Consider the following 55,180-nt stretch of genomic DNA (forward strand, 5'->3'; position numbering starts at 1 on the left):
GCGCCGGCCCTGCTTGTACATCGTCAGGATCGAGGTGCCGGTCGTGCCGGCGAGATAGCCGCGCACCACCATCTCGACGGGCAGGATCTCCAGCCGCTTGCCGACGACGATGTTCGGATCGGGATATTCCAGCACATGGTTGGGGCAGATATCGGCGGTCTGCTCGAACCAGTAGCGCGCCGTCTGCGTCAGCACCTGGCCCTTCAGCGGAATCGAGGCGATCGCGCGGTCGAAAGCCGAGAGCCGGTCGGTCGAGATCAGGATACGGCGGTTGTCGGGCAGGTCGTAATTCTCGCGGACCTTGCCGCGATAATAGTTCGGCAGCTCCGGGATGACGGCTTCGTGAAGAGGCAGATAGTCGGACATGGGGCGGGCTTGCCTGGTTGGCGCTGCACGGAAGGCCGGCGCGGGCGGGCCGCTGCCGCAGGTCTTCTAGAGCACGCGCCGATCCGACTGCAACGCAGTCGGATCGGATAACGCGTTCTCTCACTCAAATTTGGAGGCGGATTCACCGATCAGGTTGAATCAACCTGATCGGATCCGGCTCCAGCAAGAACCGGAGTTTTCCACCACCGGCGCGGCGCATGCGTCCCCGGATTGCTGCGCTTGCCCGGATGTGGCATGCGATGCCCTCGCAATGGAGCATCCGCGCGGCCTGCGAGAGGCGCGGCTCCGCTCCATAGTTCCGTCGTGTTTGGCGGGTGTTCTAGACCACTGCTCCCGGACGGAGCCGGCAAGCCGGCTCGACTATGGATGACGTGACCCGACCTGCGATGATGCTGCGACTTTCCCGACGCTTCGGCATGGCCCTCGTGATGCTGGCCGCCCTCGATGGTACCGCCGTGGCGCAGTCGGCGTCCTGCAACGCCTGGCGCGCCGAGCTCGACGGCCTTCAGGGCCAGAGCGGCAGCGATCCGCGCGCGGCCCAGGCCGCGCAGCGCGTCGGCGCCCAGCTCGCGCAATTGAGCAACCAGTACCGCTCCATGGGTTGCGACCGCGGCTTCAGCTTCTTCGACTCACCCCCACCGCAATGCAATTTCATCCGCCAGCAGATCGGCCAGTTGCAGAACCAGTACGGTGCGCTGCAGCGGCAGGCGCAGGGCGGCGGCATCGAGCAGCGCCGGGCCCAGCTCATCGCCGCGATCAACAGCAATTGCCGGGCGCAGCCGCGCGGCTTCTTCGACACGATCTTCGGGCGTGATCCCGGCCCCGGCACACTCGATTCGACCCTGCCCGAGCTCGATCCCGAACAGCCGCTGGAGCCGGCGAAGCCGCGTCTCGGCGGCCCGCAGACCGTTTGCGTCCGTACCTGCGACGGCTACTTCTTCCCGCTCGCGAACAATACCGGCAATGGCGACGAGATGTGCCAGGCGCTCTGCCCCGGCACCGAGACGCTGGCCTATGGCATGAGCACGGGCGGCGACATCCAGAACGCGGCCTCGCGGTCGACCGGCCAGCCCTATTCCTCGCTGGCCAATGCCGGCAAATACGCCCGCAGCTTCGATGCCGCCTGCACCTGCCGCGGCCAGGGGCAAAGCTGGTCGGCCGCCCTCAAGGATGCCGAGTACCTGCTCGACAAGCGCAAGGGCGACGTCATCCTGACCGAGCAGCGCGCAGCCGAACTGTCGCGGCCTAAGGCCGACCCCAAGCGCAAGGGCGCTCCGACCCAGACGGCTGCTCCGGCGCCGGTTCCGGCCGTGCCTGACGAGAAGCCGATGCCATCCGAGGATTCGCCGACGGCGGGCACCGAGTCGGCCGGCGTCGGCCCCGATATTGTCGGCGAGAAGGTGCTCGACAAGAAGGACGGGCTGAAGAGCGAATCGCAGAGCCCTACCGGCGAGCGCCGGACGGTGCGGATCGTCGCGCCCAATCTCGCACCGAACCTCAGCCCGCAGGTCGCGCGGCCCTGAGCGCAAAAAAGTTCCATGCAACCAATGCATGGAAGGCCTATCGAAAGCGATGCGATCGCTTCTGGACGCATGACTGGAACGGCAGCATAAGAGGCCATCCAAGCCGCCTCCGGGAGGCCGCCAGACCCGTCCCACGGCTCGTTCGCGCCGCGCGCCCGCTTCTGACGCTCCCCAGCTCAGAAGGCCGCCATGTCAGAGACGACTGCGACAGCTCCCGCCCATCCCATCCAGTTCGACGACGCCAGGCGCCGCTTGAAGGCGATCTTCATCGGCTCGGTCGGCAATCTCGTCGAGTGGTACGATTTCTACGCCTACACCGCTTTCGCGCTCTATTTCGCGCCGGCCTTCTTCCCCTCGCATGATCCGGTGGTGCAGCAGCTCAACGCCGCGACACTGTTCGCGGCCGGCTTCATCGTGCGGCCGATCGGCGGCTGGCTCTTCGGCCATCTCGCCGACCGCTACGGGCGACGCCTGTCGCTGACCGTCTCGGTCGTGATGATGTGCTTCGGCTCGCTGATCATCGCGGTGACGCCGACCTATGCGACGATCGGCTTCGCGGCCCCGGCCCTGCTGGCGCTGGCGCGCATCATCGAGGGCCTGAGCCTCGGCGGCGAATACGGGGCGAGCGCGACCTATCTCTCGGAGATCGCCGATCCCGAGCATCGCGGCTTCTATTCGAGCTTCCAGTACGTGACGCTGATCGGCGGGCAGCTTACCGCGATCCTGGTGTTGCTCCTGCTCCAGAACGTCTTCCTGACGCATGAACAGCTCGTCGACTGGGGCTGGCGCATTCCCTTCGTCATCGGCGCGATGCTCGCCGTCACCGCCATGCTGATGCGCCGGCACATGCACGAGACGGAGTCCTTCGAGGCCGCCAAGGCGACGATGAAGAAGAAGGAAAGCTCGCTCAAGGGCCTGCTGAAATATCCGCGCGAGGTCGCGATCGTGGTCGGTCTCACCGCCGGCGGCACGGCGGCCTTCTACACCTTCACGACCTATATGCAGACCTTCGTCAGGCAGACGGTCGGCCTCTCCGACCTGACCACGACCTATGTCATCGCGGGCTCGCTGATCTTCGCGGCGCTGCTGCAGCCGATCTACGGCATGATTTCGGACCGGATCGGCCGCAAGCCGATGCTGATCTTCTTCGGACTGGCGGGCTCGCTCCTGACCGTGCCGATCCTGACGGCGCTCGCCGATACCAAATCGGCCTTCACGGCCTTCCTGCTGATCTGCGGCGCCTGGATCTTCACGGCCGGCTACACCTCGATCAACGCCGTGGTGAAGGCGGAGCTGTTCCCGACCGCGATCCGCGCCACCGGCGTCGCCGTGCCCTATGCCGTGACCGTCTCAATCTTCGGCGGTACCGCGCCGGCCATTGCGCTGTTCTTCAAGCAGCAGGGCCACGAACAGTGGTTCTACTACTATCTCGCCGGCGTGATTTTCCTGTCATTCCTGGTCTACGCGACCATGCGCGACACCAAGCACGCCTCGGCGATGGAGCGGCATGAGTGAGGAGATCGAGTGCTCCACACGAGATGGGCGGGCTTATCCCAACCATCACGGCTTCTTCTAACGGAAGCGGCGCTTAAGACGTGGATGCTCGCCACCAGGGCGAGCATGACGGAGTGAGAGCATCAGGCGCTCTCGCCGGCCAATCGCTTCAGCGCCTTTTCGCGCCCGATCAGCGGCAGCAGCGCGGCGAGTTCCGGGCCATGGTCGAGCCCCGTCAGGGCCTGACGGAGCGGCATGAACAGCGCCTTGCCCTTGGCGCCGGTCGCCGCCGAGACGGCTTGCGTCCAGCTCTTCCAGGTCGTGGCGTCGAAGGGCTCGACCGGCAGCAGCCCGGCCGCGGTCACAACGAAGCCGGCATCGGCGATCACGGGCTCGATCGCCCCCTGCACCACGCGCCACCACTGGGCCGCTTCGTCCAGCTTGGCGAGATTGCCGCGCACGGCCTGCCAGAACGCCTCGTCAGCGGCGACGCCGAGCGCTTTCAGGCGATCCTCGACCGCCACGAGCGGCAACTGGTGCAGCGTGCGGGCGCTCAGCGTCTCAAGCTCGTGCTCGTCGAACTTGGCCGGCGCGCGCGAGACATGGGCGAGTTCGACGAGGCCTGCGAGCTCGTCGAGGCTCGCCACCGGACGCACGGCATCGGAGGTGCCGACCAGCGTCGCCAGCGCCGCCACGGCCAGCGCCTCGACGCCGGTCTCGCGCAGGCCGCGCAAAGAGAGATGGCCGAGGCGCTTAGATAGCCCCTCACCGCTCGCGGTGGTCAGCAGGTTGTGGTGGCCGAAGGCCGGCAGGCTCGCACCGAGCGCCTCGAAGATCTGGGCCTGGACCGCCGTGTTGGTGACGTGGTCCTCGCCGCGGATGACATGGGTCACGCCGGTCTCGATATCGTCGACGACGGAGGGCAGCGTGTAGAGATAGCTGCCATCCTCGCGCACCAGCACCGGGTCCGAGAGCGAAGCGCAGTCGACATGGGAGGCACCGCGCACGAGATCGTCCCAGGCGACTTCGCGCGGTTCAAGCAGGAAGCGCCAATGGGGCTTGCGCCCCTCCGCCGCGAAGGCCGCCTTCTGCTCGTCGGTGAGCTTCAGCGCGGCGCGGTCATAGATCGGCGGCAGGCCACGGGCGAGCTGGCGCTTGCGGCGGCGATCCAGCTCATCGGCCGTCTCGTAGCAGGCATAGAGCCGCCCTGCCCCGCGCAAACGATCGGCGGCGGCGTCATAGATCGCCAGCCGCTCGGACTGCTTGATCACCTGATCGGGCACGATGCCGAGCCAGCCGAGGTCCTCGGCGATGGCATCGGCATATTCCGCCTTCGAGCGGGCAATATCGGTATCGTCGTAGCGCAGCAGGAAGCGGCCGCCATGCCGGCGCGCGAAGAGCCAGTTGAACAGCGCCGGCCGGGCGTTGCCGATATGGAGATAGCCGGTGGGCGACGGCGCGAAGCGAACGAGGGGCGAGGTCATGGCCCGGCTTATGGCGCGTTTGCCGGCAGGCGACAATCATGCCGTTGCGCCTGAACCCTCCTCGGTCTTCCATCGCACTGACGCAACTCCTACAGCCCGGCCGAGCAGGACAGGGCCAGCGTGGCTCCCTGCCCACCGACATAGTTGCTTGCCGTAGCCGCAGGGTAGTCGATCAGCTTCCCGTTCCTCGCTCTCGGCAATTCATGCGGCACCGCGCCCGGCGAGGCCACGACCTCGATGATCTCGTCGAAATGCCCATCCGTGATTCCCACCAACGGCGTGCCGACGCGGATGCGTACGATGGTCCCCCGCCCGAGATGCTTGCCGGGAGGAACGACCGCATTGCCTTCATGCCAGGAAATGTCGTCCATCGCGCAGCTGACGCGAACGAGATCCCTGGCCGTCAGGCTGCGGTTCGGATAGCGCGCCTGTGCCGCTGCGAGCGCTTGCGCCGGGTTCGATACCTCCGCAGGACCCTTGACCCAGGCGACCGCCGTGCCGCCGACCGGTGGCGGCAGCGAGCCGCAGGCAGCGAGCCCAAGCGCGGCTGCAGCGACCGGAAGCCAGCACCCTAGCCGGCAGAGAGTTTCACGCATGCGCAAGGCTCCAGCTGAAAGGGCAAGGGTCGATGTCCTGCAGCACGAACTGACCATGACGCAAGGTGCTGGACGAATAGCGATGTTAACCCGGCATTAGGGTTACCAAGGCATGAATTGTGCCCAGAGCGAGGTGAAACGGGTGGAACCGGACCGTCGCTTGGGGAGATCAGGATGCGCATCCGTTCCATCGCGCTCATGCTTGGGTCTACGATCCTTGCGACCAGCCTTTTCGCCGCGCCGACGCTTGCGGCGGACTACCCCGTGCTGCGCGGCTCGCAGGTCGAGGACGCGCCGCCGGCGCCCGACAGGTTTTCATGGGATGGCTTCTATATCGGCGGCTTTGCCGGGCAGGCGCAATCTCGTTTCGAGCGAGACCGCAGCGTCGACCGGCTCGTGGATTACGCGCTGCTGAACACGACGATCGCGGCCACGGCCAATGTCCGCGACATGACGATCACCATGCCGCGCCGCGACAGCGGCAGCATCTTCGGCGGCTATGCCGGCTATAACTGGGCCTTCGGCGAGGTGGTCATGGGCCTGGAGGCCGACTACTCGCGCATCGACCAGGAAGCGATGTCCTCCCGCATCGAGTCGCGGCGCATCGGCAACGAATTCCTCACCGTCGGCTCGACCCAGAACGCCCGGATCAACGACTACGTCTCGCTGCGGGCGCGCTTCGGCTATGCCTATGGCCGCCTGATGCCCTATTTCACGCTCGGTGCCGCGGCAGGGCGCTTCGACACCAATGTCTCGATCTATACCGACTGGGGTCCGACCGACGTCAACGGCGTCGCCCTGGGCAGCTATGTCGGCTGGCCGCGCACGGTCGGCGGCCCGAAGAAGGATGTCTGGGGCTATGGCGGCGTGATCGGCGGCGGTATCGAAGCGGCGCTGACCGACAATCTGATCGTCCGCGCCGAGTATCTCTATACCCGCTTCAACGATGTCGAGGGCGTCACCACGAGCCTCAACCAGGCCCGCGTCGGCGCCGCCCTGAAGTTCTGATAGACAGCGATAGCAAACAGAAAAGGGCCGGTGCGGATCGCACCGGCCCTTTTCATTTTCGCTGGGGGGCGACGCCGGCTTACTCGGCCGCCTCGACCTCGGGCCGCGCCCGGCCGGCGCGCTGGCGCTTGACCAGCTCGGCGACGATGAAGGCGAGCTCCAGCGCCTGCTCCGCGTTGAGACGCGGGTCGCAGAACGTGTGGTAACGGTCGTTGAGGTCCGCATCGGTCATGCCGCGCGCGCCGCCGGTGCATTCGGTGACGTTCTTGCCGGTCATCTCCAGATGCAGGCCGCCGGCATGGGTGCCCTCGGCCTGGTGGACGGCGAAGAAGTTCTTCACCTCGCCCAGGATCAGGTCGAAGGGACGGGTCTTGTAGCCGCTGGCAGCCTTGACCGTGTTGCCGTGCATCGGATCGCAGGACCAGACGACATTGCGGCCTTCGCGCTTCGTCGCCCGCACCAGCGCCGGCAGATGATCAAAGACCTTGTCGGCGCCGAAGCGCGCGATCAGCGTGAGACGCCCCGCCTGGTTCTGCGGATCGAGCACGTCGATCAGCTTGAGCAGGCCATCGACCGTGGTCGAGGGACCGCATTTCAGGCCGATCGGGTTCTTGATGCCGCGGAAGAACTCGACATGGGCATGGTCGATCTGGCGGGTGCGATCACCGATCCAGACCATGTGGCCGGAGGTAGCGTACCATTCGCCGGTCGTCGAATCCGTCCGCGTCATCGCCTGCTCGTAGCCGAGCAGCAGCGCCTCGTGGCTGGTGTAGAAGTCGGTCGTGCGCATCTCCGGATGGGTCTCCGGATCGATGCCGATGGCGCGCATGAATTCCAGCGCCTCGGTGATGCGCTCGGCCACTTCCTGGTAGCGATGCGACTGCGGGCTATCCTTGACGAAGCCGAGCATCCAGCGATGCGCGTTGTCGAGATTGGCGTAGCCGCCGGTCGCGAAGGCGCGGATCAGGTTCAGCGTCGCGGCCGACTGGCGATAGCCCTCGAGCTGGCGGCGCGGATCGGGAATGCGCGCCTCGGCCGTGAACTCGTTGTCGTTGACGATGTCGCCCTTGTAGCTCGGCAATTCGACGCCGCCGATCGTCTCGGTCGGGGCCGAGCGCGGCTTGGCGAACTGGCCGGCGATGCGGCCGACCTTCACCACCGGCGAGCCGCCGGCGAAGGTCAGGACGACCGCCATCTGCAGGAACAACCGGAAGAAGTCGCGGATATTGTCGGCCGAATGCTCGGCGAAGCTCTCGGCGCAATCGCCTCCCTGGAGAAGGAAGGCTTCACCGGCGGCGACCTTGCTCAACGCCCGCTTGAGCTTGCGCGCCTCGCCTGCAAAAACGAGCGGCGGAAAGCCGGCGAGCTGCTGCTCAACCGCCTTCAAGGCTGCCTGGTCCGGATATTCCGGAATCTGCTGGACGGGCTTGGCCCTCCAGCTATCTGGCGTCCACCGCTCGGACATGGGACTTACGTGCTCCTGACTGTGAGATCGCGCATCGTTAACCTCTTGGTAGCGCGAAGGGGCGGCTATACACCGATGATGTGGGAATGGCCACCGTCTGAGGGAAGCCCTCGCGGCAGGCCGCCCTGCCCGCCATCGCAAGCGATCGAAAAGCCGATTCCCGGCAACGGGATAGCGGCCATCGTTACGCTATCACAGCAACGGCCTGCCATCCCGATTCAAGTGCTTCACAGCCCGATTCAACAGGGCGGTGGGAACGACCTTTGTCATTCCGGGGTTTCGCGCAGTCGCGAACCCGGAATGACAAGGATGATTTCGCTACTTTAGCCCGCACGCGGCGTGCGCATCGTCACCAGCTCCTCGGCCGCGCTCGGATGCAGCGCGACGGTGCGGTCGAAATCGGCCTTGGTCGCGCCCATCGTCACGGCGATCCCGACCGCCTGGACGATCTCGCCGGCATCGTGCCCGAGGATATGAACGCCGAGCACCTTGTCCGATTGCGCGTCGACCACGAGCTTCATGTAGATGCGCTCCTGACGGCCGGAGATCGTCGCCTTCATCGGTCGGAAGCCGGATTCGAAGACCTTGACCTCATGACCCGCGGCGAGAGCCTGCGCCTCCGACAGGCCGACGGTGCCGACCTCCGGCGTCGTGAAGACGGCCGAGGCGATGGTGGCGTGGTCGACCGTCCAGGTCCGGCTGCCGAAGGTCGAGTCGGCGAAGGCATGGCCCTCGCGGATCGCGACCGGCGTCAGGTTGACCCGGTTGGTCACATCGCCGACGGCATGGATCGAGGGCACGCTGCTGGCCGAGGCCGCATCGACCTTGATCTCGCCAAGCGGGCCCATCGCGACGCCGGCCTGCTCCAGGCCGAGCCCCTTGGTGTTCGGCCGGCGGCCGGTGGCGACGAGGATGACATCGGCATCGATCGGCTCGCCCTTGGCGCAATGGGCGCGGCGGGTGCCGTCGGCCAGCTCCTCGATCCGGTCGATCGTGCAGCCCAGTCGCAGGGTGATCCCGGCATGGAGAAGCGCATCGCGCAGGCGGATGCGGATATCCTCGTCGAAGCCGCGCAGGATGTTGTCACCCCGGTGCAGCACCGTCACCGCGACCCCGAGCCGGGCGAAGAGGCTGGCGAATTCGAGCGCGATGTAACCGCCGCCGACCACGAGCAGGCGCTTCGGCAACGCCGGCAGGTTGAAGACCTCGTTCGAGGAAATGCCGAGCTCGCCGCCGGGGATCGGCGGATCGAAGGACGGCCAGCCGCCGGTCGCGACCAGGATATGGCGGGCGCGGATCACCTCCCCGCTCTTCACCAGCCGGACCTGATGCGGGCCTTCGACGACGGCGCGCTCCTCGCGAATCTGGACCTTCGCGCCCTCGAGCCCCTTGCGATAGAGGCCCGACAGGCGGGTGACTTCGTTGGCCACGGCGTCGCGCAGCGTCGGCCAGTCGAAGACGGGCGCCTGCGGCAGGGTCCAGCCGAAGCCGGCGGCGTCCTCGAAATCCTCGGCGAAGCGGCTGGCATAGACGAAGAGCTTCTTCGGCACGCAGCCACGGATGACGCAGGTGCCGCCGATGCGGTCCTCCTCGGCGATCATGACGCGGGCGCCGTGGCCGGCGGCGATGCGCGCGGCGCGCGTCCCGCCCGAGCCTGCACCGATGACGAAGAGATCGACGTCGAACTCAGCCATGATACCCCCTCAACCGTCCTTGTCGGCGGACGGCAAGCCGTACAATAACCAGATGGACGCCAGCGCCAGCGCGGCGATCCACCATCCCTGCCAGGCCCCATGCGCCACCGTCGCGACGCCGAAGGCGCTGGCGGCCAGCGCCAGACGCGGCGCGAGGTCACGTGCCGGCAGGTTCCTCAAGCGCCACAGCAGCATGAGTCCGGCCAGCGTCAGCAACACAGCACCGACGACGCCCGTCTCGACCCAAGCCTGGACCGGCGCGCTGTGCGGATGACCGACCGCGAGCAATTGGCGGCGCGGCGGCGAAACTTCAAGCGCCACAGGATGCCGATCCAGTGTGGGCGAAGTGCCGAAGCCGGAGCCCAGCAGGGGCCGCGCCCGGATCGCCTCACCGAAGCTCAGCCAGATATCGACCCGGTCGCGCGAATGGGAGTTGGCGAGCCGCTCATGCAGGGATTGCGGCAACGCCTCGTCGCCGAGGCGCCCGATCACCGGCGCGACAGCCATCGTCGCGAAAAAGCCGAGCGCGACCAGCACGAGCATGAGGCGCGGCAACAGCCGGGCTGCCAGCCAGGTCAGCGCGAGAATGAGGAAGCCGAGCCCGGCCGCACCGCTCTCGGAATCGAAGGAGATCATCGCCACGACGACGACGCAGACCGCCGCCAGCAGCCAGTCCAGCGCGCCACTTTTCCGACGAAGCGACAGCCCCGCAACCGCCGCCGGCAGCAGGACGAGGCAGACCAGGACCGGGCGGTTGAAGATGTAGGTAACCTGCTTGCCGATATCGAGCGCGATGCGCGCGGAGAGCCCCGTCGCGAGCTCGGCCATCATAAACACCGCGGCAAGCGCTATCGCGAGCGCCAGGGCCCGACTTTCCGATCGCCCCGGCTGGAGGCGGCCGCTCGCGGCGATGACGAAGCCGCTGGCCAGCGGCAGGGCCAGCTCGCCCCACATCGACATGCTCGCTCCGATGCGATGGCTCCAGGCGATAGAGATCAGCGACCAGAGCAGGAAACCGCCAAGCGCCAGCCCGATCGGCGTGCCGATACCGTTTCGCAAGCGCTGCAGAAGCGGCGCCCAGCCCTCCGCCGCGACGGCCGAGGCAAGGAAGCTCAGGGCAGCCAGCCCGAGGAAAAGCGGCGCCGAGCGATTGGCAACCCACATGCCCAGTGGCAATGCGATCAACAGGCCTGTGCCGAGACGGGCGAGACGCCGGGGCAGAATCGGCTCAAAAGGCGAGGCGCCGGAAGAGGTCTGGTGGCTCATGAACCTGCGCTTACGCGATCATGCCGGATGCGGCCAGTGGCGGACTGGAACATTCGAGCGAGTCGTAGAACCAAAGATATAGAAGATGCGGCGAAAGCGGCCTGTCGTCGAAAATTCTTGACTTCCGATTATGCAATCAGGCGCAATTGACGACCGGCGCGGCAAGGTGCCACAGGCGGACCGCCCAAGAAACCCGTGGGCCAAAGCCCGCAAGCGGAGGAATTCATGCTGACATCCATCCTGAAGCGCACGGCCCTGACGGCAGTGGCACTGGCTGCCCTGTCCACAGCCGCCTTCGCGCAGCTCAACGAGCTGAAGATCATGGCTCCCGCCGCGCCCGGCGGCGGCTGGGACGGCACGGCCCGTTCGATGCAGCAGGCGCTGACGGCTGCCGGCATCGTCAAGAGCGTGCAGGTCAACAACGTCACCGGCGCGGGCGGCACCATCGGCCTTGCGCAGCTGATCGGCGCCAAGGGCGACGGCCACCAGCTGATGGTCAACGGCTTCGTCATGGTCGGCGCCATTCTGCTCAACAAGTCGCCGGTCAACCTGACCCAGGTCACGCCGATCGCGCGCCTCACCGCCGAGGCCGAGGTCATCGTCGTCCCGACGGAATCGCCGCTCAAGACCGCCAAGGACCTGGCCGAGCGCCTCAAGGCCGATCCGGCCAAGGTGACCTGGGCCGGCGGCTCGGCCGGCGGCACGGACCACATCCTCGCCGCGCTGTTCGCGCAGGCCGTCGGCGCCGATGCCAAGAAGATCAACTACATCCCGTTCTCGGGCGGCGGCGAGGCACTGGCTGCCATGCTCGGCGGGCGCGTCACGGCCGGCGTCTCCGGCTATGGCGAGTTCGAAGGCCAGATCAAGGCCGGCAAGCTGCGCGTGCTTGCCGTCTCCTCGTCGAAGCGCCTCGAGAACGCCCCGGATGCGCCCACGCTGAAGGAACAGGGCATCGATCTCGAGCTCCTGAATTGGCGCTCGGTCGTCGCCCCTCCCGGCCTCTCGGCCGAGCAGACCAAGGCCCTGATCGACACGGTCGAGAAGATGGTCAAGTCGAAGGAGTGGCAGGAAATCCTCAAGGCTCGCGGCTGGGATGATTCCTTCCTCGCTGGCGCCGCCTTCGACACCTTCCTGAAGGCGGAGATCGAGCGCGTCTCCAAGGTCATGACCGAAGTCGGCCTGGTGAAGTAAGCCAGCCGAAACGCTACAATCTGCGGGGGCCGGGAAACCGGCCCCTTTTCCAACCGTCAGAAGCGCCCCAAAAAGCGCCGGACACGATCGCGGGAACGCCATGACCAACGACACGCGCACGCACGGTGCCAACAAGCCGGCCCTGGTGGTAGGCATCCTGCTGCTGATCGTCGCCGTCCTCGTCGGCTATGACGCCTCGCAGCAGACCATCACGTCGACCTACGGCGTCGGCCCGACCGCGATGCCCTATGTCGTGGCGGCAGGCCTCGTCATCCTCGGTCTTTCCCATTTTGTCGTCGCGTTCCGCGAGGGACTGCCGCAGCCCGACGAAGCCGACAACCCTGCCCTGCTCTGGATCGCCGGCGGGCTGATCTTCCTGATCGCCTGCATCGGGCTCGGCGGCGGCTTCATCATCGCCATCGCCGTGGTCTTCGCCTGCACCGCCCGTGGCATGGGCCGCCGGGCCCTGGCTGTCGATGCCGCGATCGGCTTCGTGCTCGGCCTCATCATCTACCTCGTCTTCGCCAAGCTCCTGACGCTGATCCTGCCGTCGGGTCCGCTCGAGCGCCTGTTCCTCTGAGGAGAGCCCGACCATGGATACCCTGCTCTCCCTCGTCCAAGGCTTCGGCGTCGCGCTCGAGCCCTCCAAGCTGATGTTCTGCCTGATCGGCGTGTTCCTCGGCACCGCCGTCGGCGTGCTGCCGGGCATCGGCCCGGCGCTGACCGTCGCGCTATTGCTGCCGGTAACCTTCAAGCTCGATCCGGCCGGCTCGCTCATCATGTTCGCCGGCATCTACTATGGCGGCATGTATGGTGGCTCGACCACCGCGATCCTGCTCAATGCGCCCGGCGAAAGCGCCTCACTAGCGACCGCGCTCGAAGGCTCCAAGATGGCCAAGGCCGGCCGTGGCGGCCCGGCTCTCGCGACCGCGGCGATCGGCTCCTTCGTCGCCGGCCTGATTGCGACGATCGGGCTTGCTTTCCTCGCGCCCTGGCTGGTCCAGATCGCGGTGAAATTCGGCCCCTGGGACTATTTCGCGCTGATGATCGTCGCCTTCGTCACGGTCTCCGCAACCTTCGGCGACTCGCCTTTGCGCGGCCTCACCAGCCTGTTCCTTGGCATCGCGCTCGGCCTCGTCGGCATCGACAAGCTGACCGGCCAGGCACGCCTGACCTTCGGCGTGCCTGAGCTTCTCAACGGCATCGAGGTCACCACGCTCGCCGTCGGCCTGTTCGCGGTGGGCGAGGCCTTCTATGTCGCCTCCAAGCGCGCCCGCGATCCCGAGGAGATCATTCCGATCAAGGGCTCGCTATGGATGACCAAGCAGGACTGGAAGCGCTCCTGGGCGCCCTGGCTGCGCGGCACCGCCTTTGGCTTCCCGATCGGCGCCCTGCCCGCCGGCGGCGCGGAAGTCCCGACCTTCCTGAGCTACTCGACCGAGCGCAAGCTCTGCAAATACCCGGAAGAGTTCGGCAAGGGCGCGATCGAGGGCGTCGCCGGACCGGAAGCGGCGAACAACGCCTCGGCCGCCGGCACGCTGGTGCCGCTGCTGACGCTTGGCCTGCCGACCTCGGCGACGGCGGCGATCATGCTCGCCGGCTTCCAGCAATACGGGCTCAATCCCGGCCCGCTGCTCTTCGCCGAGAAGCCTGACCTCGTCTGGGGCCTGATCGCTTCGCTGTTCATCGCCAACGTCATGCTGGTGATCCTGAACCTGCCGCTGATCGGGGTTTGGGTCCGCTTGCTGGCGATCCCGCAGCCCTGGCTCTATGCCGGCATCCTCGTCTTCGCGACGATGGGCACGCTCGCGGTCAATAGCTCGCCGGTCGAGCTCGGCATGCTCTTCATCTTCGGCTTCATGGGCTACCTGATGCGCCGCTACGACTATCCGGTCGCGCCGATGGTCGTGGGCCTGATCCTGGGGCCGATGGCAGAGCAGCAATTGCGCCGCGCGCTGCAGATCAGCCTGGGCGATCCGATGATCCTGCTGGAGAACCCGATCTCGGCGACGCTGCTCGGCATCGCCTTCATCGCGCTGGTCGCGCCCTTCGCGATGAAGGGGCTGAACAAGTTCAAGGCTGCCGAGGACTGACCAGCCCGAGCTGGATGAGGCTCTCGCCCGTCGCGACGAGAGCCTCAGACGCCGGGCGCGGCTGCCAGCCCAGCATGGCTTGCGCCTTCGCGCTCGTCGCCGTCTTGCTGCGGCCGAGCTCCGGCGTCGCCGCCTGACGCGCGGTCGCGCTGAAGCGCGCGGCGAAACGCACCAGCCAGTCCGGCAGCACGCGGGTCGAGACCCGCTCCGCATTCGCGCCAAGGCCGTCCTTCAGCGCCTGGGCGATCGCCTGCATCGTCATGAAGTCACCGCCCGTCGCCAGGAAGCGCTCGCCGGCCGCCGCCGCATCGGTCATGGCGCGCAGGTGCAGCTCGGCGACATCGCGCACATCGACGACACCGAACATCAGGCGCGGCACCGCCCAGAGCCTGCCGTCCAGCATGGTCTTGACCAGCAGGATCGAGGCCGAGAGATCCGGCCCCAGCAAAGGGCCGAAGATGCCGACCGGATTGACCACCGCAAGCTCCAGCCCCTGCCCTTCGCCATCAACGAAATCCCAGGCGGCCCGCTCGGCCAAGGTCTTGGATTTCGGATAGGCGGCAAGCTCCGGCGCTGCCGCGTTCGTCCAGTCACGCTCGTCATAGGGGCGCTTCACCACCCGGCCATAGCCGATGGCCGCGAAGGAGGAGGTCAGCACGACGCGCCTAACCCCGGACCGATGTGCGGCGCGCAGGACGCGCAGCGTGCCCTCCCGCGCCGGGCGGATCAATTCGTCCTCGTCCTTCGGCGCCGCCGCTGCGAGCGGTGACGCGACGTGGAGGACATAGGCGCAGCCGGTCGCCGCCTGATCCCAGCCCTCGTCACGCATCAGATCGGCGACGACGACCTGCAGCCGGTCACCAGCCTCGATTCCGGCTCCGCGCAGGGCGTCCCTGAGAGCGCCCTCGCGTGCCCGATCGCGCAGCGTCGCGCGGACATCATAGCCCGCCGCGAGCAGCGACAGGATGCAATGCCCCGCCAGGAAGCCGGAGCCTCCGGTCACCAGAACGAGATCACGGGTCATGTCGCCGGCTCCGCCGTTTCAGTTCAGCCGCCCGGCCATAACGTCGGTTTCGACATGACGCCAGAGCACGGCAGGATGGTGGACAGGGCAGGCCAGCCGGTGAACAATTGCGGCGGAACTGTGTTGTCCCAGGGCCGGCATCGGCAGCGATGCCGCGGCAGAGGGAGACTATCGATGAGCGATACCACGCTTGGCGCGCAGGCCGGCACCGGTCAGCCAGCCGCCGCAGAACCCAGCCTGCACCGTGTCATGGGGCCATGGCTGCTGCTTCTCTTCATCGTTGGAGACATCCTGGGCACGGGCATCTACGCGCTGACCGGCCAGGTCGCGAACCAGGTCGGCGGCGTCGTCTGGCTGCCCTTCCTCGTCGCCTTCGCCGTCGCGATGGTGACGGCGTTCAGCTATCTCGAACTCGTCACGAAATACCCGCAGGCCGCCGGCGCCGCACTTTACACGCACAAGGCCTTCGGCGTGCATTTCATCACCTTCATCGTCGCCTTCGCGGTGATGTGCTCGGGCATCACCTCGGCCTCGACCGCCTCGCGCGCCTTCGCCGCCAACATGTCCAACGCCTTCGGGCTGGGCTTGTCAGGCGGGATCGGCATCACGCTGATCGGGCTCGGCTTCATGGCGATCGTCGCCATCGTGAACCTGCGCGGCGTCGGCGAGAGCGTGAAGGCCAATGTGGTGCTGACCTGCGTCGAGCTTACCGGCCTCCTGATCATCATCACCATCGGCATGATGGCGATCGCGGCCGGACAGGGCGACGTCTCGCGCGTCATGCAGTTCAAGACGACGGCTGATGGCGGCGTGTTCTGGCCGGTCATTGCGGCGACGACGCTGGCCTTCTTCGCCATGGTCGGCTTCGAGGATTCGGTCAACATGGCCGAGGAGACCAAGGATCCGAGCCGCATCTTTCCGAAGATCCTGCTCATCGGCCTGTTCATCACCGGCGTGATCTATGTGCTGGTCTCGATCTCGGCGATCACGCTGGTGCCGCCGGAACAGCTCGGCGAAGGCGAGACGCCGCTGCTCAAGGTGGTGCAGGCCGGCGCGCCGAACTTCCCGATCTGGATCTTCGGCTTCATCACCATGTTCGCGGTCGCCAACAGCGCGCTGATCAACATGCTGATGGCGAGCCGGCTGGTCTACGGCATGAGCCGCGAGCATGTGCTGCCGCCCATCCTCGGCAAGGTCCATGCGACACGGCGCACGCCCTATGTCGCGATCGGCTTCACCAGCCTGCTCGCCTTCGCGCTGATCACATTCGTCGGCGAGGTGCCGGCGCTCGGCGGCACGACCGCGCTGTTGCTGCTTTGCGTCTTCACCGTGGTCAACATCGCCGTGCTGGTGCTGCGCAAGGACACGGTCGACCACGCGCATTTCCGCACGCCGACCTTCCTGCCGATCATCGGCGCGCTCTCCTGCGCCTTCCTGGCCGGGCCATGGACCGGGCGTGCTTCGGTCCAGTACACGATCGCCGGCGTCCTGATCGGCATCGGCGTGCTGCTCTGGGTGGTCACGGTCATCGTCAACCGCAAGACCGGCACCGCGCTCAGCGACCCGCTGATGGAGGACATCGGAGGGCGCGGCCCGGTCAATTGAGCGCAGCCGACGCAAAAGCAACAAAAAAGGGCCGGCGAATGCTCGCCGGCCCTTTTTGATAGCCTGAGGCTCAGGTGGCGCGTCAGCTCAGAAGGTGTGGCCGCGCTTGCGCATTTCCTGCGAGAACCGATCGAACAGATATTGGCTGGTCTGGACGGACCAGGGCTGAAGAACGTTCAGCAGGTCGTCCATCGCCTCGCGCCGCAGCGTGTTGTAGCGCTGGCCGACCGGGGACTTGAAGAAAGCGGCGATCTCCTTGAGATCAGCCTCCGTCATCTTCCGGGCGAAGACCTCGGTGGCCGTCCGGGTCATCTCCTCGGCGCGCTTGTCGGCCTCCGGCTTCAGCGCAGCGACGACGGCGTCGGTATCCTTCTTCATCTCCGGGCGGGTCGCGATGAGCTCCTGCACGCTCTTCTCGAACTCGTTATAGATATTCGTGATGCCAGACGTGATGCCGGTCGCGTCCGCGACTTCGCGCGCCACCTGGAGATGGCTCTGCGTCAGCGCCGGCGCCTGGGCGAAGGCGGGAGCGGCGCAGACGAGCGCCAGACCAAGGGCGGCCCGGACGAGAGAACGACGGATCATGCGTTGAAACCCCTTTGTCAGCGAGCCGCTGGCCGGGGGCCATGGCGGATCGGTCATTGTGGCGCGTTCCTTAGCGTGTCTTGCGCCGGAATGGAATCATTCGATCCTGCCGATGAGCTTGAGGCCATCGGCTCCCGCCAGGATGGCGCCGGTGGCCAATCCGATGAACAGGCCATGCTCGACGACGCCAGGCACGATGTTCAGCGCCTGCGCCAGCAATTCCGGCCGCTCGATCGTACCGAGATGGGCATCGAGAATGTAATGACCGCCATCTGTGACCAGCGTCGTGCCGTCCGGCTTCTGGCGCAGCGAGAGCCTGCCCTCAGAGCCGGAAGCGGCGATGGCCGCAGCCACGGCCCGGCGCGTCGCCTCAAGCCCGAAAGGCACGACCTCGATCGGCAGCGGGAAGCGGCCGAGCGTCTGGACCAGCTTGCCGTCATCGGCGATCACGATCATGCGGGCGGAAGCCGCCGCGACGATCTTCTCGCGCAGCAGTGCAGCGCCACCGCCCTTGATCAGGCGCAGTTGCGGATCGACCTCGTCGGCACCGTCGACGGTGAGGTCGAGTTCCGGCGTCTCATCGAGTGTCGACATCGGAATGCCCAGCGAAACCGCCTGGGCCTGGGTCGCCTCGGAAGTCGAGACGCAGAGCACCTCGAAGCCTTCCGCGACCTTGGCGCCGAGCAGATCAACGAAATGCTTCGCGGTGGAGCCGGTGCCGAGGCCCAACCGCATGCCCGGCCGCACGAGTTCGAGCGCGCGGGCGGCAGCCTGCTTCTTCAGGTCGTCGGCATTCATGAGATTCGTCCGGCTCAGGTTGTGGAAAACGCCTGCCGCCCAGGCCGGACGACGCCGCTCTCCTGCCTCGCCGAAGCCGGCGAGTCCAGCACGCGGAGGCCTCCCGGCGTCATTTCGTCTGGGGCGTGCACACCGTCTTGTCGTCGAAGACGTAGCAGATGCTCATCTCGCCGGTGCGGATATTGACGCGAAAGATGCCGCCTTCCTTCTCGTGACGCGACGGCATCAGGCCGTAATCGCTGGGCGCCTGCGGACCCGCTCCTTCGCCCGACGGGAAGCAGACGGTGAGGCCGACGCCGCCCTCTTTCAACTGGAACTGGCAGGCGCCGACCTCGCCGGTCGCCTTGTCGATCCGGTAGACGCGGTTGAGGTCGGTCTGCGGCGCAGGCGCGAATTCGAACGGCCCGGCCAAGGCCGGCACCGCACCCGCCATCGCCAGCAGCAGCCCTGCGATTCCAGCCCGTCTTCCGATGAAATTCGACATGATGATCTTCCCTGCCGCCGGCCGCGCGACGAATCGCGCGCACGATACCATCTCACACGGCAAATTTGGGGAGGTGCGCGCACGGGACTTGCCAGCCCGGCCGCAACGACCTTTAACCGAATCTCGCCCGGCCGAATCATCCCGAAGGTCCCGACCATGAGTCTGCCCCCGATCGTCGTCTTCGATCTCGACGGAACCCTCGCCGAGACCGCGCCGGACATCATGCGGGTCCTCAACCTGATCCTCGTGCGCGAAGGGCTGGCAGCCCTGCCGCTTGAACGGGCGCGCGAACTCGTCGGCGCGGGCGTGCGCGTCCTGATCGAGCGCGGCTTCAAGGTCTCCGGCCAGCCGCTCGATCCGGAAACGCTGGAGCGGCTCTTCCTGGAATTCATGGAGATCTATGCGCAGGATACGGCGGGGAGCAGCCATCTCTATGACGGCGTGCTCGGCGCTCTCGATGTGCTGGCCGGGCAAGGCTATGCGCTCGCGGTCTGCACCAACAAGCCGATCCTGCACACGAAGCTGATCCTCGATCATTTCGGTATCGCCGGCCGCTTCGCGGCCGTCGCCGGGCGCGACAGCTTCCCCTATTTCAAGCCGGATCCGCGCCATCTCACCCTGACGATCGCGGCGGCGAAGGCCGATCCGGCGCGGGCCGTGATGATCGGCGATTCCCGTACGGACATCGCGACCGCGCGCGCTGCGGGCATTCCCTCGATCTGCGTGCCCTTCGGCTATACCGACGTGCCGATCGAGACGCTGGAACCGGATTTCATCATCCAGCATTTCGACGAGTTGGCCGGCGCGGTCGACCGCGTGTTCAAATCTCCTCCCCGGACGTCCTTGACGGCATGAGGCGCGCCGACTAGGAGAGGCCGGGTCCGGGCGATTAGCTCAGCGGTAGAGCACTCCCTTCACACGGGAGGGGTCACAGGTTCGATCCCTGTATCGCCCACCATCCAACCCATTGAAATTGCGATGATAATCCGGACAACGCGATAGCGGAGAAGCCGCCATCGCCACGGCCGGCAACATATTGGCAACGGCTGCCCCCGTCGCCGCTCGCCGATCAAACATGAAAAAGCCGGCTGCATGAGCCGGCTCTTCGTCGCTTGGGGCTGCGATTCGACAGCCTATTTGATCGGATCGGCCATCGGATCCAGCCCGGCCAGCGAAAGCAGCAGGCGCCGTGCCATCGCGGTATCCCAATCGAGATCCTCATCGGCGCCGCGCCAGGTAGCGGGCATGACGTGCTCGAGCAGAATGCGGACCTTTGCCGCGGCGTCGGCCGCGTCGCGCGCCGGCGCCGAAATGATGCCTTCGATCAAAGCAGCCTGTTCGGCAAGCGCTAGGCTATGCGGGCCGTTGACGATCTCGCCAGGGTTCGAAACGGCATCGGCGAACGCCTGGAGCAGGACTACACGCTCATAAACCTCCGAATTCGAGGAGACAGGAACAACGGTGGCGTGGAGAGCGGTGACGTCAAAGTGCTTGGTCATGGCTGTTTCCCAGAGTTGCAATCAACAGTTTATGTTGATAATCTCGACCCATGATCCTGTCAACAGAAAATGTTGAAATGACACCAAGCCAATGCCGAGCCGCCCGCGCGCTGCTCAACATGACCCAGCCGGACCTCGCTGCGGGCGCAGATGTCGGCCTCTCAACCGTGGTCGACTTTGAGAAGAGTCGGCGCCAGTTGCCCGGAGAGACGATCGCCAAGCTACGCAAGGCGCTCGAGGCCGCTGGAGTCGAGCTCTTGCCGGAAGATACCAAAGGCGTCGGTGTACGCTTCTCGGCGCCAGCCGCCCCCTAGGGCCATCTCATCAGACGCAAACCCACCCCCCGGGCGGGGGGCGGCGCTTCGTCTCAACCAAGCCCGGAGGGGCCTCGCCAAATTTTCAGTTTTTTGGAAATCTCGGGGGCTCGTAGTCCTCGCCGGGGAAGAATTCCGGGCTGTGGTGCCCGTAAACGCGCTCGATCGTAGAGACCGTGTCGCCCAGCAGCCCGGCGACCTTGTACGGGTTGACGCCGGCCATCATCAGGTGCGTTGCCCGTGAGTGGCGCAAAGCATGCGGGTTGCCTGGAGAAAACCCCAGGCGGGCGCAGAGCTTCGTGAGCGCAGCATAGAAGTCCCGCGTCTCGCCGAACAGCCGGCCGCCATTCTGCAGCGCCGCCGCCAAGCGACGCACGATGACCCCTCGGATCTGCGGAAAGATCGGAACCTTGGGCTTGGCCTTCTTTGTCGCGAGATCACCCGGCGCGCTCAGCTCAATGAAAGGCACTTCTCGGTCCAGGTGAACTTGCGACGCAAGAAGGTTCAACACCGCCTTGTAGCGCGCGCCTAGGTAGTAGCAGAGCAGTATCATGTCTCGCGTGAACGCATCTTGCGCCTCGAAGAACAACGTAGCGACCTGGTTTTGGGTGAAGAATCGCTGCTCCACCTGACGCCGAGCCCCCGACGGCAGCTCGAAAGTTGGCATTTCGTTCGGCGAGATTCTCTTCCATCGCAATGCGTGATTTGCGGCCGCTCTTAAGACAACGAGCTCTCGGCGGATTGTGGCATCGCAGGCTCGCCGACGCTCACTGGAGTACCTGCTGCGCCCGCCGAGGCGTCCCGAGCGTCGCGCATCGCGATATGCTCGACAGGCAGGAATATCGACGTCCTTCAGAAGCATGCTGTGAAACCCCGCGGTTAAGTGGGTTATAGCCTGCTCCTGCCGCACTTTATCAGCGACCTTGCCGCTCCCCAGAACATGCTCCTGGTAGTAGTCGACCAGTGCTTGGCGAACTGACAGCGGGCCTTCCGGCCGCATCGGCGGCAAGGGTTTCTCAAATTCTTTGGCCATCTCGTCACGTATGCCGAGCTCCACCTTCTTAACCTGGAGCATCGCATAGGCTGCCGTGGGGTCTGACGTCCTCAGGCTGATGGTACAGACCCTCTTGAGGGCGGGAGCGTACCAGGATGCATGCAAAAGACCCCGGCGATAGAAAAAGCGGATCGAATTGCCTCTCTTGCGTGCCATTTCGGCCTCCATTTGTTGGCTTGCCGAACATGGGCCAAATACTGCAGTTAATACACAATTATTATTGTGTAATAAGCAGCATGTTGCAGACAATACTTTATTCTAATCTTGATACATTTAGTGATTTTCTTGCCTGCCAGCAGCTCGGCGGCGACGCTCAAAATAGCTTTCCTTCCTAGTAGGGAGCTTCCCCTAGGAACGCATTCTTGGTATGATGTGCTTAGTGGGCGTTTTAGCCGGTTTCGCCGCGCCGGGTCTGATCTGATGGATGGACCCCGTGACTACGATCCCCACTTCTTCGAACGGCAATGCTCTGCCTTCCCTCCGTCATAGGGGATGCGTGTCACGCCGCGCTCCTGGCGGGAGTGCTCATTGATGGGCCGCTGGGAGGTCACCGGCCCGGACGGCGCGCGGTACATGTTTGAGGCGCCAGACGAAAGTGCGCTGAATGAAGCGATCGACGAATTCTTCTCAGCCCCTGCGGCGACCACACCTGCGACGCCTGGCTCCTTGCAGCAGGCAAGCCCCTCATCGCCTTCTACACCGTCGGCGCCGCTAGCAGCTCACCAGCCGCCGAACATTGCCCCGGCGCCCTCGCCGGAGGTTCGCGCGTCCGATCCGTTCTGGCGTGTGGCCGATGAGCGGGCTTCTGAGGCCGCTCGGGAAGATGCGCAGCGCAAAGCAATGGGCCTCCCGGCTGCAGGCAGCCGCACGACATTCGCTGACGACCGCGGCGGCCCTTCCCTCGAGGTCGCAGCCCAGGGCATCGCCCGAGGCGTCGGCGCCGATATTCTCGGCCTCCCGGTCGACTTGGCAACAGGCCTGAACAATGCTGCGCGAGCTGCCCTGAACATCCCGTCGTGGGTGGCGGGAGCCGCGACCGGAAAGCCTAAAGAGCTTCCATTCGGCTACATCACCGAGCCAACCGGCGGCAGTGACTGGATTGCCAACAAAACTGCGAAGCTGGCGGGGGCACTGGGAATCGAGCCGGTCGACTACGACAAACTCGGCCCTCGCGAGAAGGCGCTCTATCAGATGGCGCGCTTTGGCACCGGCGGCCTGGCTCAAGGGCTCGGCCTTCGCCAGATCGCGACGACCCGCGCACCTTCGGAAACGCCGCGGATGTTCGACGAGGTGCTACAGCCCTACGCCCGAGAGACTGCAGCGCCAACCCTGGCGCGAGACGCTGCTGCCGGCACAGGCGTTGGCGCCGGCTTGGCTACCGCTGACGAGGTTCTGCCCGAGGATGCCCGCGGCCCGGTCAGCTCCCTCATCGCCGGTCTGATCGGCGGCGTGGGCGGCGCCAGCCTGGCCGATGCGGTGAGCGTCGGCCCGAAGGCAACGTTCGCCTGGGCGACCGCCGGGCGACCGGAGCGCGGAGTGACGTTCAACCCGGACGGCAGCTATGTGAGCCGCGGCACGGCAACTGATGCATCGCGATACTTGCAGGAGCAGGCCGGCGGAGCCGATGCGGCTCGCCGGGCTGCCGACACGATTGGTGAGCATGTAGCCGAATTCCGCGGCATGGGCGCTCCCGTCCCGACAACCGGCCAGATCGCAGAGAACACGGGGCTGGCGCGTGTGGAGCGCGGGATCCGCAACACGTCGAGCCCGGAGACCAACCCGATTTTCGAGCGCGATCGCGCCGTCAACACCTTCGCCGGCGAGCAGGTCCGCAGCATGGGCCCCGAAGGGGCCGACCCGAACCTCTACCCACACGCGGCTGCCGAAGTCGCCGCCAACCTTCGCGTACCGGCGCGTTCTGAGCTTTCGAAGGCAGAGAGCGGTCTGGAATCCATCTCCAGCCAGCGAGAGGCCGAGGCGCGTTCCCTTGCGGACGGGTCAGCAACGCGCCGCGTCGAAGCCTCTCAAGCGCTCGATCGCGAGATCACTGGCGATATGGCCCGGCTGCGCGCAGAGCGCGCCGAGGCGCTCAACAGTCGGACGATCGACCCGGATGGCGCTGCGCGCATCAACGCGACTCCTATCTTCGACGCCGCGGATCGCGCGCGCCAAGCCGGCGTGACACTGCCGGAATCCCTCCGCAAGCGCCTCCCTGTTGCTGACGAGCTCGCTGACCGGCGACCGCATGAGGTGAGCAAGACTAGCCCGATCCTCGGCGCGGATGGTTCCCCGATCGTCACCCGGGAGACCGTAGGCAGCCCGGACATGTCGCTGGCGGAGCTCAACGACGCGCGCCCGATGCTCGCGCAACTCTCAAGCACACTCGAGAAGTCGATCGGCGGCGGGAATACGGCCGCGATTCCTCAGAAGGAAGCCGTCGACACACTCCGCGCGGCGATCAACCAGGAGCTCCGCGGCTACGCCGAGAATGCCGGCACGCCACAGGCGGAACGGCTCAAGCAGGGTTTGGCGCTGGGCGATGAGTTCTCCCGCCGGTATCGTGCGCCGGGCGCCGGCGACCCTGTGGTCGAGCTCCACCGCGACATGTATCGAGAGCGGGGTGACCTGACGGGCCGGACCACGACGCCGCCAGAGCAGACCGCCGGCCGCTTCATCAAGGAGCCGGAGCGCGGCGGCATTCAGGGCATGCAGTCGCTCAACCGCGTCATGGCAGATGCGACAGACCCCGCCGCCATCGCGAACGCCCGGCGCGACTTCGTTCTTTCCCTGGCCGCGTCGAAGATTGTCGAAGGCAACAAGATCAATCCGCGACGGCTTGGCCGCTTCATGGACGAATGGGGCTCGGTCATCGAGCATGCGCCGGAGACCAAGGCCGAGTTCGCAAAGCTGCTCGAAAAGGCGAGGCTCGGACAGTCGATCGAGGACGGCTTCTCCCAGGCGATCGAGGGCGCCAAGGGCCGACTCAAGCTCACGGAGGCCGAGATCGCCGACAGCGCGCTGTCGACCGTCATGGGCGCCACGGGCCGCAAGGGTATCCAGTCGATCCTCGGCAGCAAGAACCCGCCGGCGCAGATGGCTGACCTCGTCAAGCGGATCGAGAAGGTGCCTGGAGGCGTCGATAGCGTGCGCCGCGCCTTGTCCGACTACCTTGCCGACCGCGTGACGAACACAAATCGCCAGGCGACGCAGGACGGCGGTCTGCCGCCCTCCTATGCGAGGCTCGTCGGCCTCGAGAAGGACCCCGATCTGGATCGCGTCCTTGCCGCGGCCTGGGGTGACCAGCCAGAGGCCATGCAGGCGCTGCAGCGCGCTCGCCGGGTGCTGGAGCCTAGGGAGTTCCTCGCGACCGTCCAAGGCACCGCTGGCTCGCCCACGGCCAGCAACCTCAGCTCTCTCATGCGGATGCTCGAGCTCGGTCTGCGCACGACCCAGGGCGGCCTGCGTGGCGGCAACACCGCCCGCAACATCAAGGTCGCGCTCGGAAGCCTGCTCAGCGGCCGCGATAGCGAGGTGCTAAAGCTCGTCGCTCGAGCCCACGTCGATCCCGCTGTGGCGCAGCACCTGCTCTCCAAGCAGCTGGCCGAGGATCCGGCTCAATGGGCGTCGAAGATGCGGAAGATTCTGAATTGGGAAGAAGCTGCTCGGCAGACAAACGAGGAGAATTGAGCGCCGCAAGGCTGCGCGTACTTGCCCCGTCTTGCAGGGAACCAGACGCGCCCCTATCTGGTTCTCAGCGCGGCATCCTCGGATGCCTGCATGCTCTCCAGTCGATGCGTCGCCGCGGATGTACCGGCCGCAGCCAACAGGAGGGCAAAGCCATTTTCCCGGCGATGGCCGGAACCGCCTAGTCCTGACAGAAGTCAGAGGCCCGTCGCCTCCCAAGCGGCGAACCTATGGTTTTCGCGGGCTCTTAGCTTCCTGGCGGGTCTGTTCGCTGCCGCCCGAGTTAAGGTAGCGGGATTGACGCCGCTGAATTTCCAGTCAATTGAACAGGGGTTCAGACTGGAGTGACCGATGGCCAATGAGTTGGACCCGACAGCAGTCGACGTGCAGGAAGCGGCCTTCGAGAGGCCTCTCACACAGTACTACGCGAGTGTTTTTGGGGTCGGTCGAACGCCTTTTGAATTTATCTTATCATTTGGGAGGCCGGTGACTGCTCCTCCGCCAAAGATGGGTGCGCCCGTTCCGATTGCGCTCGACTGGACACACTCGGTTATTTTGAGCTACCAAGCGACCATTCAGCTACGTGACGCGTTGAATGCTCACATTGAGCAGTTGGAAAAAGAAGCTCAGGCGGCCGGGGGCTAGATTGGCGCGGACGCCGCTTTTCCAGGTTGAATGCTCAGTAATTTCCGACCTTACGGTCACGCTCTACGAGGATGTGTGGCTGTACAAGATCGTTCGCAATCATCCCGAAGTTGAGGGACTTTTGGAGGAGGCCAAAGCTACTGCCGCGGCCCCAGCGATCGTCCTTGAGAGCAACACCGTTCCCGGCAGTTACGTTTTCGTAAACACCTCGGTGCAGGATCAAACGGGGCGTTATCTCCGTCTTCCGATCAGGCCGGCTCCGAACCAACCGGGGCACGCCTTCGTGACGAGCTGCTACTTCAGTGGCAATGTGAAAGACGCAGGAACCTTAATTCATCCAGCCGTGTTACCGACGTTGGATAGGAAGAAATGATTTCCGCCGAGTACGACGATTGCAGTGACGTTCTGTACGTCCATGACTCGCCGAAGCGGGCCTACGGTGACGAGACGCCGGACGGGTTGCTAGTTCGTTACGCTTACGACTCAGGCGTGGCGTGCGGCGTGACGGTCTTTGATTTCGACCAGTTATGGGGGAGGCGCGAAGCTGAGCTTGCATGTCGGATAGCCGCGCTCTTGAGTGTTTCAGAGGCGGACGTGCAGATGGCAATCGCTCGAGCAACTCACCACTAGCTTCTCCATTTCGCTGCCGGTCTGCTCACTGGCATTGCTACCCTAGGTAACGGAACGAAACCTCTCGCCGCCCGTTCGCGACTCGTTGCGTTATGGAGTTGCGTTCAATGTGTGCGCGTCGGGTTCTCAGAGCCGGGCCTGCGGCTGATCTGGTCAAGGGCCCGGTGGCGCGGCGAAGAATGGCTCGGCGCGACCTTTTTGCCGATTCCATGCCGGACCGGGTTGAGCCCTGTCTGGCTCTTCTGGCGAAGAAGGCCCCTGCAGGCGATGATTGGGCCTTCGAGGTGAAGTGGGACGGCTACCGCCTCGCAGTCCATATCGAGCGGAGCCGGGTTCGCATACTCACCCGCGGCGGGCACGACTGGACCGCGCGCTTTCCGACCATCGCTCATGATGCACGCGAGCTTGGGCTGGATAGCGCCATTCTCGACGGCGAAGCGGTCGTGCTCGATGAGCGGGGCGCTTCGGACTTCGGAGCTCTGCAGAAGGCGCTGGGCGGTCGCGGCGGGAGGCGCTTTGCAGCCGAGGCCTCCCTGTATGCTTTCGACCTGCTTTATCTCGACGGTCAGGATCTGCGCATTCTGGAACAGGAAGAGCGGCGCCAGATGCTGGAGCAATTGATCGGCCGCACGCCGCATGGCTCGATCCGCTTCAGCGAGGAGATTGACGCGGAGGGCGATCGGTTCCTTCGGAAGGCCTGCGAGCTCGGGCTCGAGGGAGTCATCGCGAAAAGACGGGATGCGCCTTATCGTTCTGGAAGGAGCGGCGACTGGCTCAAGATCAAATGCGTGCAATCGGAGAGCTTTGCGATCGTTGGTTATGAACCCTCCGCGATCGCTCTGGGAGGGATTGCAAGGCTGCTGCTAGCAGCGCGCAAGGGTAGCGAGCTCGTCTATGTTGGAAGTGTCGGAACGGGATTTACGGAAATGGGTGGAGCAGAACTGCGCAAGCAGATGGACGCTCGCCTCCTTCCCAAATCAGCGGTGAGGATCGCCGGCTCTCGCCAGGCCAACCGCTGGACTAAGCCGGAGCTGGTGGCTGAGGTCGCCTTCCGCGCGTGGACAGACGACGGCAAGCTCAGGCATGCGTCGTACAAGGGTTTGCGCGAGGATTCTGACGAAATGTCGATCTTCGAAATGAACCGATAGTCCGCGACACGCGTAGTTTCTCGCAAAGAGGAATTGCGATGACGGATGATGATGGCAGGCCGGACACGCGGCGCCAGGCTCGGTCGATTTCCCGGCTCATGACTCTGGCCGTCCTGGTTGCGGCAATCCCGGCCATAGCAGTCGCTGCGGCATGGGTTTGGTGGCAATGAAGCTGAAATTCTTGCAGCCACGGAACTGGAGCGATGGTCGCCAGTTTATGCCCCGCTATCGCCGCCGCACCACGTCGCCGATAGCGATGGTTCCTCTGCCAAGATGACCATCCGAAGCGAGCCGGCGCTATTCCCCCAGCCGGCCAGCTCGCTTCATTTGCCTTTGATCGGAGAGCGAGCCGCGGATGTACCGGCAGCTCCCGATCAAGGCCTTGACCCGGCGATCCTGATCCCAGACATCCACCGCAGTTCGCCTCACACGTGGCGGAACAATGGCAGGCGTCAGCAGGTTGCTTCTCCATCGTCAGGAGGAGGCAACAATGGGCTTGCTTGAGATCAGCGTGGTTCTGGCCTGCGCTTCGGCTTTCGGCTTCTACATTACCGACCCTCAGGAGTGATGAGATGGACGACCCGGTTGTCGTCGCGACGGCGATGATGGCGGTGGCTGCTGTCGCCTGGTTCGTTTCCCGGCGCTGGGAGGTCTAGGGCTTAGCCTTCAGCCGGGCGTAGCGATCGACCTCAGCGCGAAGTTGCACAACCGCGGCGTCGCCGCGCTTAAACTTCATGCCTTTGCCGGGCTCGTCGAAGACTTCGTTTCGCTTGGCGAGCGGCAGGTCGGCCAGCATCCGCACTTCGCATTCGTGCTTCCACTCTTCCGACCATGTCGAGACCTCGCGGCCGGCGAGGATTGAGAAGACGTGCGGCGGGTTGTCGGGCGGGAACGGCATGAGCGCGGCTATGCCCGATTCTCCCGACGTCGCGTAGCCTCCTTGCGCTCCTTCAGCCATTCCATGCGGTTGACATGCGCAGCCCAACCTTCCGGGCCGATAAATTCGAGATAGCGCTCCATAGCCTTGCGGATATCAGGGAGCGCGGCATCACGGCTCGAAGCGCGCCCGCTGAGCGGTGTCGCCTGCGACGCACCATTCCCATGCCTGCCGGGATGGAGATGGAAGTTCCACTGCCAGTCTGGCACCTCGCCCGAAGGGCCTTGGACGAGAACTAACGAGGCTATGTAATAGCCATCGCAATCCACCGACCAGAACTTGTCGTTGTCTTCGGGCCGAGGGTGGTCGTCATATGTGCGCTGGAGCGTCAAATTGATTGTCATAGCGCCCGAATCTGCTCCTCGAATTCCTCGGGGATCGAGCCGTGACGCGCCAGCACAGCGAGATCGCTGACCTCCCCGGTCTCATCGTCGGCGGTGACGTGGATGACGGCGACGCCCTCGGCGGTTTTCCCCAAGCGTTCGCCCTCGTTCAAGGCGTGATGCTTCGTCTTCGCCAGCACACGCTGGCCGGGCACAAGCCGCTTCCGATGGGTCCTGAAGGGCTGCAGGAAGAAGGTCTCGACGCTGGCCATGGCTTGACTCCTCGGGGCTCGTTTGTTCTCATTACGTTCTCATTTTTCAGGACGCAAGAGATGTCAGCGCAGCCAGCCGACCAGCAGGTCGAGGACACCACGCTCGACGCGGAAATCACGGGCATCGTGTCCATGCTGATGGAGGAGCACGGCTCGGAAGCCGCGGCTCTACGAGCCCTGGCGCACGATTTCATCGTCCTTCTGGCCGACGCCGATCGTTCAGTCTCGCGGGGCTATCTGCGCGGCCTGTTCTCGCAAGGCGCCCGGCCAGCCGCGGAGCAAAAGCCGTGATGGCCGCGTGCATGGAGATGCGGCCCGTCGCCATCGGAGCGCCGGTGCTGCTTGCTGTCTTTCGCAAGGCCGTGCGCGCAGGCTTCCCGTCCCCGGCGGACGACTACCTGGACGCGCCGATCGATCTTTCCCGAGCGCTGATCCAGAACGCCCCGGCCACCTTCATCATGACAGTTGCCGGCGACAGCGCGATCGACGCCGGGATCTTCGACGGCAGCCTGATCACGGTCGATCGTAGCCTGCGGCCGCGCGATGGCGATCCGGTCGTGGTCGATGTGAACGGCGAGCGCTCCGTGAAGATATTCCGCCTTGTCGGGGGCCGATCATGTCTCGCGTTCGGCAACCGTCGCTATCCCGAGTACGAGCCCGGCCCCGACGCCGATATCGAGATTTTCGGCGTCATCACCAACAGCGTGAGGCGCTTTCGGCGATGACCGCGAGCTTTGCCTTGATCGACGGCAACAGCTTCTACTGCTCGTGCGAGCGCGTGTTCGACCCGAAGCTGAAGCGCCGGCCTGTGATCGTCCTGTCGAACAATGACGGCTGCGCGGTGGCCCGCACCAGCGAGGCGAAGGCGCTCGGCATTCGAATGGGTGCGCCGATGTTCACGATCCGCGACCTGGTAAAGCGTGAAGGCGTGGTCGTCTTCTCGTCGAACTACACCCTCTATGGCGACATGAGCCGACGGATGAACACCGTCTACCAGCGGTTCGCCTCAGATATCGAGGTCTATTCGATCGACGAAAGCTTCCTTGACGCCACGCCGATCGAGCCGGAACGGCGTGTCGATTGGGGCAAGGATCTCCGCTCGACGGTCTCGACCTGGACCGGCGTTCCGACCTGCGTCGGCATCGGGCCGACGAAGACGCTCGCAAAACTCGCCAACAAGATCGCCAAGTCAACCCCGCAACTCGGCGGCGTATGCGACCTGACCGACGCGGAGGCGCGCCGGGAATGGCTCGGGCTAATGCCGCTCACCGACGTGTGGGGCATTGGCGCCGCTAGCCAGACCAAGCTGAAGGCCTTCGGCTGCAAGACGGCGGCCGACGTCGCCGCGCTCGACCCGAAGCTCGCCCGCCAATCCCTGACGGTTGTCGGCGAGCGGATCATTCAGGAGCTGCGAGGGTACGCATGCATCGACCTTGAGGCGGTCGCGCCGACGCGGAAGGGCTGCGCCGTAACGCGCTCCTTCGCCGGCCGCGTCGACAACCTGGAGATGATGCAGGAGGCGGTGGCCTCTCATGCGACGCGGCTCGGCGAGAAGCTTCGTCACCACGGGCTGGCCACCGATCATCTCACGGTCTTTTACCACACCTCGCCATTCGACGGCGGGCCGGCGCGCTCCGTCTCGACCACAGTAGATTTCCCCGAGGCCAGCAACGACACACTCGTTCTGGTCCGCGCCGCGCAATGGGGCGCTCGGCGGATATGGAAGCCGGGCTATCGCTATGCCAAGGCCGGGCTGATGACCACCGACCTGGTCCCGCTGGAGCTCTCGCAGCGCGCGCTGATCGGCTCGCTGGATCGAGAGAAGTCCGGCAGGCTCATGGCGGCGCTGGACGCCTGCAATGCCCAGCACGGCCGCGGCGCCGTGTTTCCGGCGGCGGCCGGTGTCGAGCGCCAGCGCAAGGCCTGGATCACGAAGTTCGATCAGCGCTCGCCGCGCTATACCACCCGGCTCGACGAGGTTCCCGTAATCGGCAGAGGGGCAACCGCTCACTGAAGGAGGCGAGCATGGCTTTCGATCCAAACGCCTACATCAGCTCCGAATTCGTAAACCCGCGTGCGATCGACGAGGTAATCCAGTCGCTCAAGGAAACCCGCGCCCTCGATCGGGTTGGCGGCTGCTCGGCAGATGACTTCAGCCCGGTGACAGGCATTGCCTGGCTGATCGACATGGCCGAGCACTACGATTGCCTGGTCAGCGGCCCCTATGACCGTGATACCGACGATGGCGGCGACTACTTCCTGTTCCACCATCGCCCGAAGCCGCCGATCCCGCAGGGCGATTTGTTCGAGTGGGCCTTTTATGCAGGATAGGCTGACGGCGGAGGCCCTATGTGCAATCTCTACAGCCGCACTCGGAATGTAGAAGCGATCCGAAAACTCTTCGCCAAGTTCGACGACGCCGGCGTGAACATGCCGCCGTTGCGGGGCATATAGCTCAAGTTGTTGCGCCCGATGTAGCGACGGGCGTCACTGCCGCCAGCCGAAACCAATGCCTAAATAAGACAGCATCGATAGGCTAATCATTTTACAGAATTATGTTTCAGCGACGATCTCCCGATCTTCTCTAGAACCGACTAACAGTCGTAAAAGCCGCCCATATCGCTGGATTTGCATTTTCTTTCTTCATCTGCCGCATAGCCTCTGATAAAGCCTTAGAGGCGTCGGGTCGACGGTTAGAATTACCTATCTGCGTAGCTAATTCTTTTGCGAAGAAGTGCATCAATCGCGAAGTACCTTGATCGTTCACGGCCCAAAGACTGACAACAGCCTGAGACGCCCCCATTCGCAGCCAGAAATCCACCAGTCCGAATAGGCCTTGGGCGAACGTTTTACCCGTTCCTGAGTGGCATGCCGACATGACAACGATAGGATCACGCTCGAACCTAAACTTCAGCTTTCGCATCTCGGCGCCTGTGAGATGACCTTGCGCTAGCGCCAAGAAACTCTTATCCGCGGGATCCTGATCGTCAGCCATCCCGTGGGTAGCGAAGTGAATATATTCGAGCTTTCGTGCGCCTGAGCTCAATCGGGCGATCACTTCTCTTCTATTCGCCGACCGACCAGAAAGCACAGGACCAGAGTGTAGTGTTTTGGCTGCGTCATGAATTTCAGTCATTGCAAACGGCAAAGCCGGCCAGCAAAATTCACGATCACCGGATAGATCAGGATCTCCTACGAGCAAATAACGCCGCTCATTATGATTCGCATCATCGTCACGGTCTTTTGGATTATTTTGCAAATCCAAGTTACTCTTGAAGATACTATAATAAACATCATTAAAAGACCTAGCTACGACGACGTTAAATCTATCGATAATATATTCGCTTTTTAATGGCAACGCGCCAAATGGAACCTTCTGCAGGGATCCTTTAGGAAGCACGATTAGCTTACTTCCCACTGGCATTTCACTCAATTTTTCCGCCACAGCGGCCGGAAGCACCCGATCCGCAACGCGCAAAAGGGCTTGGGAAATTCCTGCGGTAACTGCCGCATCGGCAACCGGGGACACCGAGACAGCCGAGGGGATTTCGCAGTTGCCGCGGGCTACTCTAGGAACCGGGCGGCGCGACGCCTCAACCGCGTCGACCCTCAGCTCCAACCAAAGGCGCCTCAGAAGAGCCTCGTTAGTAGCCGCATGGTTGCTGCCCGCGTCAATATCGTAACCGTCGTACCCTTTGAGTCCGTTCTTGTCGAATAGCCAGACGCATTCAGCGCTGAGAGTTCGATTTAAGCTACGTTTGCTCCCTTGGCCATACATGAGAAGAACAGTTGAAGATTCTTTGTCCAAATCATGAAATGTCTTCATCATCGATATATAGTAATTCTTTTTATATCTTAATGTAACTGCCCGCAATAGAGTGACATATTCCTCTCCTGGAAGCAGCCCTTGTAGTGCCTTGTATGTTTTCCTCCAGTCAAATATTACGTTTTCTACTAGAGCATTTAAAAAATAATCTAAGCCGCATCTAGAATAATCACCACCATTCATTTTATAGTCGAATTGAATTTCATCGGAACGATTGTGATGATGAAGTTTTGAATATGTGTCGATATCCCTAAACATTATGATCTTCAGCTGCTCATATACCTCTGGTCTCAGCTTTTTCATTCTGTCGAGCTGATGCGGCTCGATCGCAACCCCAGGCCCACTCGTGCCGATAAGGAAAAAAAGCATCAAAATTCGTAAGATCATGATAGATCTCCACGTAATTTTAGATTTCAACATAACCCAACGCATTCAACTCTTTAAGTATTACTGCAGCTCCGCATTGATTCGAAACTGCGCTCGCGTTATAACTTCCGTCGCTGACGTATTTGCCTCGACTGTAATGATTCGAGAAGCTCCAAAGATAAGGCGTCTTAATATTTCGGCGTCGATAGCCGAATCCGTTATAGGCCTCGAGCCGGTATAGGATTGAAACTAAATCCCAGTCGCTTTTCCCGGCAAACCCCTCACCACTTATTGCATCGATCGCGCTGGCTTCCCAGTCCGTTGGGGGAAGCCAACTGGTAGGTCGACCACGCGGGTGTTGTCGCGTGCGCTCGGTGAGGGGGACATCCCCGTTGTGAAGATGACCGCGGAAGTTAAGACTAGCTTCCAAGGCATGAATTATCCCTACAAAATACCAAGGCGCGCCCGTCGCCTTCTCTACTGACAAATATCGAGATCTTTCAGAATTGATCCTACCAATGTACCACCTGAGCAATCCACGCTTACTATTATTCACCCGGCACGATCTGAATAATGTCCTGTATTCAGATTCTAGGCTAGACGGTGTTGGTCTCGGGCTCCTATCAGCTCCCGTGGAAGACGCTGATGTCTTACCAAATCGCTCACGCTTATTGACCTCGCCGAGAATATTAGCTGCATCATCAGCGATGTTTGTGTTGGACTTGCTCGTAAACTCGATCAGCTCCACAAGCCTCGGCATCGAAGATTGATAATTGCCCGAATTTGCCCCTGCAGGCGAGCGTGTAACGTTAGGTGGCAGTACCAAACCAGCGTTCCTGGCGGACTGTTCGATTCGGGCAATCGCCGCAGCCACATCAGCGTCGCTAATAATACTCTGAGAATAGCTTGTTCCGGCGCCTACGACTAATGGGCCGAAAGCCCCCAAGGATAAGAGGATGGCTTCGCGTCGGTCGAAAGTTAATGTAGCCATTGGCGCCCTCGCTGAAAATCTCATAAAGCATTGGTTACAAGCATTTCTCTGCGCTCGCGATCAGTCATCTAGGGCTTAACGGGATCTCAACTCTCATCGAGCCGCGCGGCAATGCCGGCCGCAGCATTGAACGTTAGGAACGCGTGCCAAACGATGACGCCGGTGGCAGCCGTCACGATCGCTGCGGGCTCAGTGACGGCCAGCATGGCCGAAATGCGATCCGAGGCCACACCGAGCTCACGAAGGCTATAGGCGGCCCCGACCAGCAGGCCGGCTGTGATCGCGGACGCAATGACCTCGGTCTGCAGCCAGGAGAACTTGTCGACTGCTGTCATAGCCCCGATCACGAACAGTGCGGCGGCCACGATCGCCAGCAGCCAGGTGGCGCCGAAAATAATGGCGAGCAGCCCCAGGAACAGTACGGCGAGCTCGGCATGGAACAGCCGCAGCTCGTAGGCTCGGCCGGCTGGCGTATCGCGAGCTTCAAGCTTCAGCTCGAGCCGGGTTTCCGGGACTGGCATCTTCGGCAAGGCCGGGCCGTCGCCCCACAGGGCATTCTGCTGATCGCTCATGGCTAATCCCCCTCGGCTTCGAGGATGCCATGGATCTGCCGTAGCGGAAAGCGGCGGCTACGGTCGCGAACGAGCCCGGAAAGGCGCTTCGCCACTTGTAGAATGTGCGTGAGATTATTCGAGCGCATATCTCATCCCGGTCGATCATCAAACGCCGCGCTCAAAGGCGAAGCCGAGAAATTCGGCAGTTTCTAATGTTACACTATTACATCGACGACTGACGATCTCATGAGAACATCTTTGCCTTAGTAGGGATCGCTCTCATGTGCACTTCCGCAGGCTTTTCGACGACCGTCGATAGCTTAACGGCTGCATGACCTCGTCTCGGCCGCGGGAGGGGTCGCGTCGCTTTCCTGACGGCCTTCTGCGCTGCCTGATCCAGCGCAACCAGTTTGACGGCCCGTTTTTGCTGCAGGGCTTTGGTTGCGCGCGTCGCCACCCCTGGCGACTTGCAGCGATCGCAGCGTCGCTTGAGATTGGCCCGCCGGATCGCGGTCATTGCAGCCTTCAACGAAAATGAACGCCGACAGTCTGCGCAGGCCGCTTCGAGCTTAATCAGCTCAATCCATTCCCCGCGCAGAGTCAGATAGTCTTCGCTGCCCACGCAGCTGAACCGCTGGCCGCGGCTCGTGAATTCATGCCCGATTTTCACGGCTCCGCCTCCTTGCGACCCTGCGCCTCAGCCTACGGCAGGCTGACGACTCCGGCAGCCTCGGGTTTTCGCCTGCGCCCACCAGCGGTCGATTTTCGTATTCGGCTATTTGGGTGGCCCCCTGGAGCACCGCAGCCCTCACAGCCTCGCCCAAGGCCGTCAGGCGCCAGAGCTTCTTCGGGCCCCGCGGCCCCTTCCCCGGAATCGGCCGCCCCTTGGGATCGGGATCGTCGATTTGCTCGACCCACCCGCGGCTCCAGAGCCGAGTGTAGAGGTCGGGCGCCAACGCTCGCTGGCGAGCGCCGACGCGCCTTGCGATGTCCTGCGCGCTCAGTCAGGCACCGGGTTCCAACGCGGCCAGGGTCCGAGCGGCCATGGTCCCCGCTCCTGGCGGCCGCCGCCGGGCGGCCTCCCGCAGGAGCTGCCTACGAGTCGCGGGGCCCGACGAAGGCATAGCTAGCTGCTGCGGCGCGGTCGTCGACTTCGGCTGCGCCTTCGCCAGGGATAGCAGCGTTTCGCAAACATCATCCCAGAGCGGATCGTCGCTCGGCGCCGTGAGTGAATCTTCGTCGGCCAGAGCGCGAGGATCATTTGCATAGGCTCTGCTGGTCACGGATGACGAGCCTCCCCCACTCTTAGTGGTGGGGGAGAGGCTCGTCATTCCATCCGAATGACCGGAGATGTTCTCGTCATTCTTCGTCATTCTTCGTCATTTCTCCCTAAACCATTGGCCACGCTTGCCTTTTCCGATAAAGCGTTTGTTCGTCAATTTTCGTCGATAGGCGTCAAACGTCTGCCGAGACAGCTCGTCATTCGCGCCAATGACGAGAAGGTTTTTCGTCATTTGGGCGTCCCATTCTGGGCCGGACAAAAAGAACTCTCGCCGCCCCTTCAAGTATTCTCGGCCATACTTTTCCTGCACCGCCTGGTCGTATGCCCGAAGCATCTGCTCCTCGCGTTCGGTCAGCGCGTGCTCGAATTCTTCCGCCGCTTCGACGGGTTTCGGCTTCTCGCCAATGCGCACCACGGCCGACGTGACGCTCTCGCCTTCCGGCCCCTGGCCGATGGCGGCGCCTTCCAGATGGAAGACGACCGGCTCCGCGAACTCGAGATCGCGCTGCTTCTTCACCGTGATGGCGCCGTCCTTGACCTCGAGTTCGGTATCGAGCGCCGCCTTCAGGCCGGACCAGCCACGGGCGCCGCGGCTGTCATCCTTGCCCGTGTGGTGGATGGCCATCAGGTGGCAGCCGATCGCCTCGCGGATCTTGTCGAAGTTCTTGATGAGCCCGCCCATGTCGGTAGACGAGTTCTCATCGCCGCCGGCGAGCACGCGGGACACGGTGTCGATAACCGTCAGCACACATTTCTGGCCGAACCGCTCCTCGGCCGCCCGGATGGTTCTGGCGAGGCCCTTGACGTCCGTGGGGTTGCGCAGGTCGACCGAGAGCGGCAGGAACACCAGTGGCAGGTCAGCATCGAAGCCATAGACCTGCTTGAGCGCCCTGACGCGCTTGCGGAAGCCGCCGCCACCTTCGGCCACCAGGTAGAAGACAAGGCCCTGCGTGACGCGGTTGCCGGCCCATGGTTGCCCGGAGGCAACGCAATAAGCCAGATAGAGCGCGGAGAACGTCTTGGCCTGCCCTGGCGCGCCGTAGAGCAGCGACATGGCGCCGCAATCGAGATAGTCACGCACGAGGGGCCTGTGCGTTGCCGTGAGCGCGCCGCGGTCGGCTTCGTCCGCTGTCTGGAAGGCCCATGCGTCGTTTGGGCGAGCCGCTGGCGAAACGGGAATCCCCGCATCGGTGCTGACCTCATCGCTCACATCGTCAAACTCAAGCTCCGCGGACGATGAGCCGACGGGCGTTCGCCTGTATCGTTCGGCGTGCTCGACGCGGTCACGGATGTGTTCCTCGGACCTCGGCTCGATACGCCGCGGGTTCCAGTGCTCGACCATCAGCTCAACGGCCGTGTCGACGCTCACCGCATGGTCGAGTACCCTGCAGGCCACGTTATAGGTGCCGTGCTCCGGGGCATGACGTTGCAACCATTTGGCCGCGGCGGTGATGGCTTCCGGCAGGTCGAGCTCGATGGTGGGCGCCGCGTTGCGCACCATTGGCTTGGGGGCCCGTACGAAATCCACCAGCTCCTCAGTAGCAACTGCGATCGGGACATCATGCACGACGGCGTAGGTCTTGCCGTTGATGACGGATCCGGGCGCGACCACATAGCCGCCGTCGCCTTTGATATCGAGCCCTTCTCCGAGTTTATTCGCGCCACCGGAGAGCCATTCGACATCCTCGGCGTGGAAGTACCTGTGCTCACCCGCATTTGGTGAGAGAACCGTTCTGGTTGGCTGAAGCGTCCCTATCGTGCGCTCCAGTTCTCGGAGCGAGCGGCTGCCCTCCTTCCCGTTCTTGTTGTCGATGTCCACGACGAACAAACCGCCGCCCGTGACAATCCCGATGTTATAGTCGAGTGGGTCGCCGCTTAGCGCTTCGGACCAAAGTCGGTGCACCCGGTCAGGGTTGTCCGACGCCAATACCTTCCAATCAACCCCCTTGAAGGCTGGCTCCTTGCCGTTCGGCGCCAAAGGAATGACCTTGAAGCCATTGCGAGCATGTGAAACTGCAGAATTCCGAAGATTACTGTCGCTTCTTGGAGCGATTACAGCGGAATTTGCGGTATCTCGCACATCGTCAAGCAGAACAATAGTTGACCCAACGAGAGCTTTGTTATACTCTTCCATCTGCTGAAAGCCTTGCTTTGCCCGGTGTCCGTGTGCTGACGGCGCCGGGCTTTTCAGTTTTGGGGGTTCAGCGGCGCATTGAGCCAGCGGCGATACTCGCCGAGCTTCAGCCGCGGCATGCCCTCAACGACGAGCCAGGCGGGGCCGCGTCCTTTCTTTCGCCAGACGTAAAGCGTGATCTCCGCGATGCCGGAGAGCGCAGAGACTTCGGATGGCGCGAGCAACAGCTCATCTGGCGCTCCTGACAAATCAGGAACGCGGTCCCATCGCCGCTTGCGTGGCTCTCGGGAATTTCGAACGCGCTCCGCCGCATCGATGACGTCAACATCAAAGCTCATAATCGGACCTCCTCACAGGAAGCCCGGCCCCGCCGGATAAATGTCGCGACTTGTTGGCTATGGAGCTTGTGAGGGTAGGTCTCTTTGTGGCCTGCGATCGAGCGAGCTTGCGTCTTTAGAGGCTATTGCTCAGGCGATCTTGCGAAGTATGTGGCAGGCGACGTCCCGCGGGAACGGGCACTACACATATGGTACTGCATCCGTGCTTAGGACGCAATATCTAGAGACTGCCTACCGTGGCCTGGGACCGTTTTAGCCGGCCCGCGAGATAGACGCGGATCGCCCACCTCCGCGCAGCCAGGACGCGCGCCGACCACCTATCATTCTTATCATAGATCCGCTCGAGCTCGTCGCGCTGGTGAGCCAGCATCATCTCCGCCGTTGTGTCATCCACGCCGAGCTCAGTTAGGCCCGAACGCATAGTCCGGCGCAGATCGTGCAGCGTGAAGCGCAGGCCGGCTTCCGCCTCGAGCTTGTCGAGCATCTTCGTAAAGCCGCTCATTTCCCCGCCAGTCTTGCGGGAGGCGAAGACCACACCGCTTGTCTGCCGAGGGCATCGCGCTAGCGTCGATTGGAGCAGCGGAACGATTGGAATCTGGTGCGGCCTCCCCTGCTTGGTGTGAGACGGAGGAAGCACAAGGCGGTCGGGCCTGACCATCGCCAGGGTCAGCCGCGACATCTCTCGGCGCCGCGCACCCGTCAGGATGAGCGCTCGAACATAGCGGCCAAATGACGTTGACGGATCTGCGGCGTTCCACACCCGGCCGAGCTCATCGGTCGTCAGCGCCCTGCCCTTCTCATCCTGGCTGATCCGCTGCGCGCGTGTTGAGCGCTGTCGACGAAGCCCTGCCAGTGGGTTGGCAGGCGTGATGCCGCTATTGGTCGTCCACTCGAATAAGGTTCGCAACCGGGTGCGGAGATCGTCCGACGCACCTGGCCCGCCCAAGGTTTGCATTCGCGCTCGCCGAGGCCCGCGCTTATCCTCGGGCGTCTCGACCACACGTCGGATCGCCGCCTTGTCGATACAGGTGACCAGGTCGCGGCGCGTCAGCGTGGCAACGTCGCGCTTTTCGAGCCCAGCCAAGCCACGGCGCAGCACTGACATGGCTGTGTGCAGGTTCGCATATTTCCGCCTTGTCAGGCTCGCTTCATAGGCATCTAGCACCTTCTCGACGCTGGAAGCCTCGAGGCGCTTTTGCTCGCGACGCGCCAAAGCAGGGTCCTTTCCGCTGGCGACTTGCCCGGCTTGCGCCTGCGCCAATTGACGCGCCTTTGAAACGGAGATTGCCGGCCAAGCGCCTAGGCCTATCTTCTGCGGATTAGCGCGCGCCCCTGCGCCAGCGGGCCGGTAGACATAGACCCACGAACGCCGCTGCTTCCCAACCCGGAGCGCGAGGCCGTTCATGCCTGCGTCCCAGACCAAAAGCTCGGCCTTGCCCTCGGGCAAAGCGAAGCCGGGAACGCTCGCGTCTGTCAGCCGAAGCTTGAGCGCCGGAGAGCGCTTCGCGGAAGCCTCGGGAACGTCTGGCAACATGCTGGCAACAACCAAATTGCAAGGGCATCGTAAAGTCCTGTAATGGATAATACGCCATTATGCGATTGATTTCACGCCATAAAATTCGCGCTGTGATATGTACCTATAGGGATACATAATATGCTAGCAGACCTAGACTTCACTCTTCACACGGGAGGGGTCACAGGTTCGATCCCTGTATCGCCCACCATTTTCCCGGATTTTTCAGTCTTCTCAAAGCACGAGCGCTCAAATGCGCGCGGCTTGCCGGGCCAGCTTATGCTCCTACGCGCAACCCGCGTGAGAAAGGGAGCGCGCCGCCTCCCAACGACGCGCCCCCTTCCCGCGGGTGCCAGCCCGCATCGCGCCGAGTGCCATGTTCCGCTGGCCCATTCCGAGGCGAGTGAACGGGCTTTAGCCGAGAGCGCCCCCGCGGACCGATTACGGGCGGATTAAGAGAGCGACAGACAGGCCAGGCCGCGCCCAAGGAACTGGCGCCGCTGCGACCAGCCACCCGCCTCATCAAGAGATTTCAACGCTGTCGTCAGCGCAGCACGACCGCCGCGCCATCGTCCTGCGGCGCACCGCCCTTGCCGATCCGGGCGAGCTCCTCGCCGAAGCGGGCCGCGATCGCCAGCCGGAAATGCAGCGGGTCCCAGTAATTGGCGTCCTGCGCCGTGATCGGCGAGGCATGGGCGTAGTCGACCACCACCGCACCTTGGCGGCGCGCCAGCGCAGCGACCTCGGCCTTGCAGCGGGCATAACGCTGCCAGGCGGCCGATCCCTCGCGCGGATAGGCCATCAGATGGGCGGGCGGCAGGACCAGCATCACTTGCGTGGTCTTGGGGAAGGCCGCGATGTTCTCCTCCAGCCATGACAAGGCCGGGAAACGCCAGCTGGTGCTCTCGGCCGGGGCGACGGCGGCCGACGGCGACAGAGGCGCAAGGTCGGGAATGACACCGCCATTGCCGGCATAGATGTGCCAGCGCGCCCGGGCGAGATCGTAGCTCGCCTCGGGCGGCGTGAAGACCTCGTAGCCGTCGCCGCGGATGCGCTCGCGCGACAAGCCGAGCCGATGAGCCATGAGCCGGCCGGCAATCTCCAGATTGGTCAGGTTGAGCAGCTTGGGCCAGTCGCTCCAGCCGACCTCGCGGGACAGCCATGCGGGTACCGGACGCGGCGTCAAGCGCTTGGCCTCGTCGGTGGCATCCGCCTCGCACCAGGTCGTGTCGATGCCCCAGATCAATCGCTTCGGCGCCTGGACATGCTCCCGGACGAGCCGCGCCATCTGCGTCTGCTCCCAGGGCGTCGCCGCGTTCATCGCGAGATTGACGAAACGGGCATCGAGACCGCGCGAGAGGAGCTCGGGGTCGAGCAGGCGCATCGTCGAGGTGCCGATCACCGCCGCGTCGAAGCGCCCGGAGCGGACGAGCTGCGGGTACATGAAGCGCTGGTTGATATCCATGATCGGCCGCGACGCCTGCCCGGCATGGACGCGCATGCCGAAGGGGTCGAGCACCGCGACGAAGGCGAAGAGCAGGCCGGCACTGATCGCCACCGCCCCGACAAACCATCGCGACCACTTGATCCAGGCCTTCGCCATTCCGGCCTTCCGCTCCGACGTTTCATTCAACAAGGGCGTCACGACCGATGAGCCGGCGACAACGCGGCGTTCTCATCGCACAGGCCAGCGCCTCGTCACAACGCGAAAGGCGCGCTGCATGGCCGCAGCGCCCCAGACATGGCAGAGAAGGCCAATGATGCCCGGCCGCTTTCTCCGTTCGCCCTGCTTGCCGAAACGGCTTGCAGCGCTGCTGCTCGCCGCCGCGCTGCTGTCCGCGCCGGCGCAGGCGGCGGAGGAGCCGCAGCCGGCTTCGTCGGGCATCCAGGATGCGCTGTGCCGATTGATCGACGACGCAGCGAAGGCGCAGGGCGTGCCCGCCGCCTTCCTGACCCGGCTGATCTTCCAGGAATCGAGCTTTCGCGCGGGCGTCACCAGCCCGGCCGGTGCGCAGGGGGTCGCCCAGTTCATGCCCGGGACGGCGCGCGAGCGCGGCCTGATCGACCCCTTCGACCCCGAACAGGCCGTACCCAAGGCAGCTCATTTCCTGGCGGAGCTGCGCGACCGCTTCGGTAACTGGGGGCTTGCGGCAGCGGCCTATAATGGCGGGCCGAACCGCGTCGCAGGCTGGCTTGCCGCGCGCAAGGCCGGACAGACGCGCTTCCTGCCGAGCGAGACCGAGAACTACGTCTTCGCCATCACCGGCCGGACTGCCGACGACTGGGCGGAGGAGGCGATCGACCGTGCCAATGGCGACGGGCGCTCGCCACCCATGCCGCCAGCGACCCGCGACGGCGATCCGCTGGCGAATTGCGCACCCACGCTCGTCGCGATCCGCCAATCGCGCCCTGCCCTGCCGGCGATCACGGAAGCGCCCTTCGCGCCCTGGGGTGTGCAGCTTGCCGGCAATTTCTCGAAGGCGCGGGCGCTCGCCACTTTCCAGCGGGCCGGCGCCCGCCATCGCGCGATCATCGGGACACTGCCGCCGATGGTGATCGGAACGCGCCTGCGCAGCCGCGGTACGCGCGCCTTCTACCGGGTACGGCTGCCCGCAGCGACGCGCGCCGAGGCCGTCGCCTTGTGCCGGCGCATCCAGGCCGATCGCGGCGCTTGCGTCGTGCTGAGGAGCTGACTGCCCACGGGCAATGTTGCATGCGCGCAACGCAGCATGGCAAAGCTCGATCGCTCCCGTCGATGTGATTGCGGGCCGATTGCACGCCCCTGGGGAAGCTGACAGGACGTTGAGGAGACGTTGACTTTTCTGCGTCATTTTCGCGACCAGCCGTCCCGACCCGCCCGAGGTTCCTCCGATGATCCGCTCCACCCGCCTGGCCTTGCTCGCCGGCCTTGGCCTGCTCGCTCTGGGCTCCGCCGCCCGAGCCGAAATCGACCCTCTGACCCGCCAGCCGCTCGTCCAGTACGTGGACCCGGCCAAGGCGCAGGCCACCGCCATTCCGCGTGAAGTCGTCGACTACCCGACCAAGCACAAGCCGGGCACGATCGTGATCGACTCGGCCGAGCGGCGCCTCTATTTCGTGATGTCGGACGGCAAGGCCGTGCGCTACGGCGTTGGCGTCGGCCGCCCCGGCTTCGACTGGGCGGGCACCCAGACCATCTCGCGCAAGCAGGAATGGCCGACCTGGACGCCGCCGGCCCAGATGCTGAAGCGCCGCCCCGACCTGCCGCGCTTCATGCCGGGCGGCCCCGACAACCCGATGGGCGCCCGCGCGCTCTATCTCGGCTCGACCCTCTACCGCATCCACGGCTCGAACGAGCCGGAGACGATCGGCCAGGCGGTCTCCTCGGGCTGCATCCGCATGCTCAACGAGGACGTGATCGACCTCTACGAGCGCGCCAAGGTCGGCACCCGCGTCGTCGTCGCGCGCTGAGCGACCAACAGATTTCGATGAAAAGGCCGGCGGAAACGCCGGCCTTTTTCGTTGAGGCTCCACACCTAACCGCTCTCTGAACAGGCGCGATTTAAATCCAAGGCTGCGGAATATGCTCCTGGGCGTGCACGCGCTGCACGGCCGGCCGTTCGATCATGCGTTGCAGGTAAGCGCCAAGCAGAGGCCGGCTCGCGGCAGATCGGGTCATTCCGCGTGACCATCGCGCCAATGTGAAGAGGTAAGCATCGGCTGCACTGTAGGCATCGCCCAGAAGCCACGGGCCACCATGTCGCGCGAATTCATCCTCGACACGATCGAATTGAGCATCGACCCGAGCCTCGGCTGCCTTCCTCACCTCTTCCTGTGCCTCCACTGTCTCAACAACCTTGGTTGGGTGCAGATACAGCGACAGATTGGGGTGCAGCGCCGTGGAGAGCCACATGAGCCACTTATAGAAATGCGGACGCAGGGCACTTCCCTGCCCCGGCATCAGCGACGCATCCGGATTCATTTCAAGCAAATGCAGAATGATCGCGGTGCTCTCAAAAAGCACAAGGCTGCCATCCTCCAGAGCCGGAACCAGGCCATCTGGGTGAAGGGCGCGATATGATGGATTTTGGCTCGGCCCCTTGTGCAGATTGACGAAGGCCAGCTCGTATTCGGCGCCGATTTCCTCAAGCACGATGTGTGTCGCAAGGCTGATGAAGCCCGGGTAGTAGTGAAGGCGGAGCATGCCGAACCCTTTTCGCGCTTGGCGCATCATCGTGAGTGCGGAGAGAACTGACCGTCAAGCTGGCGTATCTCTCTCGAACGCTCGCTTCCCGCTCCTTACCGGGCGATCGAGATCGTCGCAGGCCGACACTTACCGCCTTTCGCGCGACAGGCCTTTCTCGGCCAGCGCCGCGACATAGACGCGCATCTTCTCCTCGCCCTGCTCGCCGAGTTCGCGCAGATAGTCCCAGGCGTAGATGCCGGTCTCATGCATGTCGTCGAAGCCGAGCCTGACGGCGTAATGGCCGACCAGCTCGACCCGGAGGATCTCGACCCCGGCCTTGCCCGGCACGATCGTCTTCTGGCTGGGATGATGGCCCTGGACCTCGGCCGAGGGGCTCTCGACCCGCAGAAGCTCGGCCGGCAGCGCGAAGCTCGCGCCGTCCTCGAAGGTCACATGCAGGGTTCGGCGATCCTTGGAGAGGCGCAGTTCGGTCGGCCAGGATGACATGGGCGGTATTCGTCCTTCGCAGGCGTTAGCCGGTAGGCGCTTGACCTTCACGGGCGCAGTGCCAATGTCATGCTATAGCAATGTGAAGGCGCGCCCGCATCCTGCGCGGACCGGCCGCTCCACAATGCGGGAACGTGAGGCAGACGTGCTGCTCGACGACATGAAGCCGCTGACGCGGTCGCCCCTGGTCGACCCGTTCGGCCGCAAGATTTCCTATCTGCGCATCTCGGTGACGGATCGCTGCGATTTCCGCTGCGTCTATTGCATGTCAGAGGACATGAAGTTCCTGCCGCGCAAGGAACTGCTGACACTCGAGGAACTCGACCGGATCGCAAGCGCCTTCGTTGCGCGCGGCACCCGCAAATTGCGCCTGACCGGCGGCGAACCGCTGGTGCGCCGCGACATCATGAGCTTGTTCCGCTCGCTCTCGCGCCATCTCACCTCGGGCGCGCTGGACGAACTGACGCTCACCACCAACGGCTCGCTGCTGCATCGCTATGCCGACGAGATGGCGGGCTATGGCGTACGCCGCATCAACGTCTCGATCGATACGCTCGACCCCGACAAGTTCCGCGAGATCACCCGCCGGGGCGACCTGAAGGTCGTGCTCGACGGCATCGAGGCGGCGCGCAAGGCCGGCATGCGGGTCAAGATCAATGCGGTGGCGCTCAAGGGCGTCAACGACGACGAGATCGAGCACCTGATGCTCTGGTCGCACGGGCTCGGCATGGACCTGACCTTGATCGAGGTCATGCCGATGGGCGAGATCGAGGTCGGCCGCGTCGACCAGTACCTGCCGCTCTCGGTCGTGCGCGGCCGCCTGATGGACAAGTACACGCTCGTCGACGACCCCTACCGCACCGGCGGGCCGGCGCGCTATGTCCGCGTCAAGGAGACCGGCGGGCTCGTCGGCTTCATCACGCCGCTGACCCATAATTTCTGCGAAAGCTGCAACCGCGTGCGCCTGACCTGCACCGGCACGCTCTACATGTGCCTCGGCCAGGAGGACGCGGCCGACCTGCGCGCCCCGGTCCGGGCCTCGCAGGACGACGCCCTGCTCTTCCGCGCCATGGACGAGGCGATCGCGCGCAAGCCGAAGGGCCACGACTTCATCATCGACCGCCGCCATTCCGGCCCGGCCGTCGGCCGGCACATGAGCGTGACCGGCGGCTGAGCGCCACTCGACGCCCGGCGCTCGCTTGACCCTTCAGCCGAATGCGGTCACCGTCCCGGCGACGGGTGGAGTTGCATGCGGTCACAGTTCAAGGCGATGGCCCGCCGGATCAAGGCGGTCGCGAGTGCGATCGATGGCGCCGTCAGGCAGACCCATGCGGCGCGGCTCGCCATCATGGCCGCGAATCTGCGGCGTGCGCTGCCCCTGATCGCCATGCTGCTCCTCGCGACTCTACTCCTTTGCCTGTTCCTGGCCTGGTCCTCGGCGCGCAGCGTCTTCCTCGTGCTCTCGCCGGCCTCTCCGACAGGAATCATGGCCGGTATCGCCGCTGTGGTCGCGGGGATTGCGGTGCTTGAGCTCTGCGCGGCCTTTTCCATTGTCATCATGACGGGTGCTCTACAGCTCGCCTACGATACCGGGCGCCATTGTGTTCTGGCGTTGCTGGCGATCGCGAGCGCGCTCGGGCTGGCGTTGATGGTCTCGCACCTGGCTGCCGAGGGAATTCCAGCTCTTGCGGGCGCGATTCTGCCGACCCTTGGCCTCTGCGGCCTCGTCGCGCTGACAATCTGGTTCAAGCGCGCTTATCTGCGCCCGGCCTATCCCGGCTTCCGCGATTTCTGGGCCGATATCGTCGAGGCCCGCCATTTCCTGATGCGAGCCGCCCATGGCGAATGATGAGGGCCCGGCCTTGCGGGCCGTACGCATGACGCCTGCTCCGACCGCTCATCATCTGGCCGAGTCGGTCAAGGCCGGACATCACGGCGCGAGCGATGCGGTCGAGAACCAGCCGCCGGCCCATGCGACGATGCTCTCCCAGACCGAGCAGACCCTGATCGCCCGGGCGCGCGAGCATTTCGCCACGCTGCGGCAGGAGGCGGCGGCAAGCCTCAACGCCATCCAGGCCGAGATCGTCAGCCGGCGCGAGTTGTTCACGCAGCAGCGCTTCGAGGGCCGGGTACGCGGCGTCGAGGCGACGATGCGCGCGATGCTGAGCAAGCATGGCGGCGAGCTGGAGCAGCGCGTCTATGACGCGCTCCGGGCCAAGCGCGAATACGCCTTCTTCAACTACGAGAACAAGCGCCGGGCCGATCCCAAGCTCGACAAATGGCAGTTCATCCTGTTCTTCCTGGTCGTGCCGCTGGTGATCGAAAGCCTGCTCAACGGCAATTTCTTCGCCGAAGCCAGCGATTTCGGCCTGGTCGGCGGCGCCGCCACCGCCGTCATCATCTCCGCGCTCAACGTCGCGCTCGGCTTCTTCATGGGGGTCGGACCGGCACGCTACTGCCAGCATGTGAAGAGCTCGCACCTGTTCTGGGCGCTGCCGGCCTATGCCGGCATGATCGGGCTGATCGTGCTGTTCAATCTCGCCGTCGGGCATTACCGGGAGATGCTGATCGCCAACCCCGATGCGCGCTCCTTCCAGGTCATGCCGCGCATGATGGAGAACCCCTTCGCGATCTACGACATCAAGTCGGTCGCGCTGGTCATCATCGGCTGCCTCGTTGCCTTCGTCTCGGCGAGCAAGGGCTATACCGCCTTCGGCACCTATCCCGGCCACGCCACCGCCTATAAGCGCTGGCGCCAGCGTTGGAGCGCGGTCGAGGAGGAGCGGCGCCGGCTCGATGCCGAATTGCTGCCGGAACTGGAGGCGATCCGCACCCAGGTCGACGGCTTCCGCGAGGATTGCCGCGACGAGCTCGGCAAGCTGCAGGGCGTGAAGGCGGCGGCGGAGAAGGCGCGCGATCTCTATCTCTCGCGGCTGGGCCAGCTGCGCGCCGCCAAGGACGCCGCGATGATGCAGTATCGCGAGGCCAATCTCCGGGTGCGCACCGATCTGGCCCCAGCCTATTTCACGCAATCGCTCAACCTCGCCGAGATCGACCAGCCGGCCGAACTGCCGGAATATGTCGCGGCGCGCCGCCAGATCGACGATTTCGAGCAACAACTCACCAGCATGCCGGCCCTGATCGAGGCCAAGCTCCGCGACCGGCTGGTGCTGCTGCGTGGCATCGACCTCGCCGGCGAGATCGAGCAGGTGAAGCTCAGGGCGGTGCAGGCCGGGCGCGAAGCCTTCGAGCAGGACGAAGCGGCCCAGAAACAGGCGGCAGAGGATTTCGCCGCAATGAAGCGCTAGAGAGCGAGGCATGAAGACCGAGAACTGGGCGATCGTCGCCTCCGTGCTCGCCGGGCTTGGCCTTGTCGGCTTCTTCGCGGCGCCTTCCCTGCTGCGCGGCCCGCCGCGCGACCAGGAGACCTTGTGCCCGAAGACCGGGCCTGTCGGGCACACGCTGATCCTCGTCGACAAGAGCGATCCGTGGAGCGAGGTGCAGGCGAAGCGGCTGAAGGCGCTCGTCAAGCAGGTCGGCGATGAACTGCCGACCGACCGGATGCTGTCGATCTATGTCTTCAACGACGTGTTCGAGCCCGGCTTCCCGTCGCTGGTCTCGCTCTGCAATCCCGGCAAGACCGCAAGCGAATTGATCGGCAATCCCCGGCGCGAATACGTCAAATGGGTCGAGAAGTTCGGCCGGCCGCTCGACGAGGCGCTGACCGTGCTGACACAGCCCGGCAAGGGCAACCAGTCCCCGATCGTCGAGGCGATCGGGGACGTCGCGTCGCGCCGCGAGAACCGCGTCCCGACCGGGGATCGCAAGATCCTGCTCGTCTCCGACATGCTGCAGAACTCGAACCAGTTCACGATGTTCGGCAATGCGGCCGGCGCGCGCGATCCGGAGCGCCTGCGGCGCCTGCTCGGCAAGGTCTGGCAGGATTCAGGTGCGTCCAGCTGGGAGCTGAGCGTGCATCAGGTCCAGGGCGTGTATGATGCCGCGCGGCTCGAACAGGCGGCCACGCTGTGGAAGCAGGCCTTTCAGAAGCTCGCCATCAGCGTGAATTGGGACCGGCTGTAAGGCAGCGCAACGCGCTGTCATCCCGTGCGCGGTGCAGCGCGAAGCGGTGCGCCGCAGACACGGGACCGTAAGGCGAGAAGGCGCGCTTTCCTGATAACGGTCCCGCATCTGCGCAGCGGCACTGCGCGCCGCAGCGCGTGCGGGATGACACGCGCTACAGGCGCAACAATGACACCCTTCAAAGCCGATATGCCATCCGCACGCCACCCCAGTGGCGGCCGCGGACGCGCAGCGGTGCGTTGACCTCGCTCAGCAGTTCGCTGCGGCCGTCCTCGGTCTCATGCCGGCTGAGCTGGACGAGGAAAGGCCGGATCGAACGCCCGGCACTCAGGCCGGCACGGCTGTCGATGATGCGCCGGTTGCGGGCATAAGCCCCGTTCCAGGCGGGATCACCGGCGCGCTGCGCCTGGGACCAGGCCGGGTGATGGACCGGCACGTATCCGTTGCGATCGCTCGGCAAGGCGAAGACCAGGCGCGGATCGGAAGCGAGCGTGCCGGCCAGCAGTGGCGGCAGGACGGCTTCCAGCGCCGGCAGGCTGGGGCTGAGATATTGCCTCGGCTCGCTGTCGAGCACCGGAACGTAACGGAGATCGAACAGATCGTTCTCCGAGAGCAGGCCTCGCGCGATCGCCTGCTCCATCGCGCCCGAAACCGCGCGGGCGAAATCCTGGGCGCGTTCGATCAGCGGACGATAGGAGCGTTCGATCTCTTCGATCATGCCCGCCAGCGCGCCGCAGCCGGCGGCGGCATCGCCCGCGAAGGCGAGATGCATGCCGAGTTCGCTGGTGCCCGTCATGCGGCAAGGCAGCGGCGGCAGGCCCTCGATCGTGACCACGCCCGCACCGCCGGTCGGCAATCGCGCCTGGGACGAGCCGGCCAGCAAGGCCCCGCCTCGTCCGAGATCGACGAGCCGGCCGGGAACATCGAGGCTGCCAATGACGAGATGCGCCTTGCGCGCCGTCGGGAAGCGATCGAAACGGCGCCGGTCGGCGAAGGCCGAATGGCGGAGAACGGGCTTGAAGCGCCTGAGCATGTTGCCCACGAGCCGGCTGCCCTTCTGCGTCGCCCGCCGGGCGCGCTCGCTTTCGGCGACCGTCTCATGGGCGATGCGGTCGATCTCGTCGGCGCGTCGTGCGACGCCCTCGACGAAGAGAGCCGCCTCCCGCGCATTGCGCGAGAGTTCGGCGGTCGAACTCGCCTGTTCCTGCGAGGCCCGCCCGATCGTCACCATGATCGGGTTGACGTCGCGCACGATCTGCAAGGTGTCGTTGACGATGCCGGTCGAGCCCTGGGCGGCGCGGGTCAGCCGATCAACGCGTTCGCGGATATGGCCAACAGCCTCGCTGACCTCGACGGACAGGGATTTCACCTCATGCGCGACGACGCCGAAGCCGCGCCCGGCTTCACCGGCGCGCGCGGCTTCGATCGCTGCATTGAGTGCGAGAAGATTGGTCTGGCGGGCGATCTCGGCGATCGAATCGACGATCCCCCTGATCTCGCCGGTCGCGACGGCAAGGCCATCCAGCATCAGCGCCGCCTCGCCGGCACGCGACACGGCAGCATCGAGCTTGTCGCGAACGTCCACCATCGCGCCATCGACCTGCTCGGCCGCCTGCGAGACCTGATGGGTCGCGGCGGCAAGCGCGGAGGCGTTCTCGCTGGCGGCGCCGACGGCCATGCGCATGCTGCCGGTATTCTCCAGGATCGTGCGCGAGCCGCTCTCGGATTCGGCCGAGCGCTCCTCGACTTCGCCCAGTTCCTTCGTCAGCCGCTGCATCGCGAGCAGGATGTCGCGCTCGATATCGTCGACGGCATCATGGGCGGAGGGGTCATAGGGCTGGATCGCAGCCGGATGGGGCGTGGCCTCCTCCGCCGGCAGCGCCGCCGCGGGGATGTCCTCCACCGCATGTCCGGCGCCCAGCCAGCGTCGTATCCTGCCTCGCATCCCCAGCCCAGTCTCACCATAGGTCAAGCCTTGCATCCGGTTATGGTCCCGGCCCGTTAACAAAGGCTTCCACGCCGCCGCACGTCGCCCTTGCCGGAGACGCATTGGACCCCCGCCGCCAGCCCCTGTATGGCTGGGTCTCACGCGCCACCGGGACAGGCAGCCATGAGCCAGCACAGCTATGACGTCATCGTCGCGGGCGTCGGTGCCATGGGGTCCGCCGCATGCTGGCATCTGGCCCAGCGCGGGCTGAAGGTGCTCGGGCTGGAGCGCTTCGACCTCGGCCACACGATGGGTTCATCCCACGGCCTGACCCGCATCATCCGCCTCGCCTATTTCGAGGGCTCGCATTACGTACCGATCGTGAAGCGGGCGCATGAATTGTGGGCACAGACCGGCGAGCAGGCCGGCATGAAGCTGCTCCATGTCACAGGCTCGCTCGATCTCGCGCCCAAGGGCGGCGGTCCGGTCGAATCCTCGCTGCAATCCTGCCTCGACCATGGGCTGACGCACGAAGTCCTGGAAGGCTCGGAGGTGACCCGTCGCTTTCCCGCCTTCCAGCTCCCGGAAGGGCATATCGGCCTGTGGCAGCCTGACGGCGGCTTCGTCGCCTCGGAGAAGGCGATCTATGCCCATGTCGGGCTGGCGCAATCGCGCGGCGCCGAGGTTCGCACCAACGAGCCGCTGCTCGACTGGACGCCGACGGCGCAGGGCGGCGTGATCGTGCGCACCGAGCGCGGCACCTATTCGGCCGGGCGCCTCGTCATCACCTCGGGCGGCTGGATCGCCGATGCCGTACCGGCTCTGGCGAAACAGGTCAGCACGGTCAAGCAGACGATCGGCTGGTTCACGACGCGCCGGCCGGAGCTGTTCCGCGAAGGCGCCTTCCCGGTCTTCATCCTCAGTGTCGAGGAAGGCAATTTCTACGGCTTCCCGCTCTACGAGCACCCCGGCTTCAAGCTCGGCGGCCCGCATTTCGGGCGCGAGCCGATGGACCCGCGCGACCCCGACCGCACGCCGAGCGCCGCTCAGGTCGCGCGCATCCGCGAATGCCTGTCACGCTATATCCCCGACGCCGCCGGCGAGCCGCTGACGGTGAAGGGCTGCATCTACACGGTCTCGCCGGACGAGGGCTTCATCATCGACACGGTTCCGGGCGTGCCACAGGCTGTCTTCGCATCCGCCTGCTCGGGCCACGGCTTCAAGTTCGCGAGCGCGATCGGCGAGATTCTCGCCGATCTGTCGACCGTCGGGCAGTCCCCGTTCGACCTGAAACCGTTCTCGCTGTCGCGCCTGCCGGCCTGAAGCCTTCCGAACTGGATTTGATCTCTTGGCCAGTGCAGCCGAAAACCGCCGCGGCATCATCTTCATGCTCGTGGCGATGTCGCTTTTCGTCGTCAACGACGTCTTCATGAAGCTCGCCCGCGAAACCTATCCGGCCGGACAGGCGATCGCGCTCCGGACCTGTTTCGCGGTCGTGGTCGGCTTCGGGCTTGTGCTGGCCGCGCGGGAGGGTGACCGGCTGCGCCTGGCTTTCCGGCCCCGCGTGCTGCAGCGTGGCATTCTGGAGGCCTTCGGCGCGCTGACCTTCGGCTGGTCGCTCGGACTGCTGCCGCTCGCTAACCTCACCGCGATCAACATGGCCTCGCCCCTGCTCATCGTGGCGCTGGCGGTGCTTCTGCGCATCGAGACCGTCGGCTGGCGGCGGGCGGTCGCGCTGACCGTCGGCTTCGTCGGCGTGCTCTTCGTCGTGCGGCCGGGTGCCGAATCCTTCAACGCCGCCGCCATCGTCGCCGTGATCAGCACCTTCCTCGTCGCCGCCCGCGACCTGACGACCCGCACCATCGGCGACGACGTGCCCTCGACCGTGGTGTCGCTGACCACGACGACCCTCGTCGGCATCGTCGCCGTCGCCTATGGCCTCACCGAGGAGTGGGTGCCGGTCTGGCGCATCCAGACTGCCTATGTCGCGCTCGCCGCCATTCTGGTCACGGTCGGCACCTTCTTCATCATCAGCGCCTTCCGGCGCACCGATGTCGGCGTGATCTCGCAGTACCGCTATGCGATCATCGTCTTCGCCACCGTGCTCGGCTATGCCGTCTGGGGCGACGTGCCGGACCTCTACGCCTTTATCGGCGTCGCGCTGATCGTCGGCAGCGGGCTCTACACCATGCACCGGCAGCGCGTGCGGCCCGATTCCAACCTGAAGCTCACCCGAAAGCCCGCGGCGTGACCGGGGCTGCGGTCAAGCCCACGCTCGCGATCCTCGTCGCGATCTCGGCGCTGCAGCCGATCGCGCTCAACCTGCTCGCCCCGGCGACGCCGGCACTCGCCCGGCATTTTTCCTCGAACTACGCCACGATCCAGCTCACGCTGACGCTGTTCCTCGTCGCGGTCGCCCTGACGCAGCTGGTGATCGGACCGCTCTCCGATCGCTTCGGGCGGCGCCCCTGCGTCAATGCCGGCATCGCCCTGTTCGCGCTGGGCTCGGTGCTCGGAGCCATGGCGCCCACCACGCATGTCCTGCTGCTTGCGCGGGTGCTGGAGGGTGCGGGCGGCGGCGCCGTCTTCGCGCTGTCGCGCGCCATCATCCGCGACACCGCCGACCGCGACCATGCCGCGAGCCAGATCGCCACCGTCACCATGGTGATGGTGGTGGCGCCGATGATCGCGCCCTGGCTCGGCGGCCAGATCGAGACCGCCTTCGGCTGGCGCGCGATCTTCTGGTTCATGACGCTGTTCGGTGCTGCCGTACTCGTCTTCACGCTCGCACGCCTGCCGGAGACGGCGCCCAATCTCGGCCAGCAGAGCTCATTGCTCGGCATCTTCCGCGTCTTTCCGGAACTGGTGCGCAACCGCGACTTCATGCTGAACGTCGCGGCGGGCTCATCGGCCTCATCGGCCTTCTTCGTCTTCATCGCGGCGACGCCCTATATCGTCGTCGAGACGATGGGGCGCGGCTCGGACGTCTACGGCACCTATTTCATCCTGAACGCGCTCGGCTACATGGTCGGCAATTTCGCGATGTCGCGATTGGCCGTGCGCGTCGGCACGCAGACGATGGTGCGGCGCGGGCTGGTGATCTCCTTCGTCGGGACCGCCGTAGCGCTTGCCCTGTCGTTCTCGCCCTGGTGGTCGCCGCTGACCCTGTTCCTGCCGCTGGCCCTGAACGCAGTCGGCAACGGCATGACGATCCCCGGTGCGACGGCAGAGGCGCTCTCGGCCCGGCCCGAGCTGGCAGGCTCGGCCGCCGGCCTGTTAGGTGCGGTCCAGCTCGGCTTCAGCGCGGCTCTCACCGTGCTGATCAGCTGGCTGGTGACACTCTGGCCGCAATCGATGAATCTGTTCGTCTGGATTCTGACGACGGCGGGCCTCGCCGCCGTCTATTTCGTGCGGGCGCGTCCTGGCCCGGCAGCCTGAGCGCACCGGGCCGGCCTGGGCTCAGCTTTCGAGGCGGGCGATCAGGCTCGACGTATCCCAGCGATTGCCGCCCATCTTCTGGACCTCGGCATAGAACTGGTCGACCAGCGCGGTGACCGGGAGCTGCGCGCCATTGCGGCGGGCCTCGTCGAGGACGATGCCGAGATCCTTGCGCATCCAGTCGACGGCAAAGCCGAAATCGAACTTGTTCTGGTTCATCGTCTTGCCGCGGTTCTCCATCTGCCAGGAACCCGCCGCCCCCTTGGAGATGACCTCCAGCATGGTCTCGACATCGAGCCCGGCGCGCTTGGCGAAATGGACGCCCTCCGACAGGCCCTGAACGAGACCAGCGATGCAGATCTGGTTGACCATCTTGGTGAGCTGGCCGGAGCCGGCCGGGCCCATCAGCTTGCACATGCGCGCGAAGCTCGCGATCACCGGCTCGACCCGGGCATAGGTCTCGGGCTCGCCGCCGCACATCACGGTCAGCACGCCGTTCTCGGCGCCGGCCTGCCCGCCCGAGACGGGTGCATCGACGAAGCCGAAGCCGCCCTGCTTCGCAGCTTCAGAAAGCTCGCGCGCGACATTGGCGGAAGCCGTGGTGTGATCGACGAAGACGGCGCCCTTCTCCATGCCGGCGAAGGCGCCGTTCTCTCCGATCGTCACCGAGCGCAGGTCATCGTCATTGCCGACGCAGCAGAAGACGATCTCCTGGCCCTTTGCGGCATCGGCCGGGGTCGGCGCCGAGAGGCCGCCATGCCGGGAGACCCATTCCTGCGCCTTCGTCGGGTTGCGGTTGTAGACGGTGACCTCATGACCCTTGGCCTTGAGATGGCCGGCCATGGGAAACCCC

The 55,180-nt window shown here is 64.7% G+C and carries 52 protein-coding genes and 1 tRNA gene (2 of these 53 cut by a window edge); 27 read left to right on the forward strand and 26 right to left on the reverse strand.

Going from position 1 to position 55,180, the window contains the following annotated elements:
• A protein-coding gene (locus tag AC3WMA_RS02900; protein WP_492283898.1) for a phosphoribosylaminoimidazolesuccinocarboxamide synthase crosses the window boundary here: on the reverse strand, positions 1–366 show its beginning. The gene continues 585 nt to the left of window position 1, outside the view; only the first 366 of its 951 coding nucleotides appear in the window; its start codon is at positions 364–366; its stop codon lies off the left edge, out of view.
• A 392-nt stretch (positions 367–758) separates the two neighbouring features.
• Here AC3WMA_RS02900 and AC3WMA_RS02905 point away from each other — a divergent pair, with 392 nt between their 5' ends.
• Both AC3WMA_RS02905 and AC3WMA_RS02910 read left to right on the forward strand, forming a co-directional pair.
• Positions 759–1,910: a DUF2865 domain-containing protein gene (locus AC3WMA_RS02905; protein WP_492283899.1), complete on the forward strand. Its 1,152-nt coding sequence runs from the start codon at positions 759–761 to the stop codon at positions 1,908–1,910.
• Positions 1,911–2,099: 189 nt separating this feature from the next.
• Entirely contained in the window at positions 2,100–3,425 is a 1,326-nt protein-coding gene (locus AC3WMA_RS02910; RefSeq protein WP_492283900.1) for an MFS transporter, read from the forward strand.
• A 122-nt stretch (positions 3,426–3,547) separates the two neighbouring features.
• Here AC3WMA_RS02910 and gltX read toward each other — a convergent pair whose 3' ends face one another.
• Together gltX and AC3WMA_RS02920 are read right to left on the reverse strand one after the other, a co-directional pair.
• Entirely contained in the window at positions 3,548–4,888 is a 1,341-nt protein-coding gene (gene gltX, locus AC3WMA_RS02915; RefSeq protein ID WP_492283901.1) for a glutamate--tRNA ligase, read from the reverse strand.
• An 89-nt stretch (positions 4,889–4,977) separates the two neighbouring features.
• Positions 4,978–5,484: a hypothetical protein gene (locus AC3WMA_RS02920; protein ID WP_492283902.1), complete on the reverse strand. Its 507-nt coding sequence runs from the start codon at positions 5,482–5,484 to the stop codon at positions 4,978–4,980.
• A 174-nt stretch (positions 5,485–5,658) separates the two neighbouring features.
• On the opposite strand from AC3WMA_RS02920, the gene AC3WMA_RS02925 reads away from it, so the two are divergent.
• Positions 5,659–6,492: an outer membrane protein gene (locus AC3WMA_RS02925; protein WP_492283903.1), complete on the forward strand. Its 834-nt coding sequence runs from the start codon at positions 5,659–5,661 to the stop codon at positions 6,490–6,492.
• Positions 6,493–6,571: 79 nt separating this feature from the next.
• Here the strand turns inward: AC3WMA_RS02925 and AC3WMA_RS02930 are convergent, their stop codons facing one another.
• From AC3WMA_RS02930 to AC3WMA_RS02940, 3 genes are all read right to left on the reverse strand, one after another.
• Positions 6,572–7,957, reverse strand: a complete 1,386-nt coding sequence (locus AC3WMA_RS02930) for a class II 3-deoxy-7-phosphoheptulonate synthase (protein WP_492283904.1) — start codon at positions 7,955–7,957, stop codon at positions 6,572–6,574.
• Positions 7,958–8,280: 323 nt separating this feature from the next.
• Positions 8,281–9,651 carry a glutathione-disulfide reductase gene (gene gor, locus AC3WMA_RS02935; RefSeq protein WP_492283905.1) on the reverse strand — a complete coding sequence of 457 codons (1,371 nt, stop codon included), beginning with the start codon at positions 9,649–9,651 and terminating at the stop codon, positions 8,281–8,283.
• Positions 9,652–9,660: 9 nt separating this feature from the next.
• Entirely contained in the window at positions 9,661–10,917 is a 1,257-nt protein-coding gene (locus AC3WMA_RS02940) for an O-antigen ligase family protein (protein ID WP_492283906.1), read from the reverse strand.
• Positions 10,918–11,142: 225 nt separating this feature from the next.
• Here AC3WMA_RS02940 and AC3WMA_RS02945 point away from each other — a divergent pair, with 225 nt between their 5' ends.
• The 3 genes from AC3WMA_RS02945 to AC3WMA_RS02955 all read left to right on the forward strand — a co-directional run bounded on the left by AC3WMA_RS02945 (position 11,143) and on the right by AC3WMA_RS02955 (position 14,201).
• Entirely contained in the window at positions 11,143–12,108 is a 966-nt protein-coding gene (locus AC3WMA_RS02945; RefSeq protein WP_492283907.1) for a Bug family tripartite tricarboxylate transporter substrate binding protein, read from the forward strand.
• Positions 12,109–12,208: 100 nt separating this feature from the next.
• Positions 12,209–12,688 (forward strand): tripartite tricarboxylate transporter TctB family protein, encoded by a 480-nt coding sequence (locus tag AC3WMA_RS02950; RefSeq protein WP_492283908.1) that lies wholly within the window; start codon positions 12,209–12,211, stop codon positions 12,686–12,688.
• 13 nt (positions 12,689–12,701) lie between these two features.
• Entirely contained in the window at positions 12,702–14,201 is a 1,500-nt protein-coding gene (locus AC3WMA_RS02955; protein ID WP_492283909.1) for a tripartite tricarboxylate transporter permease, read from the forward strand.
• Here the strand turns inward: AC3WMA_RS02955 and AC3WMA_RS02960 are convergent.
• Positions 14,182–15,225, reverse strand: a complete 1,044-nt coding sequence (locus AC3WMA_RS02960; protein WP_492283910.1) for an SDR family oxidoreductase — start codon at positions 15,223–15,225, stop codon at positions 14,182–14,184. The two genes, AC3WMA_RS02955 and AC3WMA_RS02960, sit on opposite strands and share 20 nt — an antisense overlap.
• A 174-nt stretch (positions 15,226–15,399) precedes the next feature.
• On the opposite strand from AC3WMA_RS02960, the gene AC3WMA_RS02965 reads away from it, so the two are divergent.
• Positions 15,400–16,830 (forward strand): APC family permease, encoded by a 1,431-nt coding sequence (locus AC3WMA_RS02965; RefSeq protein WP_492283911.1) that lies wholly within the window; start codon positions 15,400–15,402, stop codon positions 16,828–16,830.
• An 87-nt stretch (positions 16,831–16,917) separates the two neighbouring features.
• Here the strand turns inward: AC3WMA_RS02965 and AC3WMA_RS02970 are convergent, their stop codons facing one another.
• From AC3WMA_RS02970 to AC3WMA_RS02980, 3 genes are all read right to left on the reverse strand, one after another.
• The gene (locus tag AC3WMA_RS02970; RefSeq protein WP_492283912.1) at positions 16,918–17,415 is read right to left on the reverse strand and encodes a DUF2059 domain-containing protein; all 498 of its coding nucleotides are present in this window, start codon (positions 17,413–17,415) and stop codon (positions 16,918–16,920) included.
• Positions 17,416–17,511: 96 nt separating this feature from the next.
• Positions 17,512–18,213 (reverse strand): ribose-5-phosphate isomerase RpiA, encoded by a 702-nt coding sequence (rpiA, locus tag AC3WMA_RS02975; RefSeq protein WP_492283913.1) that lies wholly within the window; start codon positions 18,211–18,213, stop codon positions 17,512–17,514.
• A gap of 109 nt (positions 18,214–18,322) precedes the next feature.
• Entirely contained in the window at positions 18,323–18,697 is a 375-nt protein-coding gene (locus AC3WMA_RS02980) for a hypothetical protein (protein WP_492283914.1), read from the reverse strand.
• Between the two features lie 156 nt (positions 18,698–18,853).
• Between AC3WMA_RS02980 and AC3WMA_RS02985 the strand changes: the two genes are divergently transcribed.
• On the forward strand, positions 18,854–19,552 hold the full coding sequence (locus AC3WMA_RS02985; protein ID WP_492283915.1) for an HAD family hydrolase: 699 nt from the start codon (positions 18,854–18,856) through the stop codon (positions 19,550–19,552).
• Positions 19,553–19,580: 28 nt separating this feature from the next.
• Positions 19,581–19,655: transfer RNA gene (locus AC3WMA_RS02990), tRNA-Val, on the forward strand.
• 175 nt (positions 19,656–19,830) lie between these two features.
• Here the strand turns inward: AC3WMA_RS02990 and AC3WMA_RS02995 are convergent.
• The gene (locus AC3WMA_RS02995) at positions 19,831–20,196 is read right to left on the reverse strand and encodes a hypothetical protein (protein WP_492283916.1); all 366 of its coding nucleotides are present in this window, start codon (positions 20,194–20,196) and stop codon (positions 19,831–19,833) included.
• Positions 20,197–20,246: 50 nt separating this feature from the next.
• Here AC3WMA_RS02995 and AC3WMA_RS03000 point away from each other — a divergent pair, with 50 nt between their 5' ends.
• A complete protein-coding gene (locus AC3WMA_RS03000) occupies positions 20,247–20,510 on the forward strand; it encodes a helix-turn-helix domain-containing protein (protein ID WP_492283917.1) in 264 nt (87 codons plus the stop codon).
• Positions 20,511–20,595: 85 nt separating this feature from the next.
• On the opposite strand, the gene AC3WMA_RS03005 is transcribed toward AC3WMA_RS03000, so the two are convergent.
• A complete protein-coding gene (locus AC3WMA_RS03005) occupies positions 20,596–21,720 on the reverse strand; it encodes a tyrosine-type recombinase/integrase (protein ID WP_492283918.1) in 1,125 nt (374 codons plus the stop codon).
• A 375-nt stretch (positions 21,721–22,095) separates the two neighbouring features.
• Between AC3WMA_RS03005 and AC3WMA_RS03010 the strand changes: the two genes are divergently transcribed.
• From AC3WMA_RS03010 to ligD, 4 genes are all read left to right on the forward strand, one after another.
• Entirely contained in the window at positions 22,096–25,251 is a 3,156-nt protein-coding gene (locus tag AC3WMA_RS03010) for a hypothetical protein (protein ID WP_492283919.1), read from the forward strand.
• Between the two features lie 348 nt (positions 25,252–25,599).
• On the forward strand, positions 25,600–25,893 hold the full coding sequence (locus tag AC3WMA_RS03015) for a DUF3467 domain-containing protein (protein ID WP_492283920.1): 294 nt from the start codon (positions 25,600–25,602) through the stop codon (positions 25,891–25,893).
• Positions 25,844–26,266, forward strand: a complete 423-nt coding sequence (locus AC3WMA_RS03020) for a hypothetical protein (protein ID WP_492284763.1) — start codon at positions 25,844–25,846, stop codon at positions 26,264–26,266. The genes AC3WMA_RS03015 and AC3WMA_RS03020 overlap by 50 nt, the downstream gene beginning before the upstream one ends.
• 364 nt (positions 26,267–26,630) lie before the next feature.
• The gene (gene ligD, locus AC3WMA_RS03025) at positions 26,631–27,671 is read left to right on the forward strand and encodes a non-homologous end-joining DNA ligase (protein WP_492283921.1); all 1,041 of its coding nucleotides are present in this window, start codon (positions 26,631–26,633) and stop codon (positions 27,669–27,671) included.
• A 652-nt stretch (positions 27,672–28,323) separates the two neighbouring features.
• On the opposite strand, the gene AC3WMA_RS03030 is transcribed toward ligD, so the two are convergent.
• Genes AC3WMA_RS03030 through AC3WMA_RS03040 form a run of 3 tightly spaced genes read right to left on the reverse strand, consistent with a single transcriptional unit; the run spans position 28,324 to position 29,203 of the window.
• Positions 28,324–28,569: a DUF7696 family protein gene (locus AC3WMA_RS03030; protein ID WP_492283922.1), complete on the reverse strand. Its 246-nt coding sequence runs from the start codon at positions 28,567–28,569 to the stop codon at positions 28,324–28,326.
• An 8-nt stretch (positions 28,570–28,577) separates the two neighbouring features.
• Positions 28,578–28,952 carry a hypothetical protein gene (locus AC3WMA_RS03035; RefSeq protein WP_492283923.1) on the reverse strand — a complete coding sequence of 125 codons (375 nt, stop codon included), beginning with the start codon at positions 28,950–28,952 and terminating at the stop codon, positions 28,578–28,580.
• Complete coding sequence (locus tag AC3WMA_RS03040; RefSeq protein WP_492283924.1) at positions 28,949–29,203, reverse strand: hypothetical protein; 255 nt, start codon at positions 29,201–29,203, stop codon at positions 28,949–28,951. Before AC3WMA_RS03040 ends, AC3WMA_RS03035 begins: the two co-directional genes overlap by 4 nt.
• Before the next feature lie 60 nt (positions 29,204–29,263).
• On the opposite strand from AC3WMA_RS03040, the gene AC3WMA_RS03045 reads away from it, so the two are divergent.
• Genes AC3WMA_RS03045 through AC3WMA_RS03060 form a run of 4 tightly spaced genes read left to right on the forward strand, consistent with a single transcriptional unit; the run spans position 29,264 to position 31,534 of the window.
• A complete protein-coding gene (locus AC3WMA_RS03045; RefSeq protein WP_492283925.1) occupies positions 29,264–29,494 on the forward strand; it encodes a hypothetical protein in 231 nt (76 codons plus the stop codon).
• Positions 29,494–29,928, forward strand: coding sequence for a LexA family protein (locus AC3WMA_RS03050; protein WP_492283926.1), 435 nt, complete (start codon positions 29,494–29,496; stop codon positions 29,926–29,928). Before AC3WMA_RS03045 ends, AC3WMA_RS03050 begins: the two co-directional genes overlap by 1 nt.
• Complete coding sequence (locus AC3WMA_RS03055) at positions 29,925–31,217, forward strand: Y-family DNA polymerase (RefSeq protein WP_492284732.1); 1,293 nt, start codon at positions 29,925–29,927, stop codon at positions 31,215–31,217. The genes AC3WMA_RS03050 and AC3WMA_RS03055 overlap by 4 nt, the downstream gene beginning before the upstream one ends.
• Before the next feature lie 11 nt (positions 31,218–31,228).
• Positions 31,229–31,534, forward strand: a complete 306-nt coding sequence (locus tag AC3WMA_RS03060; RefSeq protein ID WP_492283927.1) for a hypothetical protein — start codon at positions 31,229–31,231, stop codon at positions 31,532–31,534.
• A gap of 253 nt (positions 31,535–31,787) precedes the next feature.
• On the opposite strand, the gene AC3WMA_RS03065 is transcribed toward AC3WMA_RS03060, so the two are convergent.
• From AC3WMA_RS03065 to AC3WMA_RS03095, 7 genes are all read right to left on the reverse strand, one after another.
• Positions 31,788–33,416, reverse strand: a complete 1,629-nt coding sequence (locus AC3WMA_RS03065) for a CHAT domain-containing protein (RefSeq protein ID WP_492283928.1) — start codon at positions 33,414–33,416, stop codon at positions 31,788–31,790.
• Between the two features lie 1,056 nt (positions 33,417–34,472).
• Positions 34,473–34,958: a hypothetical protein gene (locus tag AC3WMA_RS03070; protein WP_492283929.1), complete on the reverse strand. Its 486-nt coding sequence runs from the start codon at positions 34,956–34,958 to the stop codon at positions 34,473–34,475.
• 226 nt (positions 34,959–35,184) lie between these two features.
• On the reverse strand, positions 35,185–35,610 hold the full coding sequence (locus tag AC3WMA_RS03075) for a hypothetical protein (protein WP_492283930.1): 426 nt from the start codon (positions 35,608–35,610) through the stop codon (positions 35,185–35,187).
• A gap of 709 nt (positions 35,611–36,319) precedes the next feature.
• Positions 36,320–38,356: an AAA family ATPase gene (locus tag AC3WMA_RS03080; RefSeq protein WP_492283931.1), complete on the reverse strand. Its 2,037-nt coding sequence runs from the start codon at positions 38,354–38,356 to the stop codon at positions 36,320–36,322.
• A gap of 53 nt (positions 38,357–38,409) precedes the next feature.
• Complete coding sequence (locus AC3WMA_RS03085; RefSeq protein ID WP_492283932.1) at positions 38,410–38,694, reverse strand: hypothetical protein; 285 nt, start codon at positions 38,692–38,694, stop codon at positions 38,410–38,412.
• A 220-nt stretch (positions 38,695–38,914) separates the two neighbouring features.
• Complete coding sequence (locus AC3WMA_RS03090) at positions 38,915–40,228, reverse strand: tyrosine-type recombinase/integrase (RefSeq protein ID WP_492283933.1); 1,314 nt, start codon at positions 40,226–40,228, stop codon at positions 38,915–38,917.
• Between the two features lie 523 nt (positions 40,229–40,751).
• Positions 40,752–41,810 carry a hypothetical protein gene (locus AC3WMA_RS03095; RefSeq protein WP_492283934.1) on the reverse strand — a complete coding sequence of 353 codons (1,059 nt, stop codon included), beginning with the start codon at positions 41,808–41,810 and terminating at the stop codon, positions 40,752–40,754.
• 157 nt (positions 41,811–41,967) lie between these two features.
• Between AC3WMA_RS03095 and AC3WMA_RS03100 the strand changes: the two genes are divergently transcribed.
• On the forward strand, positions 41,968–42,900 hold the full coding sequence (locus AC3WMA_RS03100) for a lytic transglycosylase domain-containing protein (protein WP_492283935.1): 933 nt from the start codon (positions 41,968–41,970) through the stop codon (positions 42,898–42,900).
• A gap of 178 nt (positions 42,901–43,078) precedes the next feature.
• Entirely contained in the window at positions 43,079–43,657 is a 579-nt protein-coding gene (locus AC3WMA_RS03105; RefSeq protein WP_492283936.1) for a L,D-transpeptidase, read from the forward strand.
• A 91-nt stretch (positions 43,658–43,748) separates the two neighbouring features.
• On the opposite strand, the gene AC3WMA_RS03110 is transcribed toward AC3WMA_RS03105, so the two are convergent.
• Positions 43,749–44,390: a glutathione S-transferase family protein gene (locus AC3WMA_RS03110; RefSeq protein WP_492283937.1), complete on the reverse strand. Its 642-nt coding sequence runs from the start codon at positions 44,388–44,390 to the stop codon at positions 43,749–43,751.
• Between the two features lie 129 nt (positions 44,391–44,519).
• Complete coding sequence (locus tag AC3WMA_RS03115) at positions 44,520–44,879, reverse strand: gamma-butyrobetaine hydroxylase family protein (RefSeq protein ID WP_492283938.1); 360 nt, start codon at positions 44,877–44,879, stop codon at positions 44,520–44,522.
• A gap of 160 nt (positions 44,880–45,039) precedes the next feature.
• Here AC3WMA_RS03115 and moaA point away from each other — a divergent pair, with 160 nt between their 5' ends.
• The 4 genes from moaA to AC3WMA_RS03135 all read left to right on the forward strand — a co-directional run bounded on the left by moaA (position 45,040) and on the right by AC3WMA_RS03135 (position 48,962).
• Entirely contained in the window at positions 45,040–46,053 is a 1,014-nt protein-coding gene (gene moaA, locus AC3WMA_RS03120; protein WP_492284733.1) for a GTP 3',8-cyclase MoaA, read from the forward strand.
• A 75-nt stretch (positions 46,054–46,128) separates the two neighbouring features.
• Entirely contained in the window at positions 46,129–46,728 is a 600-nt protein-coding gene (locus tag AC3WMA_RS03125; RefSeq protein WP_492283939.1) for a hypothetical protein, read from the forward strand.
• A complete protein-coding gene (locus AC3WMA_RS03130) occupies positions 46,718–48,187 on the forward strand; it encodes a hypothetical protein (RefSeq protein WP_492283940.1) in 1,470 nt (489 codons plus the stop codon). The genes AC3WMA_RS03125 and AC3WMA_RS03130 overlap by 11 nt, the downstream gene beginning before the upstream one ends.
• Before the next feature lie 10 nt (positions 48,188–48,197).
• The gene (locus tag AC3WMA_RS03135) at positions 48,198–48,962 is read left to right on the forward strand and encodes a hypothetical protein (RefSeq protein WP_492283941.1); all 765 of its coding nucleotides are present in this window, start codon (positions 48,198–48,200) and stop codon (positions 48,960–48,962) included.
• A 178-nt stretch (positions 48,963–49,140) separates the two neighbouring features.
• On the opposite strand, the gene AC3WMA_RS03140 is transcribed toward AC3WMA_RS03135, so the two are convergent.
• Positions 49,141–50,865 carry a methyl-accepting chemotaxis protein gene (locus AC3WMA_RS03140; protein WP_492283942.1) on the reverse strand — a complete coding sequence of 575 codons (1,725 nt, stop codon included), beginning with the start codon at positions 50,863–50,865 and terminating at the stop codon, positions 49,141–49,143.
• 207 nt (positions 50,866–51,072) lie between these two features.
• Here AC3WMA_RS03140 and solA point away from each other — a divergent pair, with 207 nt between their 5' ends.
• The 3 genes from solA to AC3WMA_RS03155 are packed head-to-tail and all read left to right on the forward strand — an operon-like array spanning position 51,073 to position 54,327.
• Entirely contained in the window at positions 51,073–52,212 is a 1,140-nt protein-coding gene (solA, locus tag AC3WMA_RS03145) for an N-methyl-L-tryptophan oxidase (protein WP_492283943.1), read from the forward strand.
• A gap of 25 nt (positions 52,213–52,237) precedes the next feature.
• On the forward strand, positions 52,238–53,140 hold the full coding sequence (locus AC3WMA_RS03150) for a DMT family transporter (protein WP_492283944.1): 903 nt from the start codon (positions 52,238–52,240) through the stop codon (positions 53,138–53,140).
• Positions 53,137–54,327, forward strand: coding sequence for a multidrug effflux MFS transporter (locus AC3WMA_RS03155; protein WP_492283945.1), 1,191 nt, complete (start codon positions 53,137–53,139; stop codon positions 54,325–54,327). The genes AC3WMA_RS03150 and AC3WMA_RS03155 overlap by 4 nt, the downstream gene beginning before the upstream one ends.
• Positions 54,328–54,348: 21 nt before the next feature.
• On the opposite strand, the gene AC3WMA_RS03160 is transcribed toward AC3WMA_RS03155, so the two are convergent.
• On the reverse strand, positions 54,349–55,180 hold the 3' portion of the coding sequence (locus tag AC3WMA_RS03160) for an NAD(P)-dependent oxidoreductase (protein ID WP_492283946.1). 35 nt of this gene lie beyond the right edge of the window; the window shows 832 of its 867 coding nt (coding positions 36–867); its start codon lies beyond the right edge, outside the window — the gene reads right to left on this strand; it ends in the stop codon at positions 54,349–54,351.

This window comes from Allobosea sp. FW305-C-101 (assembly GCF_058783685.1).

What these genes read in the sequence shown, in the direction of transcription:
- AC3WMA_RS02910 (WP_492283900.1), top strand. Translation starts at nt 2,100, where the DNA reads ATGTCAGAGACGACTGCGACAGCTCCCGCCCATCCCATCCAGTTCGAC.
- gltX (WP_492283901.1), bottom strand. Translation starts at nt 4,888, where the DNA reads ATGACCTCGCCCCTCGTTCGCTTCGCGCCGTCGCCCACCGGCTATCTC.
- AC3WMA_RS02920 (WP_492283902.1), bottom strand. Translation starts at nt 5,484, where the DNA reads ATGCGTGAAACTCTCTGCCGGCTAGGGTGCTGGCTTCCGGTCGCTGCA.
- AC3WMA_RS02925 (WP_492283903.1), top strand. Translation starts at nt 5,659, where the DNA reads ATGCGCATCCGTTCCATCGCGCTCATGCTTGGGTCTACGATCCTTGCG.
- AC3WMA_RS02930 (WP_492283904.1), bottom strand. Translation starts at nt 7,957, where the DNA reads ATGTCCGAGCGGTGGACGCCAGATAGCTGGAGGGCCAAGCCCGTCCAG.
- gor (WP_492283905.1), bottom strand. Translation starts at nt 9,651, where the DNA reads ATGGCTGAGTTCGACGTCGATCTCTTCGTCATCGGTGCAGGCTCGGGC.
- AC3WMA_RS02940 (WP_492283906.1), bottom strand. Translation starts at nt 10,917, where the DNA reads ATGAGCCACCAGACCTCTTCCGGCGCCTCGCCTTTTGAGCCGATTCTG.
- AC3WMA_RS02945 (WP_492283907.1), top strand. Translation starts at nt 11,143, where the DNA reads ATGCTGACATCCATCCTGAAGCGCACGGCCCTGACGGCAGTGGCACTG.
- AC3WMA_RS02950 (WP_492283908.1), top strand. Translation starts at nt 12,209, where the DNA reads ATGACCAACGACACGCGCACGCACGGTGCCAACAAGCCGGCCCTGGTG.
- AC3WMA_RS02955 (WP_492283909.1), top strand. Translation starts at nt 12,702, where the DNA reads ATGGATACCCTGCTCTCCCTCGTCCAAGGCTTCGGCGTCGCGCTCGAG.
- AC3WMA_RS02960 (WP_492283910.1), bottom strand. Translation starts at nt 15,225, where the DNA reads ATGACCCGTGATCTCGTTCTGGTGACCGGAGGCTCCGGCTTCCTGGCG.
- AC3WMA_RS02965 (WP_492283911.1), top strand. Translation starts at nt 15,400, where the DNA reads ATGAGCGATACCACGCTTGGCGCGCAGGCCGGCACCGGTCAGCCAGCC.
- AC3WMA_RS02970 (WP_492283912.1), bottom strand. Translation starts at nt 17,415, where the DNA reads ATGATCCGTCGTTCTCTCGTCCGGGCCGCCCTTGGTCTGGCGCTCGTC.
- rpiA (WP_492283913.1), bottom strand. Translation starts at nt 18,213, where the DNA reads ATGAATGCCGACGACCTGAAGAAGCAGGCTGCCGCCCGCGCGCTCGAA.
- AC3WMA_RS02980 (WP_492283914.1), bottom strand. Translation starts at nt 18,697, where the DNA reads ATGTCGAATTTCATCGGAAGACGGGCTGGAATCGCAGGGCTGCTGCTG.
- AC3WMA_RS02985 (WP_492283915.1), top strand. Translation starts at nt 18,854, where the DNA reads ATGAGTCTGCCCCCGATCGTCGTCTTCGATCTCGACGGAACCCTCGCC.
- AC3WMA_RS02995 (WP_492283916.1), bottom strand. Translation starts at nt 20,196, where the DNA reads ATGACCAAGCACTTTGACGTCACCGCTCTCCACGCCACCGTTGTTCCT.
- AC3WMA_RS03000 (WP_492283917.1), top strand. Translation starts at nt 20,247, where the DNA reads ATGATCCTGTCAACAGAAAATGTTGAAATGACACCAAGCCAATGCCGA.
- AC3WMA_RS03005 (WP_492283918.1), bottom strand. Translation starts at nt 21,720, where the DNA reads ATGGCACGCAAGAGAGGCAATTCGATCCGCTTTTTCTATCGCCGGGGT.
- AC3WMA_RS03010 (WP_492283919.1), top strand. Translation starts at nt 22,096, where the DNA reads ATGGGCCGCTGGGAGGTCACCGGCCCGGACGGCGCGCGGTACATGTTT.
- AC3WMA_RS03015 (WP_492283920.1), top strand. Translation starts at nt 25,600, where the DNA reads ATGGCCAATGAGTTGGACCCGACAGCAGTCGACGTGCAGGAAGCGGCC.
- AC3WMA_RS03020 (WP_492284763.1), top strand. Translation starts at nt 25,844, where the DNA reads ATGCTCACATTGAGCAGTTGGAAAAAGAAGCTCAGGCGGCCGGGGGCT.
- ligD (WP_492283921.1), top strand. Translation starts at nt 26,631, where the DNA reads ATGTGTGCGCGTCGGGTTCTCAGAGCCGGGCCTGCGGCTGATCTGGTC.
- AC3WMA_RS03030 (WP_492283922.1), bottom strand. Translation starts at nt 28,569, where the DNA reads ATGCCGTTCCCGCCCGACAACCCGCCGCACGTCTTCTCAATCCTCGCC.
- AC3WMA_RS03035 (WP_492283923.1), bottom strand. Translation starts at nt 28,952, where the DNA reads ATGACAATCAATTTGACGCTCCAGCGCACATATGACGACCACCCTCGG.
- AC3WMA_RS03040 (WP_492283924.1), bottom strand. Translation starts at nt 29,203, where the DNA reads ATGGCCAGCGTCGAGACCTTCTTCCTGCAGCCCTTCAGGACCCATCGG.
- AC3WMA_RS03045 (WP_492283925.1), top strand. Translation starts at nt 29,264, where the DNA reads ATGTCAGCGCAGCCAGCCGACCAGCAGGTCGAGGACACCACGCTCGAC.
- AC3WMA_RS03050 (WP_492283926.1), top strand. Translation starts at nt 29,494, where the DNA reads ATGGCCGCGTGCATGGAGATGCGGCCCGTCGCCATCGGAGCGCCGGTG.
- AC3WMA_RS03055 (WP_492284732.1), top strand. Translation starts at nt 29,925, where the DNA reads ATGACCGCGAGCTTTGCCTTGATCGACGGCAACAGCTTCTACTGCTCG.
- AC3WMA_RS03060 (WP_492283927.1), top strand. Translation starts at nt 31,229, where the DNA reads ATGGCTTTCGATCCAAACGCCTACATCAGCTCCGAATTCGTAAACCCG.
- AC3WMA_RS03065 (WP_492283928.1), bottom strand. Translation starts at nt 33,416, where the DNA reads ATGATCTTACGAATTTTGATGCTTTTTTTCCTTATCGGCACGAGTGGG.
- AC3WMA_RS03070 (WP_492283929.1), bottom strand. Translation starts at nt 34,958, where the DNA reads ATGAGCGATCAGCAGAATGCCCTGTGGGGCGACGGCCCGGCCTTGCCG.
- AC3WMA_RS03080 (WP_492283931.1), bottom strand. Translation starts at nt 38,356, where the DNA reads ATGGAAGAGTATAACAAAGCTCTCGTTGGGTCAACTATTGTTCTGCTT.
- AC3WMA_RS03085 (WP_492283932.1), bottom strand. Translation starts at nt 38,694, where the DNA reads ATGAGCTTTGATGTTGACGTCATCGATGCGGCGGAGCGCGTTCGAAAT.
- AC3WMA_RS03090 (WP_492283933.1), bottom strand. Translation starts at nt 40,228, where the DNA reads ATGTTGCCAGACGTTCCCGAGGCTTCCGCGAAGCGCTCTCCGGCGCTC.
- AC3WMA_RS03095 (WP_492283934.1), bottom strand. Translation starts at nt 41,810, where the DNA reads ATGGCGAAGGCCTGGATCAAGTGGTCGCGATGGTTTGTCGGGGCGGTG.
- AC3WMA_RS03100 (WP_492283935.1), top strand. Translation starts at nt 41,968, where the DNA reads ATGCCCGGCCGCTTTCTCCGTTCGCCCTGCTTGCCGAAACGGCTTGCA.
- AC3WMA_RS03105 (WP_492283936.1), top strand. Translation starts at nt 43,079, where the DNA reads ATGATCCGCTCCACCCGCCTGGCCTTGCTCGCCGGCCTTGGCCTGCTC.
- AC3WMA_RS03110 (WP_492283937.1), bottom strand. Translation starts at nt 44,390, where the DNA reads ATGCTCCGCCTTCACTACTACCCGGGCTTCATCAGCCTTGCGACACAC.
- AC3WMA_RS03115 (WP_492283938.1), bottom strand. Translation starts at nt 44,879, where the DNA reads ATGTCATCCTGGCCGACCGAACTGCGCCTCTCCAAGGATCGCCGAACC.
- moaA (WP_492284733.1), top strand. Translation starts at nt 45,040, where the DNA reads ATGAAGCCGCTGACGCGGTCGCCCCTGGTCGACCCGTTCGGCCGCAAG.
- AC3WMA_RS03125 (WP_492283939.1), top strand. Translation starts at nt 46,129, where the DNA reads ATGCGGTCACAGTTCAAGGCGATGGCCCGCCGGATCAAGGCGGTCGCG.
- AC3WMA_RS03130 (WP_492283940.1), top strand. Translation starts at nt 46,718, where the DNA reads ATGGCGAATGATGAGGGCCCGGCCTTGCGGGCCGTACGCATGACGCCT.
- AC3WMA_RS03135 (WP_492283941.1), top strand. Translation starts at nt 48,198, where the DNA reads ATGAAGACCGAGAACTGGGCGATCGTCGCCTCCGTGCTCGCCGGGCTT.
- solA (WP_492283943.1), top strand. Translation starts at nt 51,073, where the DNA reads ATGAGCCAGCACAGCTATGACGTCATCGTCGCGGGCGTCGGTGCCATG.